The 55,394-nt window shown below is 68.2% G+C and carries 49 protein-coding genes, 2 tRNA genes and 1 riboswitch (1 of these 52 running past the window's edge); of the genes, 32 read left to right on the top strand and 19 right to left on the bottom strand.

Annotation, left to right across the window (positions count from 1 at the left end):
- From ACP5M5_RS05885 to ACP5M5_RS05860, 6 genes are all read right to left on the bottom strand, one after another.
- Nucleotides 1-444 carry the beginning of a (5-formylfuran-3-yl)methyl phosphate synthase gene (locus ACP5M5_RS05885; protein WP_427936145.1) on the bottom strand. Its footprint begins 708 nt before the window's first position, so the window shows 444 of its 1,152 coding nt (coding positions 1-444); it begins with the start codon at nucleotides 442-444; its stop codon lies beyond the left edge, outside the window.
- A gap of 134 nt (nucleotides 445-578) precedes the next feature.
- Nucleotides 579-2,507 (bottom strand): asparagine synthase (glutamine-hydrolyzing), encoded by a 1,929-nt coding sequence (gene asnB / locus ACP5M5_RS05880; RefSeq protein WP_427936144.1) that lies wholly within the window; start codon nucleotides 2,505-2,507, stop codon nucleotides 579-581.
- Nucleotides 2,508-2,571: 64 nt separating this feature from the next.
- On the bottom strand, nucleotides 2,572-3,522 hold the full coding sequence (locus ACP5M5_RS05875; RefSeq protein ID WP_427936143.1) for a lysophospholipid acyltransferase family protein: 951 nt from the start codon (nucleotides 3,520-3,522) through the stop codon (nucleotides 2,572-2,574).
- The gene (gene lpxK / locus ACP5M5_RS05870; protein ID WP_427936142.1) at nucleotides 3,519-4,529 is read right to left on the bottom strand and encodes a tetraacyldisaccharide 4'-kinase; all 1,011 of its coding nucleotides are present in this window, start codon (nucleotides 4,527-4,529) and stop codon (nucleotides 3,519-3,521) included. Before lpxK ends, ACP5M5_RS05875 begins: the two co-directional genes overlap by 4 nt.
- A complete protein-coding gene (locus ACP5M5_RS05865) occupies nucleotides 4,526-5,818 on the bottom strand; it encodes a 3-deoxy-D-manno-octulosonic acid transferase (RefSeq protein WP_427936141.1) in 1,293 nt (430 codons plus the stop codon). The genes lpxK and ACP5M5_RS05865 overlap by 4 nt, the downstream gene beginning before the upstream one ends.
- Before the next feature lie 2 nt (nucleotides 5,819-5,820).
- Nucleotides 5,821-6,489 carry a lysophospholipid acyltransferase family protein gene (locus ACP5M5_RS05860; protein WP_427936140.1) on the bottom strand — a complete coding sequence of 223 codons (669 nt, stop codon included), beginning with the start codon at nucleotides 6,487-6,489 and terminating at the stop codon, nucleotides 5,821-5,823.
- A gap of 167 nt (nucleotides 6,490-6,656) precedes the next feature.
- Here ACP5M5_RS05860 and ACP5M5_RS05855 point away from each other — a divergent pair, with 167 nt between their 5' ends.
- Genes ACP5M5_RS05855 through ACP5M5_RS05845 form a run of 3 tightly spaced genes read left to right on the top strand, consistent with a single transcriptional unit; the run spans nucleotide 6,657 to nucleotide 9,056 of the window.
- Complete coding sequence (locus tag ACP5M5_RS05855) at nucleotides 6,657-7,646, top strand: bifunctional GNAT family N-acetyltransferase/(deoxy)nucleoside triphosphate pyrophosphohydrolase (RefSeq protein ID WP_427936139.1); 990 nt, start codon at nucleotides 6,657-6,659, stop codon at nucleotides 7,644-7,646.
- 9 nt (nucleotides 7,647-7,655) lie between these two features.
- A complete protein-coding gene (locus tag ACP5M5_RS05850; protein ID WP_427936138.1) occupies nucleotides 7,656-8,423 on the top strand; it encodes a competence/damage-inducible protein A in 768 nt (255 codons plus the stop codon).
- 24 nt (nucleotides 8,424-8,447) lie between these two features.
- Nucleotides 8,448-9,056 carry a DUF2889 domain-containing protein gene (locus ACP5M5_RS05845; RefSeq protein ID WP_427936137.1) on the top strand — a complete coding sequence of 203 codons (609 nt, stop codon included), beginning with the start codon at nucleotides 8,448-8,450 and terminating at the stop codon, nucleotides 9,054-9,056.
- Between the two features lie 74 nt (nucleotides 9,057-9,130).
- On the opposite strand, the gene ACP5M5_RS05840 is transcribed toward ACP5M5_RS05845, so the two are convergent.
- On the bottom strand, nucleotides 9,131-10,090 hold the full coding sequence (locus ACP5M5_RS05840) for a tyrosine recombinase XerC (protein ID WP_427936136.1): 960 nt from the start codon (nucleotides 10,088-10,090) through the stop codon (nucleotides 9,131-9,133).
- Nucleotides 10,091-10,109: 19 nt separating this feature from the next.
- Here ACP5M5_RS05840 and priA point away from each other — a divergent pair, with 19 nt between their 5' ends.
- From priA to thiL, 7 genes are all read left to right on the top strand, one after another.
- On the top strand, nucleotides 10,110-12,113 hold the full coding sequence (gene priA, locus ACP5M5_RS05835; RefSeq protein WP_427936135.1) for a replication restart helicase PriA: 2,004 nt from the start codon (nucleotides 10,110-10,112) through the stop codon (nucleotides 12,111-12,113).
- A gap of 121 nt (nucleotides 12,114-12,234) precedes the next feature.
- Nucleotides 12,235-12,813, top strand: coding sequence for a F0F1 ATP synthase subunit delta (locus ACP5M5_RS05830; RefSeq protein ID WP_427936133.1), 579 nt, complete (start codon nucleotides 12,235-12,237; stop codon nucleotides 12,811-12,813).
- Complete coding sequence (gene atpA, locus ACP5M5_RS05825; RefSeq protein ID WP_427936132.1) at nucleotides 12,813-14,342, top strand: F0F1 ATP synthase subunit alpha; 1,530 nt, start codon at nucleotides 12,813-12,815, stop codon at nucleotides 14,340-14,342. Before ACP5M5_RS05830 ends, atpA begins: the two co-directional genes overlap by 1 nt.
- Nucleotides 14,343-14,351: 9 nt before the next feature.
- Entirely contained in the window at nucleotides 14,352-15,236 is an 885-nt protein-coding gene (locus tag ACP5M5_RS05820) for a F0F1 ATP synthase subunit gamma (RefSeq protein ID WP_427936131.1), read from the top strand.
- A 33-nt stretch (nucleotides 15,237-15,269) separates the two neighbouring features.
- The gene (atpD, locus tag ACP5M5_RS05815) at nucleotides 15,270-16,691 is read left to right on the top strand and encodes a F0F1 ATP synthase subunit beta (RefSeq protein ID WP_427936130.1); all 1,422 of its coding nucleotides are present in this window, start codon (nucleotides 15,270-15,272) and stop codon (nucleotides 16,689-16,691) included.
- A complete protein-coding gene (atpC, locus tag ACP5M5_RS05810; protein WP_427936129.1) occupies nucleotides 16,691-17,098 on the top strand; it encodes an ATP synthase F1 subunit epsilon in 408 nt (135 codons plus the stop codon). Before atpD ends, atpC begins: the two co-directional genes overlap by 1 nt.
- 160 nt (nucleotides 17,099-17,258) lie before the next feature.
- On the top strand, nucleotides 17,259-18,212 hold the full coding sequence (gene thiL, locus ACP5M5_RS05805; protein WP_427936128.1) for a thiamine-phosphate kinase: 954 nt from the start codon (nucleotides 17,259-17,261) through the stop codon (nucleotides 18,210-18,212).
- Here thiL and ACP5M5_RS05800 read toward each other — a convergent pair.
- A complete protein-coding gene (locus ACP5M5_RS05800; RefSeq protein ID WP_427936127.1) occupies nucleotides 18,183-19,742 on the bottom strand; it encodes an AMP-binding protein in 1,560 nt (519 codons plus the stop codon). The two genes, thiL and ACP5M5_RS05800, sit on opposite strands and share 30 nt — an antisense overlap.
- Nucleotides 19,743-19,890: 148 nt before the next feature.
- Here ACP5M5_RS05800 and ACP5M5_RS05795 point away from each other — a divergent pair, with 148 nt between their 5' ends.
- Nucleotides 19,891-21,039 carry a CaiB/BaiF CoA transferase family protein gene (locus ACP5M5_RS05795; RefSeq protein WP_427936126.1) on the top strand — a complete coding sequence of 383 codons (1,149 nt, stop codon included), beginning with the start codon at nucleotides 19,891-19,893 and terminating at the stop codon, nucleotides 21,037-21,039.
- Nucleotides 21,040-21,070: 31 nt separating this feature from the next.
- On the opposite strand, the gene ACP5M5_RS05790 is transcribed toward ACP5M5_RS05795, so the two are convergent.
- Complete coding sequence (locus ACP5M5_RS05790; RefSeq protein ID WP_427936125.1) at nucleotides 21,071-21,514, bottom strand: Rrf2 family transcriptional regulator; 444 nt, start codon at nucleotides 21,512-21,514, stop codon at nucleotides 21,071-21,073.
- 8 nt (nucleotides 21,515-21,522) lie between these two features.
- Nucleotides 21,523-22,695, bottom strand: a complete 1,173-nt coding sequence (locus tag ACP5M5_RS05785) for an NnrS family protein (RefSeq protein ID WP_427936124.1) — start codon at nucleotides 22,693-22,695, stop codon at nucleotides 21,523-21,525.
- A gap of 354 nt (nucleotides 22,696-23,049) precedes the next feature.
- Between ACP5M5_RS05785 and ACP5M5_RS05780 the strand changes: the two genes are divergently transcribed.
- Nucleotides 23,050-26,475, top strand: a complete 3,426-nt coding sequence (locus ACP5M5_RS05780) for an indolepyruvate ferredoxin oxidoreductase family protein (protein ID WP_427936123.1) — start codon at nucleotides 23,050-23,052, stop codon at nucleotides 26,473-26,475.
- A gap of 82 nt (nucleotides 26,476-26,557) precedes the next feature.
- Nucleotides 26,558-27,229: a DsbA family oxidoreductase gene (locus ACP5M5_RS05775; protein WP_427936122.1), complete on the top strand. Its 672-nt coding sequence runs from the start codon at nucleotides 26,558-26,560 to the stop codon at nucleotides 27,227-27,229.
- Here ACP5M5_RS05775 and apaG read toward each other — a convergent pair.
- Both apaG and metZ read right to left on the bottom strand, forming a co-directional pair.
- Complete coding sequence (gene apaG, locus ACP5M5_RS05770; protein ID WP_427936120.1) at nucleotides 27,226-27,642, bottom strand: Co2+/Mg2+ efflux protein ApaG; 417 nt, start codon at nucleotides 27,640-27,642, stop codon at nucleotides 27,226-27,228. The two genes, ACP5M5_RS05775 and apaG, sit on opposite strands and share 4 nt — an antisense overlap.
- On the bottom strand, nucleotides 27,639-28,865 hold the full coding sequence (gene metZ, locus ACP5M5_RS05765) for an O-succinylhomoserine sulfhydrylase (protein WP_427936119.1): 1,227 nt from the start codon (nucleotides 28,863-28,865) through the stop codon (nucleotides 27,639-27,641). Before metZ ends, apaG begins: the two co-directional genes overlap by 4 nt.
- Nucleotides 28,866-28,913: 48 nt before the next feature.
- Nucleotides 28,914-28,993, bottom strand: a riboswitch (SAM riboswitch).
- Between the two features lie 71 nt (nucleotides 28,994-29,064).
- Here metZ and ACP5M5_RS05760 point away from each other — a divergent pair.
- Nucleotides 29,065-29,138 (top strand) — tRNA-Gly (locus ACP5M5_RS05760).
- A gap of 65 nt (nucleotides 29,139-29,203) precedes the next feature.
- Here the strand turns inward: ACP5M5_RS05760 and lipB are convergent.
- A complete protein-coding gene (gene lipB / locus ACP5M5_RS05755; protein ID WP_427936118.1) occupies nucleotides 29,204-29,887 on the bottom strand; it encodes a lipoyl(octanoyl) transferase LipB in 684 nt (227 codons plus the stop codon).
- Between the two features lie 45 nt (nucleotides 29,888-29,932).
- Here lipB and ACP5M5_RS05750 point away from each other — a divergent pair.
- The 4 genes from ACP5M5_RS05750 to pgmG all read left to right on the top strand — a co-directional run bounded on the left by ACP5M5_RS05750 (nucleotide 29,933) and on the right by pgmG (nucleotide 34,730).
- Nucleotides 29,933-30,015, top strand: a tRNA-Leu gene (locus ACP5M5_RS05750).
- 84 nt (nucleotides 30,016-30,099) lie between these two features.
- Entirely contained in the window at nucleotides 30,100-32,397 is a 2,298-nt protein-coding gene (locus tag ACP5M5_RS05745; RefSeq protein WP_427936117.1) for an NADP-dependent malic enzyme, read from the top strand.
- Between the two features lie 31 nt (nucleotides 32,398-32,428).
- Nucleotides 32,429-33,301, top strand: a complete 873-nt coding sequence (locus ACP5M5_RS05740; protein WP_427936115.1) for a UTP--glucose-1-phosphate uridylyltransferase — start codon at nucleotides 32,429-32,431, stop codon at nucleotides 33,299-33,301.
- Nucleotides 33,302-33,320: 19 nt separating this feature from the next.
- Nucleotides 33,321-34,730, top strand: a complete 1,410-nt coding sequence (gene pgmG, locus ACP5M5_RS05735) for a phosphoglucomutase/phosphomannomutase PgmG (protein ID WP_427936113.1) — start codon at nucleotides 33,321-33,323, stop codon at nucleotides 34,728-34,730.
- Nucleotides 34,731-34,747: 17 nt separating this feature from the next.
- Here the strand turns inward: pgmG and ACP5M5_RS05730 are convergent, their stop codons facing one another.
- Entirely contained in the window at nucleotides 34,748-35,434 is a 687-nt protein-coding gene (locus ACP5M5_RS05730; protein WP_427936111.1) for an RlmE family RNA methyltransferase, read from the bottom strand.
- Nucleotides 35,431-36,522: a Ppx/GppA phosphatase family protein gene (locus ACP5M5_RS05725; RefSeq protein ID WP_427936109.1), complete on the bottom strand. Its 1,092-nt coding sequence runs from the start codon at nucleotides 36,520-36,522 to the stop codon at nucleotides 35,431-35,433. The genes ACP5M5_RS05730 and ACP5M5_RS05725 overlap by 4 nt, the downstream gene beginning before the upstream one ends.
- 171 nt (nucleotides 36,523-36,693) lie before the next feature.
- On the opposite strand from ACP5M5_RS05725, the gene ACP5M5_RS05720 reads away from it, so the two are divergent.
- Both ACP5M5_RS05720 and ACP5M5_RS05715 read left to right on the top strand, forming a co-directional pair.
- Nucleotides 36,694-38,250 (top strand): benzoate-CoA ligase family protein, encoded by a 1,557-nt coding sequence (locus tag ACP5M5_RS05720; RefSeq protein ID WP_427936108.1) that lies wholly within the window; start codon nucleotides 36,694-36,696, stop codon nucleotides 38,248-38,250.
- Complete coding sequence (locus tag ACP5M5_RS05715) at nucleotides 38,247-39,041, top strand: alpha/beta fold hydrolase (RefSeq protein WP_427936107.1); 795 nt, start codon at nucleotides 38,247-38,249, stop codon at nucleotides 39,039-39,041. The genes ACP5M5_RS05720 and ACP5M5_RS05715 overlap by 4 nt, the downstream gene beginning before the upstream one ends.
- A gap of 16 nt (nucleotides 39,042-39,057) precedes the next feature.
- Here ACP5M5_RS05715 and ACP5M5_RS05710 read toward each other — a convergent pair whose 3' ends face one another.
- Entirely contained in the window at nucleotides 39,058-39,849 is a 792-nt protein-coding gene (locus ACP5M5_RS05710) for a DODA-type extradiol aromatic ring-opening family dioxygenase (RefSeq protein WP_427936105.1), read from the bottom strand.
- A gap of 104 nt (nucleotides 39,850-39,953) precedes the next feature.
- Here ACP5M5_RS05710 and ACP5M5_RS05705 point away from each other — a divergent pair, with 104 nt between their 5' ends.
- Genes ACP5M5_RS05705 through ACP5M5_RS05680 form a run of 6 tightly spaced genes read left to right on the top strand, consistent with a single transcriptional unit; the run spans nucleotide 39,954 to nucleotide 44,444 of the window.
- The gene (locus tag ACP5M5_RS05705; RefSeq protein WP_427936104.1) at nucleotides 39,954-40,688 is read left to right on the top strand and encodes an ABC transporter ATP-binding protein; all 735 of its coding nucleotides are present in this window, start codon (nucleotides 39,954-39,956) and stop codon (nucleotides 40,686-40,688) included.
- Entirely contained in the window at nucleotides 40,685-41,485 is an 801-nt protein-coding gene (locus tag ACP5M5_RS05700) for an ABC transporter permease (RefSeq protein ID WP_427936102.1), read from the top strand. The genes ACP5M5_RS05705 and ACP5M5_RS05700 overlap by 4 nt, the downstream gene beginning before the upstream one ends.
- A gap of 27 nt (nucleotides 41,486-41,512) precedes the next feature.
- Nucleotides 41,513-42,130: a histidine phosphatase family protein gene (locus ACP5M5_RS05695; protein ID WP_427936100.1), complete on the top strand. Its 618-nt coding sequence runs from the start codon at nucleotides 41,513-41,515 to the stop codon at nucleotides 42,128-42,130.
- Between the two features lie 58 nt (nucleotides 42,131-42,188).
- Nucleotides 42,189-43,001 carry a lipid-binding SYLF domain-containing protein gene (locus tag ACP5M5_RS05690; RefSeq protein WP_427936099.1) on the top strand — a complete coding sequence of 271 codons (813 nt, stop codon included), beginning with the start codon at nucleotides 42,189-42,191 and terminating at the stop codon, nucleotides 42,999-43,001.
- A gap of 43 nt (nucleotides 43,002-43,044) precedes the next feature.
- Nucleotides 43,045-43,518, top strand: a complete 474-nt coding sequence (locus ACP5M5_RS05685) for a YcgN family cysteine cluster protein (protein WP_427936098.1) — start codon at nucleotides 43,045-43,047, stop codon at nucleotides 43,516-43,518.
- Complete coding sequence (locus ACP5M5_RS05680; protein WP_427936097.1) at nucleotides 43,515-44,444, top strand: dihydrodipicolinate synthase family protein; 930 nt, start codon at nucleotides 43,515-43,517, stop codon at nucleotides 44,442-44,444. The genes ACP5M5_RS05685 and ACP5M5_RS05680 overlap by 4 nt, the downstream gene beginning before the upstream one ends.
- Nucleotides 44,445-44,531: 87 nt before the next feature.
- On the opposite strand, the gene ACP5M5_RS05675 is transcribed toward ACP5M5_RS05680, so the two are convergent.
- A complete protein-coding gene (locus tag ACP5M5_RS05675) occupies nucleotides 44,532-46,232 on the bottom strand; it encodes an IlvD/Edd family dehydratase (RefSeq protein ID WP_427936095.1) in 1,701 nt (566 codons plus the stop codon).
- A 74-nt stretch (nucleotides 46,233-46,306) separates the two neighbouring features.
- Complete coding sequence (locus ACP5M5_RS05670; protein ID WP_427936094.1) at nucleotides 46,307-47,413, bottom strand: PA0069 family radical SAM protein; 1,107 nt, start codon at nucleotides 47,411-47,413, stop codon at nucleotides 46,307-46,309.
- A gap of 183 nt (nucleotides 47,414-47,596) precedes the next feature.
- On the opposite strand from ACP5M5_RS05670, the gene ACP5M5_RS05665 reads away from it, so the two are divergent.
- From ACP5M5_RS05665 to ACP5M5_RS05650, 4 genes are read left to right on the top strand one after another with little or no spacing between them, the layout of a single operon-like run.
- Nucleotides 47,597-48,946, top strand: coding sequence for an NAD(P)-binding protein (locus ACP5M5_RS05665; RefSeq protein WP_427936092.1), 1,350 nt, complete (start codon nucleotides 47,597-47,599; stop codon nucleotides 48,944-48,946).
- Entirely contained in the window at nucleotides 48,943-49,647 is a 705-nt protein-coding gene (locus ACP5M5_RS05660) for a TIGR04283 family arsenosugar biosynthesis glycosyltransferase (RefSeq protein WP_427936091.1), read from the top strand. The genes ACP5M5_RS05665 and ACP5M5_RS05660 overlap by 4 nt, the downstream gene beginning before the upstream one ends.
- On the top strand, nucleotides 49,647-50,345 hold the full coding sequence (locus ACP5M5_RS05655; RefSeq protein ID WP_427936090.1) for a TIGR04282 family arsenosugar biosynthesis glycosyltransferase: 699 nt from the start codon (nucleotides 49,647-49,649) through the stop codon (nucleotides 50,343-50,345). The genes ACP5M5_RS05660 and ACP5M5_RS05655 overlap by 1 nt, the downstream gene beginning before the upstream one ends.
- Nucleotides 50,267-51,565, top strand: coding sequence for a chloride channel protein (locus tag ACP5M5_RS05650; RefSeq protein ID WP_427936166.1), 1,299 nt, complete (start codon nucleotides 50,267-50,269; stop codon nucleotides 51,563-51,565). Before ACP5M5_RS05655 ends, ACP5M5_RS05650 begins: the two co-directional genes overlap by 79 nt.
- Nucleotides 51,566-51,624: 59 nt before the next feature.
- Here the strand turns inward: ACP5M5_RS05650 and ACP5M5_RS05645 are convergent, their stop codons facing one another.
- Complete coding sequence (locus ACP5M5_RS05645; RefSeq protein ID WP_427936088.1) at nucleotides 51,625-52,371, bottom strand: hypothetical protein; 747 nt, start codon at nucleotides 52,369-52,371, stop codon at nucleotides 51,625-51,627.
- Between the two features lie 237 nt (nucleotides 52,372-52,608).
- On the opposite strand from ACP5M5_RS05645, the gene ACP5M5_RS05640 reads away from it, so the two are divergent.
- Complete coding sequence (locus ACP5M5_RS05640) at nucleotides 52,609-54,039, top strand: hypothetical protein (RefSeq protein ID WP_427936087.1); 1,431 nt, start codon at nucleotides 52,609-52,611, stop codon at nucleotides 54,037-54,039.
- A complete protein-coding gene (locus ACP5M5_RS05635; protein WP_427936086.1) occupies nucleotides 54,036-55,250 on the top strand; it encodes a glycosyltransferase family 4 protein in 1,215 nt (404 codons plus the stop codon). Before ACP5M5_RS05640 ends, ACP5M5_RS05635 begins: the two co-directional genes overlap by 4 nt.
- The last annotated feature ends 144 nt before the right edge of the window (nucleotides 55,251-55,394 follow it).

Below are 55,394 nucleotides of genomic sequence, written 5' to 3'. Positions count from 1 at the left end.
GCGGGCGCCGTTCTTGCCCGCGGTATCGAGCATGGCGCCGGCGAACCCGTGTTCGGCGAGCAGCGCGAGCAGCGAAAGATCGGGGGTGCGGTCGGCGAAAAACACCGCGACCAGCTTCACCCGGGCGGCCAGCGGGGCGAGCGCGGCAAGCGCCGCTTCGGCGTCACCACCGGGAAAAATCCCGAGCTTTAGATAATCGACGCCGGTTGCGGCCATCGCCTCGGCGGCGGCGCAGAGCGGCGCCGCCTGCATCGGCAGATCGCCGAGCACGGCGCTGACCGGGCGCCGCCCCGCGACCCGTGCGACGCCTTCGCGCACGATCTCGGGGGCGACGGCGCCGAGCGCGCCCGCTGCCGGATCCTTGAAATCGATGACATCGGCGCCGCCGGCGAGCGCGATCGCGGCCTCGTCGGCGTCGCGGACGCTGGCGAGAAACCATGTCATGCCAGCGCCTCCCGCGGGCAGCCGCAGACTCCGCCCATGCGTGCTCCGCTCATGCGTGGTCCCTTGTTCGGTTCTCCTCGCGCCGCACCCTACAGCAAGGCGGGCGCGAGAAAAGAGCAAAGACGCACGCGGCCTTAGCCGCGGCCCTCGGCCGCGAGGCTGGTTGCGGCGTTGTCGGGAAGACCCGCCTCATGGGCGAGAAACCCCTCAAACACCAGCAAAAGCCAGAGCACGGTGCTGTGATCGAAGCGCCCGCTTTCATGCTCGCGCACCAGGCGGGTCAACGCCTCGGGCTGGAACAGCCCGCTATCGAGCATCGCCTCGCCCATCAACCGCGCGTGCAGCCGGGGCGCTCCGGCGCGGAACTGGGCGGCGAGCGGCATCGCGAAGCCCTGTTTGCGGCGATAAAGGATTTCCCCCGGCACGTAGGGGGCGAGCGCCCGCTTCAAGACATCCTTGCCGCTGCCGCGGCGGAGTTTGAGCGCTGGCGGCAAGGCGAACCCCCATTCGACGAAGGCGCGATCGAGCAGCGGCGCGCGCGCCTCGAGCGAGACCGCCATGCTGGCGCGATCGACTTTGACCAGGATATCGCCGGGGAGATAGGTGTTGATATCGACATATTGCGCCTGCGCGAGAGGCGCTGCGTCCTCGTCTTCGGCCATCAGGGCGAGGATGCGCGCGCCGGGGTCATGGCCGTCGAGCCGGGCGCGCAGGCCCGGCGAGAGCAGCGCCCGGCGCTGCGCCGCCTGCGTCTTGGTCACCGTGCGATAATAGCCGAGCGCCGAATCGAGACTGATTTCGGTCAGCGTGTGCTTGGCGCGGAGCCAGCGCGGCGCGCGGTCGAGCTTGGGATAGGCGCGCGCGAGCGGGGCGAGGGCGTGGCGGCGGAGCGGCGCCGGCAGCAGCCGCCGCACGGCTTCCGCGAGGACGTGGAAACGATAGCGCCGGTAGCCGCCGAGCACCTCGTCGCCACCATCGCCAGAGAGCGCGACGGTGACGTGCCGGCGGGCGAGCGCGCAGACATCGCGGGTCGGGACCGAGGAATGATCGCCGAACGGCTCGCCGAACATCCGCGCCTGAGCACGGGCGGCGGCGATATAGTCGATCTCGGTCGCATCGGTGTGGTGGTTGGTGTGATAGCGTTCCGCCATCAGGGCGGCAAAGGGGCGTTCGTCATCGGCGCCGGGAAAGCCGATGGTGAAGGTATCGAGCGGCGTTGGCCGCATCATTGCCGCGCGGGCGACGACGCCGCTCGAATCGATGCCGCCGGAGAGAAAGGCGCCGAGTGGCACATCGGCGACCAGCCGGGTCGCGACCGCGCGGTCGAGATGGCCGAGCAGCGCCGCCTCGGCCTCGGGCGCACTGATCTGCAGCGTCTCGCGCGCGAGCGACCAGTAGCGCCGCGGCGCCGGGCGCGCGCCCTCGGTGCGGTCAAGCAGCAGATAATGCGCCGCCGGCAGCTTGCGAATGCCCTCGAAAATACTTGCGGGGTCAGGGATATAGCCGAGCGCGAAGAAATCATCGACGGCGGCAGCATCGATCCGGCGGGAAAGATCGGGAACCGCGGCAAGCGCCACCAGTTCGGAGGCGAAGACCAGCGCGCCATCTGGGCGATAGCCATAATAGAGCGGCTTCTTGCCGAGGTGATCGCGCGCCAGCAGCAATTGCCCGCGCCTGCGGTCCCAGAGCGCGATCGCGAACATGCCGGAAAAACGCTGAAGACACGCAACCCCCCATTCCTCCCAGGCATGGAGGATAATTTCGGTATCAGAGCGGCTTTGAAAAACGTGGCCAGCGGCCTCGAGTTCGGGGCGGAGATCGGCGTGGTTGTAGATCTCGCCATTGAAGACCACCACCACCGCGCCATCCTCATTGAACATCGGCTGGTGGCCGCCGGCGATATCGATGACCGCGAGGCGGCGATGGCCGAGGCCGATCCCGGGTTCGGTATGAAAACCGTCGCCGTCGGGGCCGCGATGGCTGAGCGCCGTCGTCATCCGGCGCAGGAGGCCGGCATCGACCTCGGATTTCGCGGCGTGAAAAATCCCCGCCAGCCCACACATCGCCTGCTCTCCTTGCCGTCGCGCCAGGATGGTTATAACGGCCTTTATATCAGGGCGGCGGGTTTCACGCGCGAAAACATTTTTCCCGCGCGGGCGCAGGCTGCTCGGGCGGGGGCCAGCGGCGATGCAGCCACAGCCATTCGCCCGGGCGGGCGCGGATCCAGGTCTCCAGCCGGTCGTTGATCGCCTGGGTGAGGGCGGCGATCATCTCCCCGCGTTCGGCGCCTTCGGGCAGCGCCAAGGCGGGCTCGACGACGAGGCGAAACCGCGCCGGGCCGAGGCGCTCGATGCGGGTCGGGATCACCGGGCAGCGAAACCGCAGCGCCAGCGTCGCCGGCGCCGGCGCGGTCATCGCCATTTCGCCGAACAGGCGGGCGGCGATGCCATCGTTCAGCTTCTGGTCGACCAGCATCCCGAGATAGCCAGCGCGCAGGAGATGGGCGAACGCGGCGCGGGCGCCGGCAGCGCCTTTGCGGAAATTCACCACCTGCCGCCCGTTCACCCCCGCACCCGCGCCCGCGCCCAGGGCGGCGCGGCGAAGGGCATTGATCCGGGCATCGAGATAGGGATTGCCGAGGGGGCGATAAAAGCTCGCCAGCGGAATGCCGAAATGGGCGGCGATCGGCGGCAGCATTTCCCAATTGCCGGTATGGGCGGAGACGAAAATCACCGGCCCGCCCTTGGCCGCGAGATCGCGCACGATCTCCTCGCCGACGATCTCCCAGCCAGGGCCAGAATGGGTGCGGGCGAGGCGCGGGAGGTGGGGAAATTCCGCCATCGTGCGGCCGAGATTGTCCCATACCGCGCGGACGATGGCGCGGCGCGCGCGCGCATCCAGCGCCGGCAGGGCGCGGCGGAGATTGGCCTCGGCAACGCCGGAGACCGGCAGCAACGGGCCGATCGCGCGCGCGATGGCGCCGCCGAGATCAGACGCCCGCGCCGGGCCGAGCCAGCAGAGGGCGGCGAACACCCCCTGCCCCAGCCGTGCCTCCAGCCGGTGGCGCACGCCCCTCATCGTTTCCCCCTGGGTTTTCCCTTCGATCCCCCCTTGGCCGCGAGACCGCCGAGCAGGGCGGCGATCGCGTCCGGTTCATCCCATAGCAGATCGACATCGGCGATGGCGATGGCTTTCTGAAAGGCGGGCGGAAGGCGGGTTGCGTCTTTCGGGGTCGTCACCGGCCGCGCGCCGTTGCGCGCCGCTTGTGCCAGGGCGCGTTCCAGCTCGGCGGCGGCGAAGCGGTGATGGTCGGGAAAATCGCTATGCCCGACGAGGATGGCGCCGGCGGCGGCGAGGGTCGCGTGGAATTTCTCCGGCCGTGCGATGCCGGCGATGGCATGGACCCGCACCCCGGCCAGGGCGCGCGCGCCGGGGCCGGGGGCGAGGCGGGCGCGTAGCACCGGCAGCGCCGGCGGCAGGCGCGCGAGCGCCCCGGTCGCGTCATCGCCGATCAACACCGCCGCCGCCACCCGTGCCGCCGCGTCCGCGATCCTCTCGCGAAGCGGCCCGGCAGGCACCACATGGCCATTGCCGAACCCGCTCGCGCCGTCGATCACCAGCAGCGAGAGGGTTTTCTCGAGGCCAGGATTTTGCAGACCATCATCCATCAGGAGCAGTTCCGCCCCAGCCGCGATCGCGGCGCGCGCCGAGGCGGCGCGGTCGGCGCCGACCCAGGTGGGCGCAACCGAGGCGAGCAGCTTCGGCTCATCGCCGACCGCCGCCGCGTCATCCCAAGGCGCCACCCGCCGCACGCCGCGCACCCGCCCGCCATAGCCGCGGGTGAGGAAATGAACGCCGATCCCGCCGGCGCGCAGCCGGGCGCCGAGATCGAGCGCGAGCGTGGTTTTGCCGGCGCCGCCGAGCGTCGCATTGCCGATACAAAGCACCGGCACCGGCGCCCGCCAGCCTTTTCGCGCCGCCCGCCGTCTCGCCGCGCGGGCAACCAGCGCCGCGACCGGCGCAAGCAGGTGGGTGGCGAGCCCGCCCCGACCGTAAGCCCAGAACGAAGGTGGGCGGAGCCTCATCGCCGCCGACCCACGAGGCCGCGCAGCGCCGCCGCCGTCGCCGCCGGCAAATCCGCGAACCGCGCCGCCGCCGCCGGCCCCGCCGCTGCCATCGCCGCCCGCGTCTTCGGATCATCGAGCCATTGGCCGACCACCGTCGCTAATTCGTCCCCGTCGCGGACCGTGCGCGCCGCCCCCGCGCCGGCCAGCGCCACCACCGCCTCGGCGAAATTCTGATGATAGGGGCCGATCACCAACGCAACCCCGAGCCGCGCTGCCTCGAGCGGGTTCTGCCCGCCATGCGCAACGAGGCTGCCGCCGATGAAGGCAAGGCTCGCCAGGCGGTAGAAAACGCCCAATTCGCCGAGCGTGTCGGCGATATAGACCCCGCCTTCGCGCAGGCCCGGCGGCCCGGCGCCGGTGCTCCGGCGTGGCGCCATCGCCGCACCAGGGAGGGACGCGATCGCCCCCCCGCGCGCCGGATGGCGGGGGACGAGGATGGTCAGGAGATCCGGATGGCGCGCGGCGAGGCGGTGATGGACGGCGAGAATGATCGCGTCCTCGCCGGGATGGGTGCTGGCGGCGAGAAACACGGGGCGCGGGCCGATCGCCGCGCGCAATGCAGCCAGCGCCGCGGGATCGGCGGGCAGTTCGGCGGCGGCGAATTTGAGATCGCCGACCGCCCGCACCGTAGGTGCGCCAAGGGCGGCGAAACGCGCCGCGTCCTCGGCGCTGCGGGCGCGGATCGAGGCGAAGCCGCCGAGAAGGCCGCGCGCGACCGAAGGCCAGCACCGCCAGCGCGCGAAGCTCCGCGCCGACAGCCGGGCATTGATCAGCATCAAGGGGATGCCGCGGCGGGTGCAAGCGGCGAGCAGATTGGGCCAGAGTTCGCTCTCGACGAAGGCCGCCGCGTCCGGCCGCCAATGGTCGAGAAACCGTGCGACCCAGGCCGGGACATCGAGCGGGACAAAGCCATGCGTCACGCGCCCGGCGAGCCCGAGCGCCGGTAGCCGCGCGGCGAGGAGTTCGGCCGAGGTGACGGTGCCGGTGGTCAGCAGCACCGAAATCTCCGGCGCTTGGCGCGCGAGTTCGCCGAGCACGGGGAGCAGCGAGACGGTTTCGCCGACGCTTGCCGCGTGCAGCCAGAGCAGTTTTCCCGCCGGCCGCGGTAACGCTGCGATCCCGCGCCGCTCGCCAAGACGGGCTGCGATCTCTTTGCCCCGCCGCGCCCGCACCCACAGCATGAGGCGCAATGCCGGCGCCGCCAGCGTCCCTGCTGCCGCCCAAAGGACGCGAAATAGTGGGAACATTGCTAACCGCACGCGCGCCGCGCGGCCTCTGCCGCCGCTGTCAGCGCCGCCTCGATCGCCGGCAGCGCCGCCTCGGCGCCGTCGCGCGCAACTCGGATGGTCTCGGCACAGACGATGACGCCGCGCCCGAACGGCAACGGCAGCACCATCCGGTCCCAGGAGGGGAGGGTGATCCGCGGCCGCGTCATCGCCGCGCACGGCATGATCGGAACGCCGGAGAGGGCGGCGAGCTGGGCAACGCCGGGGGCGGCGCGCCGGCGCGGCCCGCGCGGCCCATCTGGCGTGATCACCACCTGCTCGCCGGCCGCGAGCAGCACGAGCAGCCGGCGGAGACCTGCTGCCCCGCCCCGCGACTTCGAGCCCCGCGCGGTCGAGCCATGCACCACCTCGATGCCGAGGCCGCGCACCACGTTGGCGATGATCTGCCCGTCGCGATGGCGGCTGATCAGCACCTTGAGCCTTCCTGCCGAGCGCCAGCGCAGCGCCGGCATCAGCGGCAGCACCTCATGCCAGAATGCCGCGATCACCGGCGCGCCGGCGAGAATGGCCGTCGTACTCGCCTCGCCCACTAGCCGCCAGCGCGTGGTCTTGAGCGCGAAGGCGAGATAGGCGCGAAGCAGCCATACCGCCGCTTTTTGCACGCCCGGATGCTGCCAAAACCGTTTTCCCATCGCCCGGCGCCGGTAGCACGCGGCATCGTCCCCGACAATTCGCCGCCCGCGCCTTGCGCCGTGCCAGCGCTTGCGCCACTTTCGCGCGCGATCATGCCGTTTCTCCGCGCCCCGCATCGCAACGCCGCCCCGCCGCGGCCGCCCCGCGTTATGAACGCCGGGCGACGATGACACCGTTCACCCCGCTTGCGACCGCGCGCCTCACGCTCCGCCCGCTGGTCGCGGCCGACGCCGCGGCGCTGCACCGGCTGATCAATGACTGGGAGGTCTGCCGCAACCTCGCCGGCGTCCCTTTCCCTTATCCGCGCGCGCTCGCTGATGAATGGATCGCGGCAAGCGCCACCGATCTCGCCGACGGCCGCGCCTATCACCTCGCCATCACCGGCAATGAGGAGGGGCGGGAGATCCTGGTCGGCGGGGTCGGCCTGCGGCTCGATGTGGCGCGACGCGTCGGGCGGCTCGGCTATTGGGTCGGGCGGCGTTTTTGGGGCCATGGGGTCGCGTCAGAAGCGGCGGCGCGGCTCGCGCAATGGTCGCTTGCGCATCTCGATCTCGATCGGCTGGAAGCCGTCGTCGCGACCGACAATGCCGCCTCGCTCGCGGTGCTGCGGCGGATCGGGTTTCGCGAGACCGGCCGCGAGGTGCAAAATTTCCTCGCCCGCGGCGGGGCGCAGCCGGTGGTTCTGCATGAGGCGCAGCGCGAAGATATTTTCGGCCATCCCGAGGCGACGCGCGACGCGGCGGCGCCGGCGGGGGCGAAGCCTTTGCTCCTCGTTGCCGCCTGCGCGCTGGTCGATAGCGATGGGCGGGTGCTGCTCGCGCGCCGGCCGGAGGGCAAGACGATGGCCGGGCTCTGGGAATTCCCAGGCGGCAAGCTCGCCCCCGGCGAAACCCCGGAGGCGGCGCTGATCCGCGAATTGAAGGAAGAACTCGGCATCGATGTTTCGGCCGCCTGCCTCGCCCCTTTCGCCTTCGCCTCGCACGCTTACGAGCGTGTCCATCTCCTGATGCCGCTTTATCTCTGCCGGCGCTGGCGCGGCTTCGTCACCCCGCGCGAGGGGCAGGCTTTGGCCTGGGTGCGGCCGGAGAAGCTCACCGAGTATCGCATGCCTCCCGCCGATCTGCCGCTGGTGCCCATGCTGCGCGATTTTTTGTAAGGTGTCGCCATGACCGAAACCGCCAATCCCACCGCCTGCATCGTCGTCATCGGCAATGAGATCCTCTCGGGCCGGACGCAGGACGTGAACGTGAAATTCCTCGCGACCCGCTTGGCCGAACTGGGCATCGCGCTCCGCGAGGTGCGGATCATCCCCGACATCGAGGCGACCATCATCGCGACCGTCAACGAGGTTCGTGCCGCCTTCGATCATGTCTTCACCACCGGCGGCATCGGCCCGACCCATGACGACATCACCAGCCAATGCATCGCCGCGGCCTTCGGCGTCCCCTGGGAGCCGCATCCCGAGGCCTGGGCGAAAATGGACCGGCATTACAAACCCGGCGAATTCAACGCCGCCCGCCAACGCATGGCGACGATGCCGCGTGGCGCGACGCTGATCGAGAACCCGATCTCGATCGCGCCCGGGTTTTCGATCGGCAATGTCCATGTTTTGGCCGGCGTGCCACGCATCATGCAGGCGATGTTCGAGAGCCTCGCGCCGACCCTGCCCGGCGGCAAGCCGATCCGCACCCGCGCCGTCCACGGCCGGCGGCTGCTCGAAGGCCGTCTCGCCGCTGGGCTTGCCGCCATCCAGGCGCGCTATCCGGGGCTTGATATCGGAAGCTATCCTTATTATCGCGGTGATGACAATAACGGCGTTGCGATCGTCGCCAAAGGCACCGACGAGGCGCAGGCGGAGGCGGCGATCGCCGAGGTCAGCGCTTTGATCGAGAGTCTTGGGGTAACGCCAATCCCGGGCGAGCCGCCGATCTGACGCTTTTTCCAGGAGACCGACCCCATGCCCCTGACCCCGCCCGTGGCTCGCGAGCTGCTGCACCTGCGCGATATAGCGCTCCGCGGTTATCTCCGCGACGATGGGCTTTATGATATCGAAGCCCATCTCACCGATACCAAAACCCAGGGTTTCACCAGCGAGGAGCGCGGCTATGTCGAGGTCGGCGAGCCGCTGCATGGGATGTGGATGCGGCTGACGGTGGATGAAGATCTGACCATCATCGCCTGTGAGGCCAACACCGAATTCAGCCCCTATCCGCAGGTTTGTCCGCAGGCCGCGGACAATTTCTCCCGCCTCGCCGGGCTCTCGATCAAGCGTGGCTTCGTCAAGGCGGCAATGGAACGGGTCGGTGGCACCGCAGGCTGCACCCATCTCCGCGAATTGCTGCAGCAAATGGCAACCGTTGCCTTCCAAACGCTTTATTCCGTGCTGATGCGGCGCGAACGCCAGCGCGCCGAGGCGAGCGGCGACACCCGCACCTCGGAAGAAAGCGTCGCCGCGCGCGACGGCGGCCGGCCGGTGCTGCTCAACACCTGTCTCGCCTGGGGCAGCGACAGCCCGGTGATCAAACGGCGCTGGCCGCAGCTTTATACCGGCGGCGAGCGGTCATAGACCGACCGCGCGGCGCCTGGCGTGGGCGCGAACCCATCGCGGCCGCCCGCGCCAAAAAATGCGGAATTTCGCGCTTAGCCGGCGCGCGGATGGGCGCGGCGCCAGACCGCGAGCAGGGCGTTCGCGTCCATCGCGGTGTAGCGCTCGGTCGAGGCGAGGCTGGCATGGCCGAGAAGCTCCTGGATGACGCGGAGATCGGCGCCGCTCTCGAGGAGGTGGGTTGCAAAGGAGTGGCGGAGCGCGTGCGGCGTCGCGTGCTCGGGCAAGCCGCGGCGGCGGCGGAAATCGCGCAGGATCCGTTGCGCGACGCCGGGATTGAGCCGTTTGCCGCGCGCCCCGATGAAAAGCGGCGAGGCGGGCGCAGGGTTGGGGTGGCGCGCGAGCCAGGCGGCGATCGCCTCGCGAACCGCGGGAAGCACCGGCACCAGTCGCTCTTTCGCGCGTTTGCCGAGGATGCGCAGCGGCGCCTCGCTCCCCGGGCGGGGTGCCGCGCGGCAATCGAGGCCGAGCGCCTCCGAAATGCGCAAGCCGCAGCCATAGAGCAGGGAAAAAAGCGCGATATCGCGGGTCTCGAAAGCGATATCGGGCGCCGCCTCACCGATCTCGTCGGCGACCAGCAGCGCCTGGCGTTCGCTCAAGGCGCGCGGCAGATGGCGCTTGCCGCGTGGCCCGGCGAGAAGGGCGATCTGGTTGTTTTCCACCCCTTCTCTCCGCGCGAGAAAGCGGAAAAAGCTGCGCAACGCCGAAAGCCGCCGGCTCCGGCTCGCAGCCCCGATCCCCTCTGAGGCCGCCGCCGCCAGCCAGGCGCGGAAATCGGCGAGCCTGAGGCCGGCGAGCGCCGCGAGATCGGGCTCGGCGCCGAGATGGGTCGTGAGAAAGCCCAAAAAATCGGCGACATCGTGGCCATAGGCGATGAGCGTCGCCGGCGCTGCGCGGCGCTCATTCTCGAGCCAGGCGCACCAGGCGGCGCGGGCGGCCGCGGCGTTCGCCCCTTTGCCGGGCGTGGACGAGACGGTATCGGAGGTCTCAGGCATGACGGGAGAACGATAGGCGATGGCGGCGGGTGGCGAAAGGGCGCAAGCGGTGCCGGTCTTGCTGCCTTATCCCTTCGCCGGCCCGCTCGATTACGCCGCCCCGCCGGATGGCGAGCCGCCGCCCGGGACGATCGTGCGCGTGCCGCTCCGCCGCCGCGAAGTGCTCGGCGTGGTGTGGGACAAGGCTGGCCCCGGGCGCGCCGCGCCGGAGACCCTGCGCCCGCTCGCCGCCGTCGCCGGCGCGCCGTCCTTGCCACGCGATCTCCGCGCCCTGATTGACTGGCTCGCCGCCTATACCCTCGCGCCACTCGGCGAGGTGCTGGCGATGGCGCTTCGCATCAACCCCGCCCCGCCGAAGCGCCGCCGCCGCGCCCAGCCCTTCGCCGCCCCCGATCCCGACCATCCCGGCCCGACGCTCTCGCCCGATCAGGCGGCGGCGGCGGCGGCGCTTCGGGACGCGGTGCGGGCGGCGCGGTTTTCCGTGACCCTCCTCGAAGGCGTGACCGGCGCTGGCAAGACCGAGGTTTATTTCGAGGCGATCGCGCAAACGCTCAAGGCCGGGCGGCAAGCGCTCGTGCTGCTCCCCGAGATCGCGCTCTCGGCGCCGTGGCTTGCGCGATTTCGGACGCGGTTCGGCGCCGACCCCGCGGTCTGGCACTCTGGCCTTGGCCCCGCCTTGCGGCGCGATACCTGGATTGCGGTGGCGCGGGCGGCGGCGCCGGTGGTGGTGGGCGCGCGTTCGGCGCTGTTCCTGCCGTTTTCGGCGCTCGGCCTCGTCATCGTCGATGAGGAGCATGAGAGCGCCTTCAAGCAGGAAGATGGCGTGATCTACCATGCCCGCGACATGGCGGTGGTGCGCGGGCGGCTGGCCGGGGCGCCCGTGGTGTTGGCCTCGGCGACGCCGAGCCTCGAAAGCCTCGCCAATGCCGAGGCCGGGCGCTATCGCCATCTTTTGCTCCCGGCGCGCCATGGCGGGGCGGCGCTGCCGGCGGTCGCGATGATCGATCTTCGCCGCGACCCGCCGGCGCGCGGGCGGTTTCTCGCCCCCGCCCTCATCGCTGCGATCAGCGAGACCCTGGCGCGCGGCGAGCAAGCGATGCTGTTTTTGAACCGCCGCGGCTACGCGCCGCTGACCCTCTGTCGCGCCTGCGGCCACCGGCTGCAATGTCCGCATTGCACCGCCTGGCTGGTTGCGCATCGTCGGGGTGGGCGGGCGCGGCTTCTCTGCCATCATTGTGGGTATGTGATGGACCAGCCGTCGGCCTGCCCGGCCTGCGGCGCCGCGGCCAGCTTCACACCGATCGGCCCCGGCGTTGAGCGCATCACCGAGGAAGTGGCGGATCTGTTTCCCGCGGCGCGCCATCTGGTCATGTCCTCTGACACCATCGCCAATGCGCAAGCGGCGCAAGCGGCGGCGGCTGCGGTCCTAGAACGCCGGGTCGATGTCATCATCGGCACCCAGATCGTCGCCAAGGGCTGGCATTTTCCGCATTTGACGTTGGTTGGCGTCGTCGATGCTGATCTCGGCCTCGCCGGCGGCGATCTGCGTGCCGCCGAGCGCTGTTTTCAGCTTCTGCACCAGGTCGGCGGGCGCGCCGGGCGAGCGGGCGCGCCGGGGCGTGTCCTGCTGCAGAGTTTCGCGCCCGAGCACCCGGTGATGCAAGCGCTCGCGAGCGGCGATCAGGCGGCTTTTCTCGCCGCCGAGAAAGCCGCGCGCAGGATGGGGCACTGGCCGCCTTACGGCCGGCTCGCCGCAGTCATCGTGAGCGCCGGAACGGCCGCCGCAGCCGATGCGCTGGCGCACGCGCTCGCCCGAGCGATGCCGGCGGCGCACGGGGTCGACCTTTTTGGCCCGGCGCCGGCGCCGCTCGCCCTGCTGCGCGGGCGCCATCGCCGCCGGCTCCTGATCAAGGCGCGGCGCGAGGTTGCGCTGCAGACGCTGCTCCGCGCCTGGCTCGCCGCCGTCCCGGTGCCGCGCGGGGCACACGTCGTCGTCGATATCGACCCGATGTCGTTTTTGTGATTTTCGCCGTGTTCGGCGGTCAAGGCCGGTTGCGCACGCCACCCCCCCATGCTAGACGCCGCGCGCCGGTGCGAACGCGCCGGTCTCCGCCTTGGGACCCACTTGATCGGACATTCACAGCGTGGCCACTGACAGCGTAGTCTCGATGGGCGCAACCCATGTCTCCGGCCTCGCCGGGCGCTACGCCACGGCGCTTTATCACCACGCCGACGAGACCCACCTGCTCGACCAAGTGGTTTCCGAAATGGCGAGCCTCGGCCGGCTGATCGAGGAAAGCGCGGATTTTCGCCGCCTCATCGAAAGCCCGCTGATCGACGTGACCGCCGCGCGTGACGCGGCGCTTGCGGTGCTCAGGGCGCAGGGGTTCGGCGCCAGCGTGTGCCATTTCGTCGGCGTCGTGATCAGCAACCGCCGGCTGCGCCAGCTCCCCGATTTCGTCCGCGCGTTCGCGGCCCTGGCGGCCGAAAAACGCGGCGTCGTCATCGCCCATGTCACTTCGGCGCACCCTCTGAGCGACGTGCAGGAGCAGGCGCTCCGCGCCCGGCTGATCGAGGCCGGCTATAACCAGGTGCAGCTGATCCAAGAGGTCGATCCCAGCCTGCTCGGCGGCCTCGTCGTCAGGATCGGCACCCGTCTTTATGATTCCAGTCTGAAATCCCGTCTGCAGCGCCTGCAGTACGCCATGAAGGGAGCCGCGTGATGGAAATCCGCCCCGCCGAAATCTCCGACATTCTGAAAAAGCAAATTGCCGCTTTCGATACCGAGGCGAATGTCGCCGAGACTGGTCAGGTCTTGAGCGTCGGTGATGGGATTGCGCGCATTTTCGGCCTCCAGAACGTGATGGCCGGCGAATTGGTGGAATTTCCCTCCGCCGGCATCAAGGGCATGGCGCTCAATCTCGAGACCGACAATGTCGGCGTGGTGATTTTCGGCGACGACCGCGAGATCCGCGAAGGCGACACGGTGACGCGGACCAAGGACATCGTCGATGTGCCGGTGGGCAAGGCGCTGCTCGGGCGCGTGGTTGACGGGCTCGGCAATCCGATCGACGGCAAGGGGCCGATCGAGGGCGCCGAGCGCCGCCGCGTCGAAGTCAAGGCGCCGGGCATCATCGCGCGCAAATCGGTCCATGAGCCGATGCAGACCGGCTTGAAGCCGATCGACGCCTTGATCCCGATCGGCCGCGGCCAGCGCGAACTGATCATCGGCGACCGTCAGACCGGCAAAACCGCGGTGATCATCGACACCATCCTCAATCAAAAAGCGATCAACGCCGGGGCCGACGAAAGCAAGAAGCTCTATTGCATCTATGTCGCGGTCGGGCAGAAGCGCTCGACGGTTGCCCAGCTCGTGCGCACGCTCGAGGAAAACGGCGCGATGGCCTATTCCATCGTCGTCGCCGCGACCGCCTCCGACCCCGCGCCGATGCAGTTTATCGCCCCCTATACCGGCTGCACGATGGGCGAGTATTTCCGCGACAATGCGATGCACGCGGTGATTTTCTACGACGATCTTTCCAAGCAAGCGGTCGCCTATCGCCAGATGTCGCTCTTGCTGCGCCGCCCACCGGGGCGCGAGGCCTATCCCGGCGACGTGTTCTATCTCCATTCCCGTCTGCTTGAGCGCGCCGCCAAGATGTCGGATGAGTTTGGCGCCGGCAGCCTCACCGCGCTGCCGGTGATCGAGACCCAGGCCGGCGACGTCTCGGCCTATATTCCGACCAATGTGATTTCGATCACCGATGGCCAGATCTTCCTCGAGACGGAGCTGTTCTTCAAGGGCATCCGCCCGGCGGTGAATGTCGGCATCTCGGTCTCGCGCGTCGGCTCGGCGGCGCAGATCAAGGCGATGAAGCAGGTGGCCGGGCGCATCAAGCTCGAACTCGCGCAATATCGCGAAATGGCGGCGTTTTCGCAGTTCGCCTCCGATCTCGACGCCTCGACGCGCAACCTGCTCGCGCGCGGCGCGCGTCTCACCGAATTGCTGAAGCAGCCGCAATATCAGCCAATGCCGGTCGAGGAGCAGGTGGTGTCGATCTTCACCGGCGTGCGCGGCTATCTCGATGCGCTGCCGGTCGAACGTATCGGCGCCTTCGAGCGCCAGATGCTCTCCGAATTGCGTGCCAAGGGCGGCATTCTCGAGGCCATCCGCAACGACCGCGAAATCAAGCCCGAGACCGAGAAGCAGTTGATCGCCTTCCTCGAGGCTTTTGCAAAGAATTTCGGCTGATCCACTCCCATGGCCAATCTCAAGGCGCTCCGCACCCGGATCGATAGCGTCAAATCGACGCAAAAGATCACCAGCGCGATGAAGCTGGTCTCGGCCTCCAAACTGCGCCGGGCGCAGCTTCGTGCCGAAGCGGCGCGGCCCTATGCCGAACGGATGGAGCGCATGCTCGCGACGCTTGCCGCGAGCGCCGCCGGCAATCCCTCGGCGCCGGAGCTGCTGGTCGGCAATGGGCGCGATCAGACCCATCTGATCATCGCCGTCACCGCCGATCGCGGTCTGGCCGGCGCCTTCAATACCAATGTCGGGCGCGCCGCGCGGGCGCTCGCGCAGCGCCTCGAAGCCGACGGCAAAACAGTGAAGATCGCCGCGATCGGGCGCAAGGGCCGCGATTTCCTGCGCCGCGACTATGGTGATCGCATCCTGTTCGATGTCTCCTATGCCGGCCGCAAGCAGATCGAGTTCGCCGACGCCGAGGCCATCGCCGCCCGCGTTATCGCCCTCATGCAGGAGGGCGCGTTCGATGTCTGCACGCTGGTCTATAACCGTTTCGTCTCGGTGATTTCGCAGGTGGCGACGGAGGCGCGGTTGATCCCGGCGCCGGTTGCCGCGATGCCGGCGGCGGCGAGCGCGGGCGCCCAGGCGATCTATGAGTTCGAACCCGAGGAAGAGGCGCTGCTCGCCCATCTCCTGCCGCAAAACCTCGCCGTCCAAATCTACAAGGCGCTGATCGAAAGCGCCGCCGGCGAGCAAGGTGCGCGCATGACGGCGATGGATAACGCGACGCGCAACGCCGGCGACATGATCAAGCGGCTGACCTTGGTCTATAACCGCAGCCGCCAAGCCAACATCACCCGAGAACTGATCGAGATCATCTCCGGCGCCGAAGCCCTGTGAGATCGGTCGGCCACGCATAGAGGAGTGCCCAGCATGGCGAAAAACATTGTCGGACGCGTGACCCAGGTTCTCGGCGCGGTGGTCGATGTGCAGTTCGATGGCGAGCTGCCGTTCATTCAGAACGCCTTGACCACCAAGATCGATGACCGCACCCTGGTGCTCGAGGTGGCGCAGGAACTTGGTGAGCGCACCGTGCGCTGCATCGCCATGGACAGCACCGATGGCCTGGTGCGCGGGCGCGAGGTGGTCGATACCGGCGGGCCGATCTCGGTCCCGGTCGGGCCGGAAACCTTGGGCCGCATCCTCAATGTCATCGGCGAGCCGATCGATGAGCGCGGCCCGCTCGAGACCAAGCAGCGCTTTCCCATTCACCGCGAGGCGCCCTCCTTCGAGGAGCAGGCGACGTCGACGGAAATCCTCGTCACCGGCATCAAGGTCATCGATCTGCTTGCGCCCTATCTCAAGGGAGGCAAGACCGGGCTTTTCGGCGGCGCCGGGGTCGGCAAGACGGTGCTGATCCAGGAGCTGATCAACAATATCGCCAAAGCCCATGGCGGCGTCTCGGTGTTCGCCGGCGTCGGCGAGCGCACGCGCGAGGGCAATGACCTCTATCATGAAATGATCGATGCCGGCGTCATCAAGCTCGACGGGCCGGGCTCGAAGGTCGCGCTCTGCTATGGCCAGATGAACGAGCCGCCCGGCGCGCGCGCGCGTGTCGCGCTCTCCGGCCTCTCGCTCGCCGAGTATTTCCGCGATGAGGAAGGCCAGGACGTGCTGTTCTTCGTCGATAACATCTTCCGCTTCACCCAGGCCGGCGCCGAGGTGTCGGCGCTGCTCGGTCGCATCCCCTCGGCGGTGGGCTATCAGCCGACGCTCGCGACCGACATGGGCGCGCTGCAGGAACGTATCACCTCCACCAAGAAAGGCTCGATCACCTCGGTGCAGGCGATCTACGTCCCCGCCGACGACCTCACCGACCCGGCGCCGGCGACCTCGTTCGCCCATCTCGACGCGACCACCGTGCTGTCGCGCCAGATCGCCGAACTCGGCATCTATCCCGCCGTCGATCCGCTCGATTCGACCTCGCGCTCGCTCGACCCGCGCATCGTCGGCGAGGAGCACTACACCGTCGCGCGCGAGGTGCAACGCATCCTGCAGACCTATAAAAGCCTCCAGGACATCATCGCCATTCTTGGCATGGATGAGCTGTCCGAGGAAGACAAGCTGATCGTCTCGCGGGCGCGCAAGATCCAGCGCTTCCTCTCGCAGCCCTTCCATGTCGCCGAAGTGTTCACCGGCTTCCCCGGCGTCTTCGTCCCCGTCGCAGACACCATCCGCAGCTTCAAGGGCCTCTGCTCGGGCGAATACGACCATCTGCCGGAAGCCGCGTTCTACATGGTCGGCACCATCGAGGAAGCGGTCAAGAAGGCGGAAAGCCTGAAAGCCGCCGCCTGATGCCGACCGCGCTCGAAATCGTAACGCCTGAGCGGCTTTTACTCTCGCGCGCCGTGGATATGGTGGTGGTGCCGGCCGCCGAGGGGGAACTCGGCGTCCTCCCCGGTCACGCGCCGATGATCGCGCTCTTGCGCGGCGGCGTTTTGCGCATTTTCGAGGGCCAGCAGGAAACCAGCCGGCTATTCGTCGCCGGTGGTTTCGTCGAAATCACTCCCGAGCGCTGCACCGTGCTTGCAAGCGAGGTCATGCCACTCGCCGAGGTCTCGAAAAGCGCCGCCGAACGTCGCATCAAGGAGGCCGAGGCGGCCTATGCGGCGGTCGATAAATCGGATATCGCGGCGCGCGACATGACGCTCGATCATCTGCAATCGGCGCGGGCGATGCTCGCGGTTGCGGAAGCGCCGTAAGCAAGGCAAGGCATGGTTCTTTTTTGAAAAAAAGAACCAAAAAACTTTTGCCCGTGGGGCCGTGCCGCAGGCACGGCCCGCTCCAAGAAAAGTCCCGCTTCCCGGGAACGGAGAAAAGTCTTTTTGCTTCTTTTTCTTCAGAAAAAGAAGTCTTTCTCTCATGACTGACCTACCGCGTGAATTTGCCCTGATCGAAACCTATTTCCGCCCGCTGGCGGGGCCGGCGGGGCTCGCGCTCGCCGATGACGCGGCGATTTTGCCGGAGATCCCCGGGCGGGAATGGGTGGTTTCGGTCGATGCCATGGTCGCGGGCGTGCATTTCCTCGCCGAGGATCCGCCCGATAGGATCGCCCGCAAGCTGCTGCGGGTCAATCTCTCCGATCTCGCGGCGATGGCGGCCAAGCCGTTCGGCTATCTGCTGACGCTGGCGGCGCCCGCAACGACCCCGGATGCCTGGTTCAAAACCTTCGCCGCTGGCTTGGCCGAGGACCAGGCGCGGTTTGGCCTTGCGCTGCTCGGCGGCGATACCACGAGAACGCCGGGGCCGCTCACCCTTTCACTGACCATTTTCGGCGAGGTTGCGGCCGGTCGGGCATTGCGCCGGGCGGGCGCGCAGGCCGGCGATGAGGTCTGGGTGAGCGGCACCATCGGCGATGCCGCGCTTGGGCTTTTGGTGCGTCGTGGCGAACTCGCCGACCCGAGCGGGAGCCTGCTTCACCGCTACCTGCTGCCCGAGCCGCGGCTCGGCCTTGCGCTCGCTGGGATCGCGCGGGCGGGCGCGGATATTTCCGATGGCTTGGTGCAGGATCTCGGCCATCTCTGTCGCGCCAGCGGGATCGGTGCGGTGATTGAGGCGCAAGCGGTGCCGCTGTCGCCGGCGGCGCGTGCGGCGGGCGCGGCCTATCTCGCGCGCTGCCTTACCGGCGGCGATGATTATGAGCTGGTGCTCGCCGTGCCGCCCGAACGCGCCGCGGCCTTGCGCGCGGCGGCGGCGGCGGCTGGCGTCCCCCTCACCCGCATCGGCCATTTCCGGGCCGAGCCGGCGCGGGTCGTGGTGGTTGATGGCGCGGGCGCCGAGATGGCGCTAGGCGCCGGCGGCTGGAGCCATTTCTGAGCGGTAGCGCTCCTTCAACGTGCGCCGCAGCAGCTTGCCGGTCGGCGTGCGCGGCAGCGCCTCGACGAACACCACCTGGCGCGGGCATTTGAGGCTCGCCATCCGCTCGCGGCAGAAGGCGATCACCGCCTCCGGGGTGAGCCCGAGACGCTCCGGCGCCGCAACTGGCTGGACCACCGCGAGCACGACCTCACCGAGATCGGCATCGGGCAGCCCGACCACCCCGGCATCGGCGATCAAGGGGTGTTCGAGCAGCACACTCTCGATCTCGGCGGGATAGACATTGCTGCCGCCAGAGAGAATGAGGTCCGAGCGGCGATCGCTGAGATAAAGATATCCGTCCGCGTCGAGATAGCCGAGGTCGCCATAGGTCGCAAAGCCACGGGCATTGTAGGACGCGGCGGTTTTTTCGGGATCCCGGTGATAGGCGAAGCCGCCGGTGCCCTCGAACCAGATGCCGCCGACCTCGCCCGGCGGCAGATCATGGCCATCCTCGTCGAGGATGTGGAGCGTGCCGTAAATCGGCCGCCCGACCGAGCCTTTATGGCGCAACCACTCGTCGCTTTCGATCAGGGTGGTGCCGATGCGCTCCGACCCGGCATAATATTCGACCAGGATCGGCCCCCACCAGGCGATCATTTTTTCCTTCACATGCACCGGGCACGGGGCGGCGGCGTGGATCGCGCGTCGATGCGAGGCGAGATCATAGTGCGCCCGCACCGCCTTGGGCAGGGCCAGCATGCGGATGAACATCGTCGGCACCCATTGGCTGTGCGTCACGCGGTAGCGGGCGATCGCCGCAAGCGCCGATTCGGGGTCGAATTTGTCGAGGACGACGACGCTCACGCCGCGCGCCAGCGAATGCAGCGAATAGACATGCGGCGCGGCGTGATAGAGCGGCGCCGGCGAGAGATAGACGCTCGCGGGGCCAAAGCGCAGGGTGTGGTCGAGGAGCTTCTCGCCAGGCTGGGTGACGCCACGCTGATCGGCGGCAAGCAGCGGGAAGCGAATGCCCTTGGGCCGCCCGGACGTCCCCGAGGAATAGAGGAATTCGCGCCCGATCGGGCGCCGCGGCAGGGCGGTGACCGCGAACGGCGCGAGCACGGCACTGAGCCCGAGTTCGGCGCCGCTCGCATCGCCATCGACCAGCATCACCGGCAGACGCCGGCGGATGTCGCCCGGCACCGCGGCGAGCAGAGCGCGGCTGGTGATCAGCAGCCGGGCGTCGCTATCCTCGATCAGATAGGTGAGTTCGCGCGGTTTCAGATGCGTGTTCAGCATCGCGTAATAGAGGCCGGCGCGGCGCGCCGCCCAGGCGATGGTGAAAATCTCGGCACGGTTTTCCAAAAGAACCGCGATCATCGCCCCGGCCTCCAACCCGCGCGCGATCAGCGCCTGGGCGAGGCGGTTGGCGCCAGCGTCGAGGCTCGCGAAGCTTTCGACGAAACTCGACTGCGGAAAAATCACCGCCGGTTTGTCCGGCGCCCGCAGGGCGACGGCGTGCAGTTCGTCGATCTCGGCGTTGATCATGCGTCTCTCCCGATGGTTATTCCTTGAGGCTGTGCCCCTCCGGGTGCGACGAGTGTGTGCTGAAATCACGAAAACCCGCAAGCCGCCGCGGTTGACGGCGCAGCCGCGCCCGGCCAGCCTCGGGGCAAAGCCAATGAGGAAAACGGCGATGGGGCAAGAGAATGGGGCGCGCGGGCCGCTTGGCGGGCTGCGGGTGCTGGAACTCGCTGGGATAGGGCCGGGGCCGTTCGCCGCGATGCTGCTCGCGGATCTCGGCGCCGAGGTGATCCGCATCGACCGGCCAGGGGAAAGCGCCTCGCGCCTTCCCCCCGAGCGCGACCCGACGCGGCGCGGCCGACGCAATCTCGTTCTTGATCTCAAGCGCGCCGACGCGGTCGCGGTGTTGCTTCGCCTCGTCGAGACCGCGGATGTCTTGATTGAGGGGTTTCGCCCTGGCGTTGCCGAGCGCCTCGGCTTCGGCCCCGAGCCCTGTCTCGAACGCAATCCGCGCCTGGTTTATGGCCGCATGACCGGGTTCGGCCAGGATGGGCCGCTGGCGCAGGCGGCCGGGCATGATCTCACCTATATCGCCCTCGCCGGCGCCCTGCATGGCATCGGCCGCGCCGGCGAGGCGCCGGTGCCGCCGCTCAATCTCGTTGGCGATTATGGCGGTGGCGCGATGTTCCTGATCTTCGGCGTGCTCGCAGCACTCTTCGAGCGCGGCCGTTCGGGGCGCGGGCAGGTGGTGGACGCGGCGATGGCGGAGGGGGCGGCGCTGCTGATGACGCCGTTTTATGGTCTTTTCGCCGCCGGGCTTTGGTCTGATGCGCGGGGCGAGAACCTGCTCGATGGCGGCGCGCCATTTTATGACAGCTATCGCACCGCGGATGGCGGCTATCTCGCCATCGCCGCGTTGGAGCCGAAATTCTTCGCCGAACTCGCGCGCCTGATCGGGCTCTCGGACGAGGATGTCCGCCGGCAATATGACCGCGCGCATTGGCCGGCGCTGCGGGCGCGGATGGCCGCGACCGTCGCCGGCAAAACCCGCGCCGAATGGGTCGCGCGCCTTGAAGGAAGCGATGCCTGCGCCCATGGCGTGCTCGCGCTTGCGGAAGCGCCGCATCATCCCCACAACGCGGCGCGCCGGAGTTTCATCGAGATCAATGGCGTGACGCAGCCGGCGCCGGCGCCGCGTTTCAGCCGCACCCCACCCGCCACGCCGCGCCCGCCCGCCCCGCCGGGCGCCGACGATGACGCCATTCTCACCGAAGCCGGGCTCGACCCGGCAGCGCTCCGCGCCGCCGGCGTGCTCGGCTAATCCGTCACCGGCGCGCTGGCAAACCCTCGCGTCAGGCGGGCGCCGCCGTGAGCAGATGGCGGAGAACGGACTTGCGGGAGACGAGATCGGCGAGGCTGTGGCGATCGAGCACGGCGAGAAACGCCTGTTCCGCCTCGCGCAGAATGCCGACGAGATCGCAGGCGGGAAGGATCGGGCAAGAACGCGAGCGCGCGGCAAAGCAGGGGGCGAGCGCTATGTCAGGCTCGGTCTCGCGTACCACCGCGCCGAGATTGATCGCCGCCATCGGCCGCGCAAGACGCAGCCCGCCCCCCTTGCCCCGCAGGGTTGCAACATAGCCGGCAAGACCCAGCCGATGCGCGACTTTAGTCAGATGGTTCTTCGGAATGCCATAAGCGGCGGCGACGGCGGCAATGGTGATGCGCTCGCCGGGCGGGATCGCGGCGAGATGGATCAAGAGGCGGAGCGCGTAATCGGTATGGACGGTAAGACGCATCGAAGCGGTTATCGCGGGGTTGTGAGCAGTCGCCCATAGAGCAGGGCGAAGAGGCTGAACGCGCCGCTCCAGGCCGTTCCGGCCAGCACGAGAACCGGCAGGACATGCCCGCCGGCGAAGGGCGCGGCGAGGCGGGCGAGCGCGGCGAGGGTGATCAGGGCAAAGATCACGACCGTGCCCGACCCCGCCGTCAGCTTTCGCCCGGTATGGCCGAGCGTCGCCCGCGTCATCACCGCAAGGGTCATGGTGCCGATGGCGCCGACGGTGAGCGCATGCAGCGCCACGCTCGCCGGAAAAGCGGGAAAGAAAACGGGGAGGCCAAGCAGCAGCAACCCGGCGCCAAGCCAGCCATAGCCGAGATGGAGGACGATCAGCAGCGGCTCGCGCCACGCCGCGGCGCCGTGCCAGCGCCAGAGGCGCACCCATTGCGCAAGGCCGGCGAGGATCGCAACCGGCGCCAAAAGCCGCGCCGTTGGCGCCGCAACCCAGATCAGGAGCGCAAACCCGGTAAGCAGGAGCGCCGCGCGGTCCATCGTGCCGAAGCTCGCCGGCGGCGCCACCGCCGGACGCATGCGGGCGAGCCAGTTGCGGGTGAAACTGGGGACGATCCGCCCGCCGATCAGGCTGATCAGCATCGCCAGCGTCGCGATGCCGAGCCGGTTGCCGAGCGCCGCATCCGCAAGCCAGCCTGACGCCCCGGCATGAACCAGGACGTTCGCCAGCAACAGCAGGGACAGCGCCACCACCACCGGCAGATTGCGCCAGTTGCGCCCGGCCAGAACCTCGCGCGCGATGACGAGCAGAAAGGCGAGCGGAAAGGCGAGGTCGGCCAGCGCTGCGAACGGGTTTGACGGGGCAAGACATGCGAGACGCCCGACAAGCCAAAGCAACACGAGGGCGGCGAGCGGCCCCCCCTGGAGCGGCATCCGCCCGGTCCAGTTGGGGACCGCGGTGAGCAGGAACCCGGCGACGACCGCGCCGCCATAGCCGAACACCATCTCATGCCCGTGCCAGACACTGGCCGGCAATGCCGCCGGCGACGGCGCCGCGCCGGCGAACATGGTAAGCCACAGCGGCACGGCGATCGCCGCCCACAGCGCGGCAAACAGGAAGAACGGCCGGAATCCGGCGGAAAGAAGCGCCGGCTCGTGTCCGGCGCGATAGCGGGGAATGGCACTCATCCGGTGTTCTCCCACCCGGTTGCGCGCGCGGCAGGAACGATGCGCGCCGCCCAAAAAGATACATTTTATATGTATTTTATATCCCCGCTTTATCGACGCATGCGCCCTGAAAGGAACGCAAAGCTCACGGCACGGCGCTTGCCGTCGTAGCCGACGCCACCCCTCTCTCGCCTCACAAAATTGCCCACCACTGCCCCGGGAAAGGCCGGCGGGCGATGTCAGCATGACCGGGCGCGATCAAAAAAATCTATTTTCGTCCGAAACTTCCCTTTCCTTTGTGATGCGCGCCAGGTTGCCATATCCTGATGTTCAAGCGCCGCGCGCCGGCGGCGTGCGGAGACGGGAACGGACAGAATGAAACACGCAGAGATCACCCTCGATGACAAATACGCCGTCGAGATCGAGGAGGTTCATCTCACCGGGACGCAGGCGCTGGTGCGTCTGCCGATGCTGCAGCACGCGCTCGACCGCGCCGCCGGGCGCAACACCGCCGGCTTCATCTCCGGCTATCGCGGCTCGCCGCTCGGCGGGCTCGACATTCAGCTTTTCGCCGCGAAATCCCACCTCGCCGAGCATCACATCCATTTTCAGCCCGGCGTGAACGAGGAATCGGCGGCGACCGCGGTCTGGGGCACGCAGCTCTCGCCGCTGCTCGCCGGCGCGAAATATGATGGCGTGTTTGCGATGTGGTACGGCAAGGGGCCGGGCGTCGATCGCTCGGGCGATGCCTTCAAACACGCGAATTTCGCCGGAACCTCGCCCAATGGCGGCGCGTTGCTGGTCGCCGGCGACGATCATGCCTGCAAATCCTCAACCGTGCCGCATCAGAGCGAGCCCGCCTTCATCGCCGCCCTCATCCCGGTTTTGGTGCCGGCCGGGGTCGCCGATATCGTCAGCCTCGGCCTCCATGGCTGGGCGATGTCGCGCTATTGCGGGCTCTATACCGGGTTCAAGACGGTCGCCGACGTGGTTGAGACCTCGACCACCATCCGCTTCGATCTCCATGAGTTCCGCCCGATCCTGCCGGAACGCGCCCATGATCAGCGGCATTTCATCCGCCTGCACGATCAGCCGCTGGAGATGGAGCGAAGGGTGCATCTCTACGGCCTGCCGATGGCGCGCGATTATGTCCGCGCCAACCGCCTCGATCGGGTGTTGCGCCGCGATCCGGGGGCGCGGTTCGGGCTTATCACCGCCGGCAAATCGACCTTCGATCTCGCCCAGGCGCTCGATGATCTCGGCCTTGCGGGTGCTGACGCCGGGCTCGCGGTGCTCAAGCTCGCCCTCACCTGGCCGATCGTGCCCGAGACCATCCGCGAGTTCGCCGCCGGCCTCGATGAGATTCTGATCGTCGAGGAAAAGCAGCCGGTGATCGAAACCCAGGTCAAGGAGATCCTCTACGGCACCGCGAACCCGCCGCGCATCACCGGCAAGCACGACCCAGAAGGGGCGTGGCTGCTCAGGGCGTCGTCCGAGCTCTCCGCCGATGATATCGCCCGCGCGCTTGCTCGCCGCCTTGCCGCAATGGGGCGCGAGACCGAGACCATGCGCGCCCGCTTAGCCGTGCTCGATGCCAAGGAGGCGGCGCTGCAGCGGCTCGACCCCAACGCCGTGCGCAAACCCTATTTCTGCTCCGGCTGCCCGCACAACACCTCGACCAAGGTGATCGACGGCTCCCGCGCGCTGGCCGGAATCGGCTGCCATTTCATGGCGATGTGGATGGACCGCCATACCGACACCTATTCCCAGATGGGTGGCGAAGGCGCGCAATGGATCGGCCAGGCGCCGTTCACCGAGGAAAAGCACGTCTTCGTCAATATCGGTGACGGCACCTATTTCCACTCCGGCAGCCTCGCCATCCGCGCCGCCGTCGCCGCCGGTGTCAACGCGACCTACAAGGTGCTGTTCAACGACGCCGTCGCGATGACCGGCGGCCAGCATCTCGACGGCCAGATAACGCCGGCGCAGATCACCCGCCAGCTCGCCGCCGAGGGCGTCAGACGCATCGTCGTCGTCACCGATGAGCCGGAGAAATACGCCGCCGTGACCGATCTCGCGCCCGGCGTTGAGGTGCGCCATCGCCGTCTGCTCGAGGATACCGAGCGCGAATTGCGCGAGATCGCGGGCGTCACCGCGATCGTCTATGACCAGACCTGCGCCTCCGAAAAACGCCGCCGGCGCAAGCGCGGCCAGATGGCCGACCCGCCCAAACGCGCTTTCATCAATGCCCGCGTTTGCGAGGGCTGTGGGGATTGCTCGGTCGCCTCCAACTGCCTCTCGGTGACGCCGAAAGACACCGAATTCGGGGTCAAGCGCGAAATCAACCAATCCTCCTGCAACAAGGATTTTTCCTGCCTCGAAGGGTTCTGCCCGAGCTTCGTTACCGTCCATGGCGGCAAGCTGCGCCGCGCCGCCCCCGCCGAGGCTAAGCCCTTTGCCGATCTGCCCGAACCCGTGCTGCCGGCCTTGGCGCGCCCCTATGGCGTGCTCGTCGCCGGCGTTGGCGGCACCGGCGTCGTCACCATCGGCGCCTTGCTCGGCACCGCAGCCCACATCGAGGGCAAGGCGATCAGCGTCCTCGATCAGGCGGGGCTCGCGCAAAAAGGCGGCAGCGTCTGGAGCCATATCAAAATCGCCGCCAGCGCCGAGGATTTGCGCGCGCTGCGCGTCTCGCGCGCCAGCGCCGATCTCCTGCTCGCCTGCGATCTCGTAGTCGGCGCCGGCGGCGAGGCGCTGGCGTGCGCCGTCCAGGGGCGCACGCGGGCGGTGGTCAATACCCATGAGACGATCACCGCCGATTTCGTGCTGCATCCCGGAACCCGGCTTTCGACCTCGCCGCTTCTCGAGACGATCGCCGACGCCGTCGGGACCGAGGCGATGAGCGTGCTCGATGCGACGGCACTCGCGACCGCGCTGATCGGCGATGCCATCGCAACCAACCTCTTTCTCCTCGGCTATGCCTATCAGCAGGGACTCGTGCCGATCGGGGCGGCAGCGCTCGAGCGCGCGATCGAACTCAACGCCACCGCGGTCGAGGCCAATCGCGCCGCGTTCCGCTGGGGGCGTTCGGCGGCGGTCGATCTCGCCCGCGTGCGCGCGCTCGCCGGGTTGACGCCGCCCGCACAAGCCGCCGCGGCCGATGTCGCGAGCCTGGTTACGCGCTTTGCCGGCGAGCTGGTTCGCTATCAGGGGCGGCGTCTCGCGCGCCGCTATCGCACGCGCGTTGAAAAATTCCATGCCCGTGTGCGCGCGTTCGGCGACGCCGGCGAAGCGCTCGCCGAGACGGTTGCACGCAATTATTTCAAACTGCTCGCCTACAAAGACGAATACGAGGTCGCGCGGCTGTTCGCCGATCGCGCTTTCCGCGCCGAGCTTGCGCGCCAGTTCGAAGGCGATTATCGGCTCGAATTCCATCTCGCGCCGCCGCTGCTCGCCAAACGCGACCCGCGCACCGGGCATCTGCAAAAACGCGCCTTCGGCGGCTGGATGATGCCGGTGTTCGCCCTCATGCGTTATGGCAAGGTCCTGCGCGGAACCAGGCTCGATATCTTCGGGCGCACCGAGGAACGCCGCGCCGAGCGCGCCCTGATCGCCGACTACGAAGCCTTGCTCGACGAGTTCGAAAAGACCTTGGCCGCCGATAATCTCGCCGCGGCAACCGCGCTCGCGGCGCTGCCCGAAGACATCGCGGGCTACGGCCATGTCAAGGAAAAGCGTATGCGTGAGGCCGCGCAAAAACGCGAAACCCTCCTTGCCCGCTATCGTGGCGCGGCCGTGTGAGAGAGCGGAAAGCTTTGTTCTTTTTTGAAAAAAAGAACCAAAAAACTTTTCAAACCTAAGGGGCGGCGCTAGGCTGGGACGTATGAATATGCTGTCGCCGGCGCGGCCTCATCTCGTCATCGAGGTGGTGCATGATCTTGTGTGCCCGTGGTGCTATCTCGGTCTGCGGCGGCTGCGGCGGAGCTTGGCTGCGCGGCCGGAGATCGAGGTTTCGTTCCTCTGGCGGGCGTTTCTGCTCAACCCCGACATGCCGCGCGCCGGCATGCCGCGCGAGGCCTATGTGACGCGCAAATTCGGCAGCGAGGAGCGGGCAGGCCGTCTTTTTGCCTCGATTGGCCAGGTCGGCCTTGCGGAAGGAATAGCCTTCCGCTTCGACCGCGCCGCGCGCATGCCAAGCAGCGTCGATGCCCATCGCCTGGTGCGCTTCGCCGGCCGCGCCGGGCGCGAACTCGACCTCGTCGAAGCCTTGTTCGCCGCCTATTTCAGCGACGGCATCGATATCGGCGATCCCGCGCGGCTCGTCATGATTGCGGCGCAGAACGGGCTCGATGCCGAAGCGGCGGCGCAGTTCCTCGCCAGTGACGCCGAGATCGACGCCGTGCACGCCGACAATCTCCGCGCCCATCGGCTCGGCATCAACGGGGTGCCCTGCTTCATCTTCAGCGGCCGCCACGCCATCGCCGGCGCGCAGGAGCCGGCCGTGATCTCGCGCCTGATCGATGTCGCCTTGCTCGAGGAGTCCGAGGCCTTTTAGTGGACTTGGCCGGCCTGATGGGGGCTGTCGAGGCTGAAGGTCGGGATCGCGACGTCGAGCGCTTCGCCGGAATCGACGCGGATCATGTGGTAGGTGCCGGTCATGAAGCCGGACGGGGTCTCGAGCGGCGTGCCGGAGGTATATTCAAACACGTCGCCAGGCTCCAAGGTCGGCTGCTCGCCGACGACGCCGGCGCCATGCACGTGCTGGGTGCGGCCGAGCGCGTCGGTGATGCGCCAGGTGCGGCGCAGCAGCTGCACCGTCTCACGGCCGCCATTCTCGATCCTCACCTTATAGGCCCAGACGAAATGCCCCTCCTCGGGACGGGACTGGTCCTCGAGAAAAAACGCGCGCACGCTCACCCTAATGCCGCGCGTTGTCGCGCTGAACTCGCCCTGCTGTTCCCGGCTCATGTCCCGCGCATACCGTGCGCGAGGCTCTCTTGTCCATGCCCCGCCGCCGCGGCGGCAAGCGCGCACGCGAGATCGGCCTCGAGATCGGCGGCATCCTCGATCCCGACCGAGAGCCGCACGACGCCATCGCTGATGCCGAGCCGGGCGCGTTCGGCAGCGCCGATCCGGTAATGGGTGGTGGTTGCGGGGTGGGTTGCCAGCGATTTGGTATCACCGAGATTGTTGGAAATCCGGATCAGCCGGAGCGCGTTCAAAAACGCAAACGCCGCCGCCTTGCCGCCGCGGAGTTCGCAGGTGACGATGGTGCCGCCGCCGCTCATTTGCGCCCGCGCCAGCGCCGCTTGGGGATGATCAGGGCGGATCGGATACCAGACGCGGTTGATCGCGGGCGCGCGGCTCAGGAATTCGGCCAGGCGTTCGGCGTTGGCGCAGGCGGCGTTGACGCGGAGCGAGAGCGTCTCCAGCCCCTTCAGCAAAAGCCACGCATTGAACGGCGAGAGCGCCGGGCCGGTATTGCGCAGATAGGGCTGCAGCACCTCCTCGATCCAGGCCCGCCGCCCGAGAACGGCGCCGCCCAAGGCGCGGCCTTGGCCGTCGATATGCTTGGTGCAGGAATAGACGACGACATCAGCGCCGAGACGGAGCGGCTGCTGCAAAAGCGGGGTCGCGAACACGTTATCGACCACCACCTGCGCACCGGCTTCGTGGGCAAGCGCGGCGATGGCGGCGAGATCGACGATCTCCAGCATCGGATTGGAAGGAGTTTCGAGCAGCACGATTTTCGAGGGCTTCGCCAAGGCCTCGCGCCATTGGCTGAGATCGGCGCCATCGACGAAGACGCTCTCGACGCCAAAGCGCGGCAGCAGCGTGGAGACGATCCAGTGGCAGGAGCCGAACAGCGCGCGGGACGCGACCACCCGGTCGCCGGCGCGGAGCCCGGCGATCAGCGCCGCATGCACCGCCGCCATGCCCGAGGCGGTTGCGCGGCAGGCTTCGGCGCCTTCGATGGCGGCGAGGCGTTCCTCGAGCATCGCGACCGTCGGGTTGCCGACGCGCGAATATTGATAGTGGGCGAGATCACCGCGAAACGTCGCCTCGGCGTCCTCGGCGCTCTCATAGACGAAGCCAGAGGTGAGAAAGAGCGCTTCGGCGGTTTCGCCGAACGGCGTGCGGGCCTGTCCGGCATGGACGAGGCGGGTCGCGGGACGGAAGGTTTCGGTCATCTCTCTGGCCCTATCACGTGGGGCCGACCGTAGATGCCGCGCCGGCCGAGCGGGCGAGCGCTGGCCTCTTTAGCGCGCTTCTTTCACCTCGCCGCAATCCGGCCGGACAAATCACGAGGGGCGGCCCACGCCGCCGGCCACGAACGCTAATGATCGCGCATTGCGCCGTCAATCCGGGTTTTCTATAAACGGCCGGCGCGCGGGTGTAGTTCAATGGTAGAACGGCAGCTTCCCAAGCTGCATACGAGGGTTCGATTCCCTTCACCCGCTCCAGCAAACTCTCTTCATGACAAACGTTTTTTGGTTCTTTTTTCAAAAAAGAACATTTTCCCCGTTTTCTACCTATCCCCAAATACCTCGCGAAACGCCGCCGCGAGCGCCGCATCGGCGCTGTTCATATCGCACGTGGCGCCAAGCGCGGCGAGGCTGGTGACGCCGTGTTCGGCGATGCCGCAGGGCACGATGCCGCCGAAATGGCTGAGATCGGGGGCGATATTGAGGGCGATGCCGTGCCAGCTCACGAAGCGCGTGACGCGCACGCCGAGGGCGGCGATCTTGGCCTCGCCGCCGGCGCCGTCCGCCACCCAGATGCCAATTCTCCCCTCGCGCCGCTCGCCGGTGATGCCGAGCCGGGCCAGCGCCCGGATCAGCCATTCTTCGAGCCCGTGGACGAAGGCGCGGATGTCGCGCGCGCGAACCGCGCCGTGCTGGCGGGTGAGGTCGAGCATGACGTAGGCGATGCGCTGGCCCGGCCCGTGATAGGTCCATTGTCCGCCGCGCCCGGCGTGATAGGTTGGAAATCGCGTTGCATCGCGCAGATCCTCGGCCCGCGCCGAGGTGCCGGCGGTATAGAGCGGCGGGTGTTCGAGAAGCCAGACCTGCTCGCGCGCTTCACCCGCCCGGATCGCCTTGATGCGCGCCGTCATCGCCGCGACCGCTTCGGGGTAGGGGGTGAGGCCCGCGGTTTTTACCCACTCGATTTCCGGCATCGTCTCTCCCCGGATTGAACCTGCGGCGATCATCGGCTATATCCCGCCCGCGTGCGGCGCCGAGGCGACGCGCGGGATGCGGTCGTGGCGGAATGGTAGACGCGCAAGCTTGAGGTGCTTGTGGGGGAAACCTCGTGGAAGTTCGAGTCTTCTCGACCGCATAACTCCTCCCTCGTCAGACGCCTTTCTTCGCCGCGCCGTTCCGGCCATCCTCATGGCCCGGCGATCCGAAGGAGGGAATGGCGATGGACGAGGATATTCGCAAGGCGGCGTTGGATTACCACCGTCTGCCGCAACCTGGGAAGCTCGCCATCGTCGCGACCAAGCGCATGGCAACGCAGCGCGACCTGGCGCTCGCTTATTCCCCTGGTGTCGCCGCCGCCTGCGAGGCGATCGTCGCCGATGCCAATGCCGCTTATGATCTGACGGCGCGCGGCAACCTCGTCGCCGTCATCTCGAACGGCACCGCGGTGCTTGGCCTCGGCAATATCGGCGCGCTTGCCGGCAAGCCGGTGATGGAGGGCAAGGCGGTTTTGTTCAAGAAATTCGCCGGCATCGATGTCTTCGATATCGAGGTCGATGCCAACGACCCCGCGCGTTTCTGCGATGTCGTCGCAGCACTGGAGCCGACCTTCGGGGCGATCAATCTCGAGGATATCAAGGCGCCCGAGTGCTTCGAGATCGAGTCCGCTCTCCGCGCCCGGATGGGCATTCCGGTGTTTCATGACGACCAGCATGGCACCGCCATCACCGTCGCCGCGGCGATCCGCAACGGGCTTCTTTTGCAGGGGAAATCGCTTTCTGAGGTCAAACTGGTCACCTCCGGCGCCGGCGCCGCGGCGCTCGCTTGCGTCGATCTCCTGGTCGAGATGGGGCTTCGGGTGGAGAATGTCACGCTCACCGACAAAGACGGCGTGGTCCATGCCGGGCGGGCAGGGATGCTTCCCAACATGGCGCGTTATGCGCAGCGGACCGATGCCAGGCGGCTCGATGAAGTGCTTCCCGGCGCCGATATTTTTCTCGGGCTTTCGGCGCCACGTGTTTTGCGCCCGGAATGGCTCGCCCTGCTTGCCCCAAAGCCGCTCATTCTCGCGCTCGCCAATCCCGAGCCGGAAATCGCCCCCGACGCCGTGCGCGCCGCCCGCCCGGACGCCGTGATCGCGACCGGGCGTAGCGATTATCCCAACCAGGTCAACAACGTCCTCTGCTTTCCCTTCATCTTCCGCGGCGCCCTCGATGTCGGGGCGAGCACGATCAACGAAGCGATGAAGCTCGCGGCGGTGGAAGCGATGGCGGAACTCGCCCGCATCGAGGCGAGCGAGGTGGTGGCGGCGGCTTATGGCGGGGCGGCGCCGGTGTTCGGGCCCGATTACATCATCCCGAAACCCTTCGATCCGCGCCTGATCCTGCAAATCGCACCGGCGGTGGCGCGGGCGGCGATGGCGAGCGGGGTCGCGCGCCGGCCGATCGCCGATTTCGACGCCTATCGCCGCGATCTCGAACGTTTCGTGTTTCGCTCCGGCCAGCTCATGCGCCCGGTCTTTGAGGCAGCGCGGCAGGCGCCGAAACGTATCGCCTATGCCGAGGGCGAGGATGAGCGGGTGCTGCGCGCGGCGCAGATGGCGCTCGATGAGGGGATCGCGCGGCCGGTGCTGCTTGGCCGGCGTGACATCATCGCAGCCCGGGTGCGCGAGATGGGGCTCAGGATGGATCTTGCCGGCGCGGCGCGGGTGATCGATCCCGAGCGCGACGAGGCGACGATCGCGCCGCTGATCACGCCCTATCAATGCCTGGTCGGGCGGCGCGGCGTGCCGCCGGCGGCGGCGGCGCGCCGGATGCGCAACCGCACCAGCGTCGTCGCCGCCATGCTGCTCGCAACCGGGGCGGTTGATGCCGCGATCGTCGGCGGCTCTGGCGATTGGTGGCAGCACATGAAATATGTCCTCCCGATCATCCCCGCCCGCGCCGAAGTCTCGCGCATTTATGCGCTCTCCTGCATCATCCTGCCGGCCGGCGTCTTGTTCCTGTGCGACACCCACCTCAATATCGACCCGAGCGCCGAGCAGATCGCCGAGATGACGGCGCTCGCGGCGCGCGCCGTCGCCGGGTTCGGCCTCACCCCGAAGGCGGCGCTGTTGTCGCATTCCAGTTTCGGCGCCTCGAACACGCCGTCGGCGCGCAAGATGCGGGCGGCGCTGGCGCTGATCCGGGCCCGCACACCGGCGCTCGAGATCGATGGCGAAATGCACGCCGACGCCGCCTTGAGCGCTGCCATCCGCGAGCGCGCCGTACCCGACAGCCGGCTTTCCGGCACCGCTAATCTCCTGGTGATGCCCAATCTCGACGCCGCCAACATCGCCTTCAACCTGCTCAAGGCGGCGGCCGATGGTCTCGTCGTCGGTCCGCTCTTGCTTGGCATGAGCAAGCCCGTGCATGTTCTGGTGCCGAGTGTCACCGCGCGCGGGATCGTCAATATCAGCGCTATCGTCGCCGCCGAGGTCGAGGACGCGGCCAATATGCCGCCGCAATCGACCGGGAAGTGATCCCGGCGCATCGAGGGAAGGAAACCGTGATTTGAAACCGTTGCGCAAAGCCGTATTGCCGGTTGCCGGCCTTGGCACCCGCTTTCTGCCCGCGACCAAGGCGACCGCCAAGGAAATGCTGCCGGTCGTTGACAAGCCCTTGATCCAATATGCGATCGAGGAGGCGCGCGCCGCCGGCATCGAGCAATTCTGCCTGATCACCGGCCGCGGCAAGACGGCGATCGTCGAGCATTTCGATATCGCCTTTGAACTCGAAGCGGTGTTGCGCGAACGCGGCAAGACTGAGGCCATGGCGCTGCTTGAGGGCACCCAGCTCGAACCCGGCGCCATCGTCACCGTCCGCCAGCAGGAGCCGCTCGGCCTTGGCCATGCGATCTGGTGCGCGCGCGCCTTCATCGGTGAGGATCCCTTCGCGATCCTGCTCCCCGATGACCTCATCCTCGGCGAGACCCCGTGTGTCGCCCAGCTCGCCGCGGTTTATCGTGAGACCGGCGGCAATGTCGTTGCGGTACAGGATGTGCCGCGCGAACACACCAACCGCTATGGCATCCTCGATATCGGCGCCGATGATGGGCGCTTGGCCGAGGTCAAAGGGCTCGTCGAAAAGCCGGCGCCCGAGGTCGCGCCATCGACGCTTTCGATCATCGGCCGCTATGTGCTGCGCCCCGAGGTCATCGCCTATCTTTCGCGTTTCGAGCGCGGCGCCGGCGGCGAGGTGCAGCTCACCGATGCGATGGCCAAGATGATCGGCGAGATTCCCTTTCATGGTCTCCGTTTCGAGGGCAGGCGCTTTGATTGCGGCGACAAGGTCGGGTTTCTCGAGGCCCAGATCGCTTTCGCCCTAAAACGCCCCGAACTCGCGCCCAAGGTGCGCGAATTCCTCCGCCATTACTGCCCCATGTGAGCGCAACGAGGACATTGACATGCGTTTTTCCCACCGCTTCGACCCGAGCATTCTCCGCGAATACGACATCCGCGGCATCGTCGGCCAAACCCTGACCGAGGCGGATGCGTTCGCGATCGGGCGGGCGTTCGGCAGCATCGTCGCGCGCGCCGGCGGCAAGCGGGTTGCGGTCGGCTATGACGGGCGGCTGTCCTCGCCGGCACTGGAAGCGGCGCTCGTCGAAGGGCTCATAGCGAGCGGGATGGCGGTTGCGCGGATCGGGCTCGGCCCGACGCCGATGCTCTATTTCGCCGCGACCACGCTTGCTGCCGACGGCGCGGTGATGGTCACCGGCAGCCACAACCCGGCCGACTATAACGGCTTTAAGATGATGCTCGGGAAAAAACCGTTTTTCGGGCAGGCGATCCGCGCGCTCGGCGACATGGCGGCCGCTGGCGACGTCGTTCCCGAAAGCACCGGCAGTGAGGCGCAGCAGGATATCCGCGCGGCCTATATCGCCCGCTTGCTCGCCGATTACGACGGCGGCGATCGGGCCCTCGCCGTGGTCTGGGATCCCGGCAACGGCGCCGCCGGCGCGGTGCTCGATCAACTCGTCGCCGGCCTGCCGGGCACGCATACCATCATCAATGGGACGGTGGACGGGCGTTTCCCAGCCCATCATCCCGACCCGACGGTGCCCGCCAATCTCCGCCAGCTCATCGCCGCGGTGCGGGAAAAAGGCGCTGATCTCGGTGTTGCCTTCGATGGTGACGGCGATCGCCTCGGCATCGTCGATGACCAGGGGGAAATCCTGTTCGGTGATCAAATCATGGTGCTGCTCGCGCGCGACGTGCTCGCCGCCCGGCCCGGCGCCACCATCATCGCCGACGTCAAGGCGAGCCAGGTGCTGTTTGACGAGATTGCCCGCGCCGGCGGCAAGCCGCTGATGTGGAAAACCGGCCATAGCCTGATCAAGGCCAAGATGGCGGAAACCGGAGCGCCGCTGGCCGGCGAAATGTCGGGCCATATTTTCTTTGCCGATCGCTGGTATGGGTTTGATGATGCGCTCTATGCCGCGGTGCGCCTGCTTGGCATCGCCGCGCGCATGAGTGGTCCACTCTCTGGCGCGCGCGCTGCCCTGCCGGCGCTGCGGGCAACGCCCGAACTCCGCTTCGACTGCGCGGAGAGCCGCAAATTCGCGGTGATCGCCGAGGTCGCGGCGCGGCTGCGCGACGCCGGCGCCCGCGTGAACGACACCGATGGCGTGCGGGTGCAGACCGAGGATGGCTGGTGGCTGCTGCGCGCCTCCAACACCCAGGCGGTGCTGGTCGCGCGCGCCGAGGCGAAAGACGAGGCCGGGCTCGATCGCCTCAAGGCCGCGATCGCCGACCAGCTCGCGCAATCCGGCCTCGCCGCCCCGGATTTCTCGGGAAGCAACGCCGGGCATTGACGCGCGCGGTGGCGCGGTCAGCCCGTGGGGCGATAGCCTTGCGCGATGACGTAAAGCTCCGCCGACTCCGCCCGGCTCGCCGGCGGCTTGGCGTGGCGGACGCTGCGGAAGGCGCGCTTCATCGGCATCAGCAAGTCCCGTTCGGTGCCGCCCTGAAACACCTTGGCGACGAAGGCGCCGCCGGGGGCGAGCACCTCACGCGCGAAGGCGAGCGCCTGCTCGGCAAGCGCGATGATGCGCAGATGATCGGTCGCGGCGTGGCCGGTGGTGTTCGGCGCCATGTCCGAAAGCACGAGATCGGCGGGGCCGCCAAGCGCTGCGGCCAGCCGCGCCGGCATCGCCGGGTCGGTGACATCACCGGCGATCAGCGTCACGCCTTCGATCGGCGCGATCGGCAGGAGATCGAGCGCCACCACATGCGCCGCGCCGCGCCGCACCGCGACCTGCGCCCAACCCCCCGGCGCCGCGCCGAGATCGACGACCCGCGCCCCTGGCGCAAGGAGATGAAACCGCTCATCAAGTTCGATCAGCTTGAACGCCGCGCGTGATCGCCAGCCCTCGCGCTGCGCCGCCTGCACGTATGGGTCATTGAGTTGGCGGGCCAGCCAGCGCTGCGAGGCAACGCTCCGCCCGCGCGCCGTGCGCAAGACGACGCTTTCGGCGCGCGGCGCGCCCTTGGCGGGAAAGCGCGGCGGGCGGCTCATGCGCCGGCTGCGGCCCGGCCATGCAAGGCGCGCGTCCCGCGCCGCTGCGGCGCGCGGGGATCGTTTCGCATCAGACGGAGCAGGATCCCCTCGCGCAGGCCGCGATCGGCGATCACCACCCGGCTGGTCGGCCATAAGCGCCGGATGGCCGCGAAAACGGCGCAGCCCGGCAGCACAAAATCGGCGCGCTCCGGCCCGATACAGGGATGGGCGGCAAGGCCCTCGCGGCCCAAGCCGCGCAGCGTCGCCAGCGCCGCCTCGCACGCGGCGCCCGAGAGCACGGCGCCATCGATCCGCGGCCGCTGATAGCGCGGCAAGCCGAGCGCGACCCCGGCGAGCGTGGTCGCGGTGCCGCTGGTGCCGAGCAATTGCACGCCGCCTTGGGCGATTTCCTTGGCGATGCAATGAACCTGCTCGAACCCTTGCAGCCGGCTGGCAATTTCGTCGACGGCGGCCTGAAAGCCGGCTTGGGTGAAGGAGGCCGGGCCAAACCGCTCCGCTATCGTGACAACACCATAGGGGATCGAGACATAGCCGACCATCTCCGGCCGCGCGCCCAACCCCGAGCCCTCGGCGGGCAAGCGTACCCAGGCGATCTCGGTCGAGCCGCCGCCGATATCGAACAGCAGAACCCGCCGCCCGCCGCGCGCCAAGAGCGACGCGCAGCTTTCCAGCGCCAGCTCCGCCTCCTCGCGGGTCGAGATGACGTCGATCGCGAGCCCGGTTTCGCGCCGCACCTCGGCAAGAAAGGCGGCGCCGTTGCGCGCCCGCCGGCAGGCTTCGGTCGCAACCGCCCGCAGCCCGCGGAGATTGCGCCGGGCCAGCCGCGCGGCGCACACCCTGAGGGCGGCGAGCGCCCGCGTCATCGCCTCCGGACAGAGATCGCCGGAATGATCGAGCCCCTCGCCGAGGCGCACGATCCGGCTATAGCTATCGACGACGCGAAACCCGCCCTGGGCGGGGGCGGCGACCAGGAGGCGGCAATTATTGGTGCCGAGATCGAGGGCGGCGTAGGCATGGCCCGCCCCCCGCGGCTCGCCAGCGTCTGGCGGCGAGAAGGAGGCGGGAAAGCGTGAGGGCGGGGCCATGGCGTGATAACGAACTCACCAAAATCCTATCATCTTCCCGGACGGGGGCCGAGAGCAAGCGCGTTGTGCGCCACTTGCATTATGATGCCGTCCTCGCCACTCTCCGGCAAAGCCGTTTGACGCGGCGAAAACACCCCGGAGAGGGGCGTGAGAGGGGGCGGCGCAGCCAAGATGGGGGCGAACGGGGCTTGCGGCAATGCCACAGGGTGGTTCGTCGATCGCCATGAGCGCGAAGGGCGCGGCGAGCGGATCGCCTTCATCGACCCCTGGCGCGGTTTGACCTATGGCGCGTTGCAGAACGAGGCGGCACGTTTCGCCGGCGCCCTCCTTGCCGCCGGCCTCCACCGGGAGCAGCGGATCGCGCTCATCCTGCGCGATAGCTGCGCGCTTCCGGTCGCCTTCTGGGGGGCGCTGCGTGCCGGCATCGTGCCAGTGCTGCTCAACACCCTGCTGCCACCGGCGTTGCTCGCCGCTCTCGTCGCCGATTGCCGCGCCGGGCTCGTGCTGATCTCGGCGCCGCTTTATCCCGCCCTCGCCCCAGCGCTTGCGGCGCTCACGCCGCCGCCCGCCATCGTGATCGCCGAGGAGGACGCCGAAAGCCTCCCCGCCGGCCAGAAAAGCCTCTCGGACTTTCTCGCCAGCGCGGCGCCGGCGCCGCTGGTCGCGACCTCGCCGGACGAAGTCGCGTTCTGGCTCTACTCCTCGGGCTCGACCAGCACGCCGAAGGGAACCCGGCACGTCCATGCCAGCCTTCGCGCCACCTACGAGACCTATGGCCGCCAGGTGCTCGGCATCGCCCCGGATGATCTGATGTTTTCCGCGGCCAAACTGTTTTTCGCCTATGGGCTCGGCAACGCGATGACGTTCCCGATGGCGGTCGGCGCGGCCGCCGTTCTGCTGCCAGACCGCCCGACGCCTGAGAGCGTGTTCGCGGTGATGCAGCGCTATCAGCCGAGCCTGTTCGGCGGCGTGCCGACGCTTTACGCCGCCCTGCTCGCGCATCCCGCGCTCAGCCATGGCGCCGGATCAGCGCGGCTCCGGCGGGCGATCTCGGCCGGTGAACCCTTGCCCGAGCCGATCGGGCGGGCATGGCGGCAACGCGTCGGCGTTGATATCCTGGACGGCATCGGCTCGACCGAAATGCTGCATATTTTTCTCTCCAACCGCCCCGACGATATCCGTTATGGCAGCACCGGGCGCGCCGTTCCCGGCTATGATCTCAAGCTGGTTGATGAGCAGGACCGCGAATTGGCCGGGGTTGCCGAGGGCGAATTGCTGGTTCGCGGTGCTAGCGCCGCCGACGGCTACTGGAACCAGCGCGAAAAAAGCCGCCGCACCTTCCTCGGCGAATGGACCCGCACCGGCGACACCTATGCCCGCGATGCCGAGGGCTATTACCATTACCGCGGCCGCGCCGACGACATGATGAAGGTGAGCGGCATCTGGGTGAGCCCGTTCGAAGTCGAGGCCGCCTTGGTCGAGCATCCCGCCATTCTCGAAGCGGCGGTGGTTGGGCATGAAGACGCGGACGGCCTGACCAAGCCGCGCGCTTTCGTCGTGCTGAAGGAAGGGGTCACCGTCTCGCCCGACCTCATCGCCGCCCTCCAGACATTGGTGAAGGAACGCGCCGGGCCGTGGAAATACCCCCGCTGGATCGAAATCGTCGCGGACTTGCCGAAAACCGCGACCGGCAAGATCCAGCGTTTTAAGCTGCGCGATCTGCGGTGAGCAGCGAGGCCGAATTTTTCACCCTTGATCTCGGCGGCACCGCTCTGGAGGCGGCGCGCTGGGGGCGGGGCGCGCCGGAGATCGTGCTGCTGCATGAGGGGTTGGGCTCGGTCGGTCTGTGGCGGGATTTTCCCGCCCGCCTCGCGGCCGCGACCGGGCGCGGCGTCTTCGCCTATTCCCGCGCCGGCTATGGCCACTCCGCCAGCATCCCCCTGCCACGCCCGCTTTCCTACATGCATGACGAGGCGCGCGAGACCCTGCCACGCATCCTCGCGCAAGAAGCGGCGCGGCGGGTGATCCTGCTCGGCCATTCCGATGGCGCCTCGATCGCCGCGATCCATGCCGGCGCTGCAGCCGGCGGGACAACCGCGATCGCCGGCCTCGTCCTGATCGCGCCGCATTTCTTCGTCGAAGACATCTCGCTCGCCAGCATCGCCGCGGCGCGCGAGGCCTATCGCGCGGGCGATCTCCGCCCGCGTCTCGCCCGCCACCATCGCGACGTCGATGCCGCTTTTCGCGGCTGGAACGATGCCTGGCTCGACCCCGGCTTTCGCGACTGGCGGATCGATGATGTCTTGCCGGCGATCGCAGCCCCAGTGCTGCTGATCCAGGGCGAGGCCGACGAATATGGCACGATGGCGCAAATCCGGCTGGCCGAAGCCAAGCTCCCACGGCCGCCGCGGGTCGTGATTGTCCCCGCGGCCGGCCATTCGCCGCACCTCTCGCACCCCGAGCGGGTGATCGCGGCGATCGGCGAGTTCGTTGCGGCAGCCTTGACGTCAGACGAATGAAGCTGCCGCGCGTCCCTCAGGCGAAGGCGTACGCATCCATGGCCAGGCCATAATCGGTGCTGTGATGCCAGCGTTCGCCGATCGCGCCCGGCGAGCCGGCGCCGAGGGCCGCGAAAAACGGCAGGAAATGCTCGTCCGTCGGATGGTTCTCGGCGCCATAGGGCGCCTCCTCGCGATAGGCGAGCAGGGTTGGGACGTCGCCGGCCGCGACCTTGTCGCCAATCCAGGCGAGAAACGGCGCGGTAAACGGCAGCTCCGTCTCCGCCGCGCCGCCGCCCCGCATCAGGCCGAAGGCGGCGCGGAGATTATGGGTGAAGCTGCCTGAGCCGAGGATCAAGACGCCCTCGTCGCGCAGCGGCCGCAACGCCTCGCCGAGCCGGTAATGATGGGCGGGATCGGCCGCGGGCTGCACCGAAATCTGCGCGATCGGGATATCGGCCTTGGGATACATGAGCAGCGCCGGGATCCAACTGCCATGATCGAGGCCGCGCTCGGCATCCTCCGCCACCGCAAATCCGGCGGCGCGGAGCCGCGCCGCGGCCGCGCGCGCGACCTCGGGCGCGCCTGGCGCCGGGTAGCGGAGCGCGTAAAGCGCCGGCGGAAAGCCGCCGAAATCATGGATCGTCTCGGGCTCGGCTGCGGTCCCGACCATGACGCGCGGCGCCGTCCAATGGGCGGTGACGACGAGGATCGCCCGCGGCCGGCCGAGGCGGGGGCCGAGTTCGCGGAGGAAATGATGCGCAGGGTTCGGCGTGATCGCGATCATCGGCGAGCCGTGCGAGACGAATAAGGCTGGAAACCGGTCCATTTTACCCCCGAAGCATTTTCCTCGCATATTCTGCCGCCGTGCATCGATTGCAAGAGCGCCGTACCGGGTTTCCCGCGGCTGATGAGTTCGCGTATGGAAAGCCCATGGCGATGATCCGGGTCGAGGGGCTGAGCAAATGCTATGGCGCGGTTACGGCGGTCGCGGAGATCAGTTTCACCGTCGCCGCCGGCGAGATCGTGGCGCTGCTTGGCGGCAATGGCGCCGGTAAGACGACGACGCTCGCGATGCTGCTCGGCCTCGTCCTCCCGAGCGCCGGGCGGATCGAAATCCTCGGCCACGACATGGCGCGCGACCGGTTTGCGGCATTGGCGCGGATGAACTTCGCCTCGCCCTATGTCGCCTTGCCGGCGCGGCTGTCGGTTGCCGAAAATCTCCGCGTCTACGGCCATCTTTATGGCGTTGCCGGGCTCGAGCGGCGGATACGCGAGCTTGCCGGCGAACTCGATCTTCTCGCGGTTCTCGACCGCCCGGCGGGGACGCTGTCGGCGGGGCAGAAGACGCGGCTCTCTCTTGCCAAGGCGCTGATCAATCGCCCGGCGGTGCTGCTGCTCGACGAGCCGACGGCGAGCCTCGATCCCGACACCGCCGATCGGCTGCGCGCGTGGCTTGCCGCCTATCGCGCGGCGAGCGGCTGCGCGATCTTGCTCGCCTCGCACAACATGGCGGAAGTCGAACGCCTCGCCGATCAGGTGCTGATTCTTCGGCGCGGGGCGATCATCGCCCGTGGCGACCCGGCGGCACTGCGGCGCGAGTTCGGGCATGAGACGCTGGAGGCGGTGTTCCTTGCGATCGCCCGCGGCGAGCGGCGAGAAGCATGAGCGCCGGCGCGGCCGCGCGGCGCGTTTGGGCGCTGGTCTATCGCCATCTTGCGCTCTATCGCCGCTCCTGGCCGCGCCTTCTCGATTTCGCTTATGGCCCGGTGCTGCAATTGCTGATCTGGGGCTTCACGGCGCGGTTTCTCGCCGGGCATGGCGGCGCGATCGCGGCGGTCGCCGGGCTGCTCATCGCCGGCGTGCTGCTGTGGGAGGCGGCGCTCGCTAGCCAGCTCGGGTTTTCGGTCAGTTTTCTCGAGGAAATCTGGTCGCGCAATCTCGGCCATCTGCTAATCAGCCCGCTGCGGCCATGGGAATTGATCGCCGCTCTGATGGTGATGTCGGTGCTGCGCCTGCTCGTCGGCATGGCGCCCGCGATTCTGCTTGCCGCTCTGCTTTATGCCTTCGATATCTTCGCGGTGGGACCCATCGTCGTGCTGTTGTTTTGCAATCTCGCGATGATGGGCTGGTGGGTTGCGCTCGGCATCGTTGCCTTCATCCTCCGCCATGGCGCCGGCGCCGAGGCGCTGGTATGGACAATCATGTTCGGCTTGACGCCGCTTTCGGCGGTGTTCTACCCGGTCTCGGCGCTGCCGGCGGGGCTGCGGCCGCTCGCCTTGGCGCTGCCCTCGGCGCATGTGTTCGAAGGGCTGCGGGCGATCCTCGCTGGCGGCGGCGGGGGTTTTGACCTCGCCTCTGCCGTCGGCCTCAACCTCGCCTGGTTCGCGGCGATGGCGTTTTTGTTTCGGCGCGAGCTGGCCGCCGCCCGCCGCAGCGGCGCGCTGGTCTCGCTCGGCGAATGAGGCTCGGAGAGCGGGTTTGGCAAACACATGAAACCGGTTCGCTTCTGGCTGCTCCGCCACGCTTTGGTCGAGGCGCGGGCGCGGGCGGTGCTGTATGGCGCGCGGGACGTGCCGCTCTGCCCGCTCGCGCTGGCCGCCGAGCGCGCGCAGTATGAGCGCCTCGCCGCCCGCCTGCCGCGGCCGGCGCGCTGGCTGATCTCGCCCTTGTCGCGCACCCGCGAGACGGCGCGGGCGATTTTCGCCGCCGGCTACCCCGCGCAGACGCTGACCGTGGAACCCGCCTTGATCGAGCAGGCGCTCGGCGCCTGGGAAGGGCTGCCGCAGCACGAGGTCGCAGCACTCTTCGCCCGCCGGCCCGATCAGTTCTGGCCGCTGCCGGCGGCAACCCGCCCGCCGGGCGGCGAAAGCATGGCCGATGTCGTCGCGCGGGTCGGGGTCTGTCTCACCCGGCTGGCGGCGGACCATGGCGGCGAAGATGTGATCGCGGTCGCGCATGGCGGGGTGATCCGCGCCGCCCTCGCGCATGTGCTTGGCATCGCCGCCGAGCAGGCGCAAAACATCTCGGTCGCCAATCTCTCCCTCACCCGCTTTGAATGGCACCGCGAGGGATGGTGGATCGGCGGCGTCAACGAGGGGCCGGGTTGAGCTTGCCAACGCCCCGAACCAATATCAAAATCGCCCGCCAATGACCTGGAGAAGAACCATGTTGCGTTATTTGCTCGCGGCTCTCCTGACCCTGGCTCCGGCCCTTGCGTGGGCGCAGAGCGAACAGCAAACCCTGGTCGATCGGGCGACGCTTTCTGTCCAGGAAATGTTGAGCGGCGCCAATACCGGCGATCGCGTCTGGGCGATGCAGCGGGCGCGGGCGGTGATGGTCTGCCCGCGGGTCTTTCGCGCGAGCTTCATCATCGGCGGCGCCGGCGGCGATTGCGTGCTGGCGGCGCGCGACGGCAATGGCTCGTGGTCGTCGCCGGCCTTCTTTCAGCTCAGCACGGCGAGTTTCGGGCTCCAAGCGGGGATCCAAGATAGCGAGATCCTGATCACCATCCTGACTGAGAAAGGGTTGAACGCGGTGATGGATAGCCGCTTTAAGCTCGGCGGCGATGCCTCGGTCGCGTTCGCGCAGATGGGCGCCGGCGTCGAGGGCGCAACCACGGCGGCACTGCGCGCCGACATTCTGGCGTTTTCGCAATCGAGCGGGCTCTATGCCGGGATTTCGCTCAATGGCAGCCTGCTCGCCGCGAAATCGGAGTGGGATCGCGCCTATTACGGCCAGGATATCGGCGCGCGCGAAATCGTCGTCGATATGAAGGTGAGTAACCCGGGCGCCGATCCGCTCCGCGCCATCCTCGCGAAATATGGCGCCGCCCCCTCGGCGCCGGCGGCCAATGCGGCGCTGCCGAGCCCGCCGGCTTCCACCGAGGCGCCGGCACCGGCGAGCCCGCCGGCCGCGTCCGGCGCGCCGCAATCGCTCTCGCCGGTGCAGAGCCAGGATCTCGCGCCGCCCAAGAATTGACCCGCGCATTGACGCCGGCCGCCGCCCCCGCGATCATTGCCGGGTGCGCGACGAATTTTGGAAAACCAAGCGGCTCGAGGAGATGAGCGGCGAGGAGTGGGAGCGGCTATGCGATGGCTGCGGCCGCTGCTGTCTGCATAAATTGCGCGATGAGGAAAGCGACGAAGTCCTGTTCACCAACGTCGCTTGCCGATTGCTCGACACCAGCTCCTGCCGCTGTTCCGATTATGCCCATCGCCGGCGGCGCGTCCCTGATTGCGAGCAGCTCGCCCCGGCTTCGGTGCGCGCGATCGACTGGCTGCCGCCGAGCTGCGCCTATCGCCGTCTTGCCGAGGGCAAGACGCTGCTATGGTGGCATCCGCTGGTCTCGGGGCGCGCCGAAACCGTGCATGAAGCGGGGATTTCCGTGCGCGGACGCTGCGTTGACGAGCGCGCCGCCGGGCCACTCGACCATCATATCGTGACCTGGCCCGGCGAAATCCCGCGCCGCCGGGCGCCGATCAAGGAGACATCATGAAGAACGCGCTTTTTGGCGGCGTCAATGTCGCCGTGCTGACGCCGATGGGCGCCGATCTCGCGCCCGATCTCGATCGCATGGCGGCGCATTGCCGCTGGCTGCTCGGCCATGGCGCAAGCGGGCTCGGCATTCTCGGCACCACTGGCGAGGCGAACAGCCTCGGGATCAGCGAGCGCATCGCCTTGATGGAGGGGATCGTCGCGCGCGGGATCGCGCCCGCGTGCCTGCTGCCGGGGCTCGGCACCACCGCGATCACCGATACCGTGCTCTTGCTCCGCCGTGCCGCCGAGCTTGGCTGCCGCGGCGCGCTGTTGCTGCCGCCGTTCTTTTACAAGAACCCGAGCGAGGATGGCTTGTTCGCCTATTTCAGCGAGGTTATCGACCGTGCCCTGGGGCGCGCCGGCGCCGCGCTTGCGATCTATCTCTATCATTTCCCGGCGCAATCGGCGGTGCCGTTCACGGTTTCGTTCATCGCCCGGCTGCGCGCCGCCTTCCCCGGCGTCATCCGTGGGATCAAGGACAGCAGTGGCGATTTCGCCAATACCCGCGCCTATGTCGAGGCGTTCGCGGCCGAGGGCTTCGAGGTCTATTGCGGCGATGATGGCGCGCTGCATGATCTGCTCGCCATCGGTGGCGCCGGCAGCATCAGCGCTGCGTCTAACATTTCGAGTGCGCTCAATGCCGAGGTCGTCGCCCATGCCGGCACGGCGCGCGCGGCGGCGGCGCAGGCGCGGCTTTCGGCGATCAGGAAGGCGGTGACTTCGGCGCCGCTGATCCCTGGCCTCAAATCCCTTGTCGCACGCCATACCGGGGATGCCGCCTGGACCCATATCCGGCCGCCGCATCTGCCGCTCTCGCCGGCCGAGGCGGCGAAACTGTTCGCGGCGTTCGACGCCTGCGGCTTCGCGCTACCGGCCGCCGCTTAAATAATCGCGTCCTCCCCCGGGCAGTGCCTGCGGCATTGCCCAACGGAGAAAAGTTTTTTGGTTCTTTTTTTCAAAAAAGAACGTTTTTTACCTCTTTTTCCCTTCTTTCCGGCAAAAATCGAAATCGCAGCCTTCATCGGCCTGCAACACGTGGTGATGATAGAGCCAGGCGTACCCCCGTGCCGGCGCGGGCGCCGGCGATGTCCAGGCGGCTTGGCGGCTTCTGAGTTCCGCCTCGTCCACCAGGAGATCGATCCGGCGCGCTTCGGCATCGAGGCGGATGCGGTCGCCGCTGCGCACGAGGCCGAGCGGGCCGCCGATCGCGGCTTCCGGCGTGATGTGAAGGACGATGGTGCCGAAGGCCGTCCCGCTCATCCGCGCGTCCGAGAGGCGCAGCATGTCCTTGACGCCGGCGCGGGCGAGCTTGCGCGGGATCGGGATATAGCCGGCTTCCGGCATTCCCGGCGCGCCGACTGGCCCGGCGTTTTGGAGGACGAGGACATCGTCGGGCGTGACGTCGAGCTCGGGATCGTCGAGCCGCGCCTCCATATCGGCAAGCGACGTGAACACCACTGCGCGGCCCTCATGGGAAAGGAGCGAAGGCGTCGCCGCCGAACGTTTGAGGAGCGCGCCACGCGGGGCGAGGTTGCCGCGCAGCACCGCGAGCCCGCCGCCGACGCTGATCGGGTTGGCGCGCGGGCGGATCACCGCCTGGCCGGGCACGATCTCGGCGGCGTCAAGTGCTGCGCGGAGCGGGGCGCCGGTGACCGTTTGCGTTTCGAGCTCGAGAAACGGCGCGAGTTCGCGAAGCAGTGCGGGCACGCCGCCGGCCCAGTGGAAATGCTCCATATAGTGCTGGCCGCTCGGCTTGAGATCGATCAGCACCGGCACCTCGCGGCCGATGCGATCGAATGCCTCGAGATCGACGGGGAGGCCGAGGCGCCCGGCGATGGCGGTGGTATGGATCAGGGCGTTGGTCGACCCGCCGATCGCCTGCAAGACGGTGAACGCGTTGCGGAACGCCGCCGCGGTCATCACTTCGCTCGGGCGCGGGCCGTTTTGGGCAAGCCGCACCGCCGCGCGCCCGGCTTCCTCGGCGGCGCGCAGGCGATCGGCATGGGTTGCGGGGATGGTCGCGCTTCCCGGCAGCGCCATGCCGAGAGCTTCGGTCATGCAGGCGATGGTGCTTGCTGTCCCCATCACCATGCAAGTGCCGAAGGTGGGGGCGAGGCGGGAATTCACCGCCTCGATTTCGGCCGCGTCCATCTCGCCGGCGCGAAAGCGGCCCCAGAGGCGGCGGCAATCGGTGCAGGCGCCGAGCACCTCGCCGCGATGATGCCCGACCAGCATCGGCCCGACCGGCAGCACGACGGCGGGGAGATCGACACTGGCGGCGGCCATCAACTGCGCCGGGATGGTTTTGTCGCAACCGCCAATCAGGACGGCGGCGTCGATCGGCTGGGCGCGCAGCATCTCCTCGGTGTCGAGCGCCATCAGGTTGCGGAGAAACATGCTGGTGGGGTGGGCGAAGGATTCGTGGATGGAGATGGTCGGAAACGCCATCGGCAGGCCGCCTTCGAGCATCACACCGCGTTTGACGGCGGTGATCAGCGCCGGGACGTTGCCGTGGCAGGGGTTGAAATCGCTCGCGGTATCGGTGATGCCGATGATCGGGCGGGCGAGGGCGTCGTCGGAAAATCCCATCGCCTTGATGAAGGCCTTGCGCAGGAACAGCGAAAATTCCGCATCGCCATAGCTGGTCAGCCCTTTTTTCATCCCCAACGCCATTTTTCTCTCCTCCGCCGCCCTCGGCCGCGGCGCGTAACATGCCGCGCCGCGCCCCGCTTGTCATGCCGCGGCCCTCACAGGGCGAGCGTGAGCTGTTGCGCTGGCTTCGTCTCGGGGGGCGGGGAGAAGGCGGAACAATCGAGTTCGGCGCGGTGCGGCGCAAACCCGTATTTGCGCGAAGCCGCCGCGAAGCGCTGGGCGAGAAGATCGGCATAGGCGCCGTCGCCGCGAAAACGGCGATGAAACGCCGCCTCGTTGAGCTTGCCGGCGCGGGTTTCGCGGATCAGGCTCAACACATGCCGCGCCCGCTCAGGCCGATGGGCGACGAGCCAGGCGGCAAAAAGTTCGCGCAATTCATGCGGCAGCCGCAGCACAACATAGCTGGCATGCGATGCCCCGGCGCCGGCGGCGGCGGCGAGGATGCGCTCGAGCTCGGCGTCATTGAGGCCGGGGATCATCGGCGCCGCAAGCACGCCCACCGGGACACCGGCCGCCGCGAGCGCCGCGAGTGCTTGAAGGCGCCGCGCCGGGCTTGCCGCGCGCGGCTCCATGGCGCGGGCGAGCTTGGGATCGAGGGTGGTGATCGAAAGATGCACCCTGACCAGCCGCTTCGCCGCGAGCGCTTGCAGGAGATCGAGATCGCGCAGCATGCCGGCTGATTTGCTGACGATCGCGACCGGATGCGAAAATCGCAGCATCACCTCGAGAATGGCGCGGGTAAGCGCGAGCCGCCGCTCCAGAGGCTGATAGGGATCGGTATTGCTCCCGAGCACGATCGGGCGCGCGACATAGCCGGGGCGCTGCCACTCGCGCACGAGAAGCCGCGCGATATCGGGCTTGAAGACGATCTTGCTCTCGAAATCGAGGCCGGGCGAGAAGCCGAGATAGGCATGGCTCGGGCGCGCGAAGCAATAGACGCAGCCATGCTCGCAGCCGCGATAGGGATTGACGCTGCGATCGAACCCGAGATCGGGGCTTTCGTTCCAACTGATCGCCGAGCGGCTGGCATCGCGGATCAAGGTGGTTGCGAGCGGCGGCGGTGCTGCCGCCTGCGCCTCGAGCGTGCCCCAGCCGTCATCGAAGGCCTCCGCGTGCTGGGTCTCAAAGCGTACCGGCGGATTATGGGTCGCGCCGCGGCCGCGTGGCGGCGGCGAGGTGCGGGGATCGGGTTTCGCCTCCATGCGCGCTCCTTGCGGCGGCGGGTGCCGCGATGATTGAAGTTCCTATTTTGTTCGACAAGGCAGCATGATCCCGTGCGGCGCGATCGTCAAGAACAAAATAGAAACATTTTTCGGGTTGCCACCCTCGGGGGGCGCTTATATCGTCTGATCCTGAGGACAAATATGCGGCGCATGGAGGGGGAAATGGCCGACCGAGCCGGTAAAACCGCGATCGTCATCGGCGCCGGGATCGGGGGGCTTGCCGCCGCCGCGGCGCTGGCCCCGCATTTCGCCGAAATCCTGGTTTTGGAGCGCGATCACCCGCCCACCGGCGCGGGCGCGCGAAGCGGCGTGCCGCATGGTGATCAGGCGCATGTCCTGCTGCTCGGCGGGCAGCTTGCGTTGGCCGAGCTGCTGCCCGGGTTCGAGGCCGATCTCGCCGCCGCCGGCGCCGTTCCGCTGCGCCAAAGCGCCGACAGCTACATGGATTTCCCCCGGCTCGGGCGGTTGGCGCCGTTCGATATCGGCATCAATTTCTACGCCGCCTCGCGGCCGCTGATCGAGGCGGTGGCGCGGCGGCGCGTCGCCGCCTTGGCTCCTGTGACGATCCGCGGGGGGGTGCGCGTCGCGGCGCTGGTGACGACGACGGATGGCAGCGCTGTGATCGGCGTGCGGCATGCCGGCGCAGACGGCGCGCCGGAGACGCTGACCGCCGATCTCGTCATCGATGCCGCCGGACGCAATGGCACGTTGAGCCGAACGATGCTGGCCGATACTGGCCATGCCCCGCTCGCGGTGACCGAAATCGGCATGGAGGTTGCCTATACGACTGGCATGTTCATACCCGCCGAGGATGCGGCGCGGGATTGGAAATACGCTTATGTGCTCGCCGGACCGCCGGCGGAGACGCGATCGGGGCTGATCCTGCCGATCGAGGGGGGGCGCTGGCTGGTCACCATGGTTGGCCGCTTCGGCGAGCGCCCGCCCGCCGATTTCGCGGGATTTCTCGAATTCGCGCGTGGGCTCAGAACCTCGGTGCTTTATGAGGCGCTGAAAGCCGCGGCGCCGCTCGGCAAGTTCACCCGCTTCATCACGCCCGGGAATACTTGGCGGCATTTCGAGCGCCTCGCGGCGCCGCCGCGTGGCTGGCTGCCGATCGGCGATACGATCTGCGATCTCAACCCGGTTTATGGCCAAGGCATGGCGGTCGCGGCGCAGGAGGCGGTTTCGCTGCGCCGGCTTCTGGATGAGGGCGGCGATCTCGCGGCGCTGCCGGCGGCCTATCTCGCCAAGCTCGCGGGGATCATCACGCCGGCCTGGTCGGCGGTGCTGAGCGATCTCGGCTTTGCCGAAACCATCGGCAAGCGGCCGCCTGATTTCGCCGAGCGTTTGCGCTTTGCCGCCGCCGTCGCGGTCCTCGCGGCGCGCGAGCCGGAGATGCGGCGCCTCTGGACCGAGGTGACCAATCTTCAGAAGCCGCCCAGCGTGTTCCAGGCGCCGGCACTTCGCGCCCGGATCGGCGCGGTGATGGCGGAGATGGCGGCGCGCGCGTGAGCGGCCGCGCCCCCCTTTTTCAGGGCACGCTCGCGATCGTCATTCCGGTGCTGAATGAAGCGCCGCGGCTGCCGGCAACGCTCGCGGCTCTCGCGGCGGAGGCGGCGGCGGAGATTGTCGTCGTCGATGGCGGCAGCGATGATGACAGTGTCGCCGTCGCGCGCGGCGCCGGGGCGCGGGTGATCTTCGCCGCGCGCGGGCGGGGCGCACAGCTCGCCGCCGGGGTCGCGGCGACGGCGGCGCCCTGGCTCTTGCTGCTCCATGCCGATACCGTGCTCGCCCCGGGCTGGGGCGCGGTGGTGGCGCGCTTCATCGCCGACCCCGAAGCCGGTGCGCGCGCCGGCTATTTCCGTTTCGCCCTCGCCGAGAGCGCGTCCTGGGCGCGGCGGCTCGCGCGCGTCGTCGCCTGGCGGGCGCGGGTGCTCGGCCTTCCCTATGGCGACCAGGGCTTGGTGATCTCGCGCGCGTTGCTCGAGCGCAGCGGCGGCATCGCGGCGTTGCCGCTGATGGAGGATGTCGATCTCGTCCGCCGCCTCGGGCGTCGCCGGCTCGTTCCGCTCGCGGCCGATGCCGTCACCTCGGCGGCGCGTTATGGGCGTGGCTGGCGGCGGCGGAGTTTTCGCAATCTCGTCTGTCTCGGGCTTTATTATCTCGGCGTCAAACCCGCGCGGCTCGCGGGGCTTTATTACGGCGGCGGGTGATGGCGGAGACGGTGCTGATTTTCGCCCGCGCCCCGCGGCTCGGGACGGTCAAACGCCGGCTCGCCGCCGGGATCGGGGTGCGGGAAGCGCTTCGCTTTCATCGCGCCATGCTGTTCTCGCTCGCCCGCCGGCTGCGTGCTGACCGGCGGGTGCGGCCGATCGCCGTGATCACCCCCGATCGGGCCCGCGTGCCCGGTCTTGGCGTCCCCGGTCTTAGCGTGCCGCGGATTGGCCAGGGGGTGGGCGATCTCGGGGTGCGGATGGCGCGGGCGATCGCGCGGTTTCCCCGCCGGCGGGTCTATATCATCGGCTGCGACATCCCCGGGATCGGCCCCGCCGATATCTTGGCGGCGCGGCGCGCGCTCGGGCGGGCGGAGGCGGTGTTCGGCCCGGCCGAGGATGGCGGCTATTGGCTGGTCGGGCTCGGCCCGCGCCGCCCGGCGCGGCTTTTCGCCGGCGTGCGCTGGTCGACGCCGGACGCACTTGCCGATACTTTGGCCAACTTCGTCGGCCGGCGCGTCGCCTTCCTGTCCTGCCGCCGCGATATCGACACGGTTGAGGATCTATGGGCACAGCAGATGAAACCACCCTCGCGGTCCGTCGCCTTTCCGGCCGCGGTCTGCGGCGCCCGTGGCTCGCGCCAAAGCTCTGGCTACACCAAGCGCGATTTTGGCTCGGCGCCATCGCAGTCGCCCTGATCGTCGTCGTTTTCTCGCAAGCCTCGGACCGCGCGCAAGCGGTTTTTCAGGTGATCCTCGGGCAATGGGGGGCTTATGCGCCGTTTCTGCTCTCGCCCGCCGGGCTCGCGCTTTCGGTCTGGCTGACCCGGCGGTTTTTCCCCGGCGCCCAGGGAAGCGGCATTCCGCAGGTGATCGCGGCCCTGCACATCAGCGATCAGCGCGCGATTTCGGCGCTGCTGTCGGCGCGGATCGCGGTCGGCAAGGTGGTGCTAACCCTGCTCGGCCTTGGGGTCGGCGCCTCGATCGGGCGCGAAGGGCCATGCGTTCAGCTCGGCGCCTCGATCATGGACGTGCTTGGCCGCTTCGATACCCATGCGCGGCCGCGGCCGCATCTGCGCCGCGCCTTCGTGCTCGCCGGCGGTGCGGCCGGGGTGGCGGCCGCGTTCAATACGCCGCTCGCCGGCATCGTCTTCGCAATCGAGGAATTGAGCCATTCCTTCGAGACGCGCGCCAGCGGCACGACGCTGACGGCGGTGATCCTCGGCGGCATCACGACGCTGGCGCTAGTCGGCAATTACACCTATTTCGGCGTGACCTCGGTTTCGCTCGCGGTCGGGCCGGGCTGGCTCGCGGTGCTGGTGTGCAGCCTCGCCGGTGGCCTCGCCGGCGGCCTGTTCAGCGCGATTTTGGTGCGCGCGAGCCGTGGCTTGCCGGGTCTCGCCGGCCGTCTGGTGATTGCCCACCCGTTCGCTTTCGCCGCCCTTTGCGGCTTTCTGCTCGCCGCCCTCGGCTGGCTTTCAGACGGCACCACCTATGGCACCGGCTATGTCCAGGCCCGCCATCTCGTGGAAGGTTCAGCGCATGTCCCGTGGGATTTCCCGTTTCTCAAGCTCGCGGCAACGGTGGTTTCCTATCTCAGCGGCATTCCCGGCGGGATTTTCGCGCCTTCGCTCGCGGTCGGCGCTGGCATCGGCAAATTGCTCGCCCCCCTGGTGCCCGGCGCGCCGGCGGCGGCGATGGTGCTGCTCGGCATGGTCGGCTATTTCGCCGGCGTCGTGCAGGCGCCGATCACCGCTGCGGTGATCGTCATGGAAATGACCGATAACCAGACGATGACGGTGCCGCTGCTGGCGACCGCGATGCTCGCCTTCGCGGTCTCGCGCAGTTTCTGCCGCCGCCCGCTTTATGGCGCGCTCGCCGAGCGCTTCCTCATCGCGCTCGCCCGCCGCCCAAGCTGAAAGTTTTTTTGGTTCTTTTTTTACAAAAAAAAGAACGACTCTTTCCCGAAACCTTGCGGTCAGCCGCCGCCGGTCGCGTAGGTCGCGAAGGGGAAGCGATAATCGAACGGCGAGGGCAGCGGCGTCTGCCGCCCCTTGCGTTCGTCGGAGGTGAGGATGATGGAAAAGAACGCTTCCGGCGTCAGTGAGGCTTTTTCCAGGATCGAGGGGTAGAGCCCGCGCGCGCTGTCATCGGCCCAGCGGTCGAGCATGAAGCGATAGACGACGTCGACGAAGCGCTCGACCCCCATCTCGCGGCAATGCCGTGGCAGATCGAATTGCGCAAGATGGCCGAGCACGTCTTCATCGCGCCAGATCGCGCGCTCGCGCGGGCTTTCGGGAAGCCCGGCGCGGATGTCGGGATCGGCCGGCAAAACGAGCGCGAGATCGCGCGCGATCTCGATCTCGCCGCCCTCCGCGAGCACCGCGATCAGGGTGAAAACATGTTCCCCGGGCGGCAATTCGTGGTTCAGGCGGGCGAAGAAGCCGCAATGGCCGAGCCCTTTGCCGGCGTGCAGCAGATCGAGACGAAACGCGTCCGCGACCGCTTCGGCGATGGGCTCGTTTTCCCACAAAACCCGCACATGAGAGCGCGCGATGACGCCCGGGCGGCAGGCCCAGCCGGCGATGAAACCATCGCGGGTGAAGCCGTCGAGGCCACCTTCGAAAACCGCCGCCGGGCGCGAAAGGCTGGCGCCGGCGGCGAGCGGCGCGATGGCGGAAACGACGCCTGCGGCGGCAGGCGCAGAGGGGGCGTGGGCGGCCATGATCGTCCTGACTTCCTCCTCGCTTAAGACGCGCTGTGCATTCCGATAAACCGCGCAGCACCGTCCGTATATCGCTTTTTCCCAAGATTTGTGAGAATTTCCATTTCCATCGGCGCTGACCTCGCTGATACTAGCCTCCGGCATCTGGCTGGTTTTCCTCACACGTGGATATTTCATGGCCCCATGGAACACTCTCTTGGTTTGAGCCGGGTGGGAGCGAATGGCCTGGCGGCGGACATGCCAGATTGGCTCAAGGAAAGCGGCGTTTTGGTGGCGAGCGCGCCGCTCGGGCATTGCGCCGCCGGCGCGGTGGTGCCGCTCGCCGAATGCGCAACGCGCCAAGTCTTGTTCGGATGGGAGGCGCAGATGCGGGCCTTCGCGAGCCATCTCGCGACGCTCGGCCGGACGCTGTTCGTGACACCCGCGCCGGAGATTTTTTCCGGCCCCGAGAGCCGCGCCCACATCACCCGCGCGACAGGCTGGGACGGACATGGCGGCCTCACCCATCTGCGTTTTGGCGCGCCCTATTTCGCCCGGGTATTGAAAGGGGCGCATAACGTCATGGTGCTCGCCGAGCATCGCGTCACCCCGCCCTTGACCCCGACCTACCATCCCTTCGGCAGCGGCAACCGGCTGCCGGCGGCGATGGCGCGGGTGCTGCTCTATCAGCCGCAGGGATTTCTGCCGAGCCGCACTGATGGCGGCGCCGTCGCCAGCGAGTGCCTTCCCGCCGGCTTCGGAACCGCCGATCTGCCGCCGCCGGCGGGCGGCGCGGCGCCGCGCCTGGTCGGCGGCGATGCGTCCGGCCTGATCGTCCGCTCCTTCACCGAATATGATCCCGCCCTCTGGCCGCAGCCGCCGGCCGAGGCGGTGATGCCGGCGCTGCTTGACTGGCGCGGTGTCGTCGCGATGCGCGAGGTCGCCCGCGAACGCGGCGAGCCGGTGCCGCGCCTGATCATGATGCCGTGGAATCTCGCCTATCCCGCCAGCATCATCCCCGATCTCATCGAAAAGCTCGCTCATTCCGGCGGCCTTGCCGCAACCCTCGGCCGGCTGGTGCTGTTTCCCTATAATGAGACCGCCGAGACTGCCGGCCAGATCACCATGGTGGTCGAGAACGCCCGCCGCTTGCTCCACGCCGCGCCGGCCGAGCTTCGCCATCTGTTCATCGCCCGGCTAGCCTCCTACCGCGCCGCCGCGACGCTGGCGGCGCTGTTTGAGAGCGTCTGGCTCGAAGCGGACGCGCCCGACCGGCTCTGGACCGAGCGCCGGCTCGCCGCCCTCGGTCTCCCCTTTGCCCTGCTCGCGACAGCGCCCGAAGGCGCGGCCGCGGCGCAGCGCCCGCACCACGCAGCAGCGCGTTTCACGGTCAGCGCCGATGAGGTGCGGCTGATCAATACCGACGATCAGTTCGGCGAGCGGCTATTTTCCGTCGGCACGCTCTCGGCGCGCGCCCTCGCCGCTTTGCTGCATCGGACCTTGGAAGAAGCGACGGCGCCGCAAACCGCGCCGGCGCCGGCGCCGGCGAGGCGCGAGGAAAGCGAGCGACCGGCCGAGCGAGAGCCCGCCAAGCCACGGGCCCGCCCGCGTGACGCCGGGAAGGCCGCCGTCAAACCCACCGCCGCCAAGCTTGCGCCGGCCGCCGGGCCGCGGCGGGGGCTCTCATGAACGCGCGCTTTGCCGAGATCGCGGCGGCGCTCGATGCCGGCGGCTGGCAGCTTTATTTCGACGTCTCGCCGCTTTTCGAGGAGCATTGGACCGGGATCCCGGTGGTCGCCGCCGGACTCGCGCGCATCCTGCTCGCGCGATTTCCCCGCCATGTCCATTTCTTCTATGAACATCACCGCGTCCTCGAGGCCGCCGTCTGCGATGCGCTGGCGAGGAGCAGCGGGCTGTTTCTCCATCGCGATTTTTTCCGCGGCGTCGCGCAGGGCGGTAAACTCCCCTCGCTCGATGCCCGCCGCAATGCGATCGGCCTCTATCCCTCGGTCAAGCGGGTGACGCAGATCTTTCCCATCGAATGCAGCCTCTATCATGATCTTTCGACACTGATCACGCCGCATTTCCACGTCATTGAGAATATCCGCCATCACCAGAAGGGCCTGGTCGATGATCTCCGCACCAATGCGCTGACCTTCGGCGTCTCGCAGGCGACGGTCGATGATCTCAAAGCCTATCTCGGCGCGCCGGCGGAGCGGGTTTTCGTTGCCTATAACGGCGTCTCCTGGCCGGATTGGTATGAGGTGCAGGCGCAAAACATGCCGGTCCCGTTCGACGGCGATCCCTATTTCCTGGTGCTCAGCACGCGCGAGCCGCGCAAGAACATCCGCTGCGTGTTTGAGCTGCTCGCTCTGTTTCCGGAAATCCTCGAGACCACCCGCGTCGTCATCGCCGGGCGCGCCGGCTGGCTTTTGGAGGCGCAGTCGCCGCCCGCCATCCTCGAAAAAGCCCTGCGCGAGGGGCGGATCATTTTTCCCGGATTCGTCTCCGATTTCGACAAATATCTCCTGCTCCGCGGCGCCGAGGCGACGATCTACCCCTCCTTTTTCGAGGGATTTGGCCTGCCGGTGCTGGAGAGCCTTTCGGCGGGGACGCCGGTGATCAGCTCCTTTAGCGCTTCGCTCCCCGAAATCGGCGGCGATGTTTGTCTCTATTTCGATCCGTTTTCGGCCGAGAGCCTCTATCGGATGGTGCGCGAGGTGCAGGAAAACCCACTCAAGCGGCAGCCGGATTTCATCAATCGGGCGCGCGCGATCACGGCGCGGTTTTCCTGGGACAACATGCTGCTCCAGATCATGGACCCGCTGGCGGCCTATCTTGCGACCCTGCCGCCACGCGACATGTCGCGAGCGGGCGGCGCTGCTCGCCGGACGGGGTGAAATTCGCGGGATCGAGCCAGGCCCGGCAAACCTCGCCCCCTTCCGGCCGTTCACCTGGCGCGGGGCGTCGTCACCGTTCAGTCATTGACAGCGGCTGGTAATTTTTCTAAGGTTGCGAATCAGCGCATGACGTTGTGCCGAGCC

This window comes from Acidibrevibacterium sp., from assembly GCF_049965395.1.
GTDB lineage: Bacteria > Pseudomonadota > Alphaproteobacteria > Acetobacterales > Acetobacteraceae > Acidibrevibacterium > Acidibrevibacterium fodinaquatile.
The sequence above is the reverse complement of the archived record's forward strand: the minus strand, read 5'-3'. Positions and strand labels throughout refer to the sequence as shown.

Coding starts and splice junctions, on each gene's coding strand:
- asnB (WP_427936144.1), bottom strand. CDS start 2,507: ATGTGTGGGCTGGCGGGGATTTTTCACGCCGCGAAATCCGAGGTCGAT.
- ACP5M5_RS05875 (WP_427936143.1), bottom strand. CDS start 3,522: ATGAGGGGCGTGCGCCACCGGCTGGAGGCACGGCTGGGGCAGGGGGTG.
- lpxK (WP_427936142.1), bottom strand. CDS start 4,529: ATGAGGCTCCGCCCACCTTCGTTCTGGGCTTACGGTCGGGGCGGGCTC.
- ACP5M5_RS05865 (WP_427936141.1), bottom strand. CDS start 5,818: ATGTTCCCACTATTTCGCGTCCTTTGGGCGGCAGCAGGGACGCTGGCG.
- ACP5M5_RS05860 (WP_427936140.1), bottom strand. CDS start 6,489: ATGGGAAAACGGTTTTGGCAGCATCCGGGCGTGCAAAAAGCGGCGGTA.
- ACP5M5_RS05855 (WP_427936139.1), top strand. CDS start 6,657: ATGACACCGTTCACCCCGCTTGCGACCGCGCGCCTCACGCTCCGCCCG.
- ACP5M5_RS05850 (WP_427936138.1), top strand. CDS start 7,656: ATGACCGAAACCGCCAATCCCACCGCCTGCATCGTCGTCATCGGCAAT.
- ACP5M5_RS05845 (WP_427936137.1), top strand. CDS start 8,448: ATGCCCCTGACCCCGCCCGTGGCTCGCGAGCTGCTGCACCTGCGCGAT.
- ACP5M5_RS05840 (WP_427936136.1), bottom strand. CDS start 10,090: ATGCCTGAGACCTCCGATACCGTCTCGTCCACGCCCGGCAAAGGGGCG.
- priA (WP_427936135.1), top strand. CDS start 10,110: ATGGCGGCGGGTGGCGAAAGGGCGCAAGCGGTGCCGGTCTTGCTGCCT.
- atpA (WP_427936132.1), top strand. CDS start 12,813: ATGGAAATCCGCCCCGCCGAAATCTCCGACATTCTGAAAAAGCAAATT.
- ACP5M5_RS05820 (WP_427936131.1), top strand. CDS start 14,352: ATGGCCAATCTCAAGGCGCTCCGCACCCGGATCGATAGCGTCAAATCG.
- atpD (WP_427936130.1), top strand. CDS start 15,270: ATGGCGAAAAACATTGTCGGACGCGTGACCCAGGTTCTCGGCGCGGTG.
- atpC (WP_427936129.1), top strand. CDS start 16,691: ATGCCGACCGCGCTCGAAATCGTAACGCCTGAGCGGCTTTTACTCTCG.
- thiL (WP_427936128.1), top strand. CDS start 17,259: ATGACTGACCTACCGCGTGAATTTGCCCTGATCGAAACCTATTTCCGC.
- ACP5M5_RS05800 (WP_427936127.1), bottom strand. CDS start 19,742: ATGATCAACGCCGAGATCGACGAACTGCACGCCGTCGCCCTGCGGGCG.
- ACP5M5_RS05795 (WP_427936126.1), top strand. CDS start 19,891: ATGGGGCAAGAGAATGGGGCGCGCGGGCCGCTTGGCGGGCTGCGGGTG.
- ACP5M5_RS05790 (WP_427936125.1), bottom strand. CDS start 21,514: ATGCGTCTTACCGTCCATACCGATTACGCGCTCCGCCTCTTGATCCAT.
- ACP5M5_RS05785 (WP_427936124.1), bottom strand. CDS start 22,695: ATGAGTGCCATTCCCCGCTATCGCGCCGGACACGAGCCGGCGCTTCTT.
- ACP5M5_RS05780 (WP_427936123.1), top strand. CDS start 23,050: ATGAAACACGCAGAGATCACCCTCGATGACAAATACGCCGTCGAGATC.
- ACP5M5_RS05775 (WP_427936122.1), top strand. CDS start 26,558: ATGAATATGCTGTCGCCGGCGCGGCCTCATCTCGTCATCGAGGTGGTG.
- apaG (WP_427936120.1), bottom strand. CDS start 27,642: ATGAGCCGGGAACAGCAGGGCGAGTTCAGCGCGACAACGCGCGGCATT.
- metZ (WP_427936119.1), bottom strand. CDS start 28,865: ATGACCGAAACCTTCCGTCCCGCGACCCGCCTCGTCCATGCCGGACAG.
- lipB (WP_427936118.1), bottom strand. CDS start 29,887: ATGATCGCCGCAGGTTCAATCCGGGGAGAGACGATGCCGGAAATCGAG.
- ACP5M5_RS05745 (WP_427936117.1), top strand. CDS start 30,100: ATGGACGAGGATATTCGCAAGGCGGCGTTGGATTACCACCGTCTGCCG.
- pgmG (WP_427936113.1), top strand. CDS start 33,321: ATGCGTTTTTCCCACCGCTTCGACCCGAGCATTCTCCGCGAATACGAC.
- ACP5M5_RS05730 (WP_427936111.1), bottom strand. CDS start 35,434: ATGAGCCGCCCGCCGCGCTTTCCCGCCAAGGGCGCGCCGCGCGCCGAA.
- ACP5M5_RS05725 (WP_427936109.1), bottom strand. CDS start 36,522: ATGGCCCCGCCCTCACGCTTTCCCGCCTCCTTCTCGCCGCCAGACGCT.
- ACP5M5_RS05720 (WP_427936108.1), top strand. CDS start 36,694: ATGGGGGCGAACGGGGCTTGCGGCAATGCCACAGGGTGGTTCGTCGAT.
- ACP5M5_RS05710 (WP_427936105.1), bottom strand. CDS start 39,849: ATGGACCGGTTTCCAGCCTTATTCGTCTCGCACGGCTCGCCGATGATC.
- ACP5M5_RS05705 (WP_427936104.1), top strand. CDS start 39,954: ATGGCGATGATCCGGGTCGAGGGGCTGAGCAAATGCTATGGCGCGGTT.
- ACP5M5_RS05700 (WP_427936102.1), top strand. CDS start 40,685: ATGAGCGCCGGCGCGGCCGCGCGGCGCGTTTGGGCGCTGGTCTATCGC.
- ACP5M5_RS05695 (WP_427936100.1), top strand. CDS start 41,513: ATGAAACCGGTTCGCTTCTGGCTGCTCCGCCACGCTTTGGTCGAGGCG.
- ACP5M5_RS05690 (WP_427936099.1), top strand. CDS start 42,189: ATGTTGCGTTATTTGCTCGCGGCTCTCCTGACCCTGGCTCCGGCCCTT.
- ACP5M5_RS05680 (WP_427936097.1), top strand. CDS start 43,515: ATGAAGAACGCGCTTTTTGGCGGCGTCAATGTCGCCGTGCTGACGCCG.
- ACP5M5_RS05675 (WP_427936095.1), bottom strand. CDS start 46,232: ATGGCGTTGGGGATGAAAAAAGGGCTGACCAGCTATGGCGATGCGGAA.
- ACP5M5_RS05670 (WP_427936094.1), bottom strand. CDS start 47,413: ATGGAGGCGAAACCCGATCCCCGCACCTCGCCGCCGCCACGCGGCCGC.
- ACP5M5_RS05665 (WP_427936092.1), top strand. CDS start 47,597: ATGGCCGACCGAGCCGGTAAAACCGCGATCGTCATCGGCGCCGGGATC.
- ACP5M5_RS05655 (WP_427936090.1), top strand. CDS start 49,647: ATGGCGGAGACGGTGCTGATTTTCGCCCGCGCCCCGCGGCTCGGGACG.
- ACP5M5_RS05645 (WP_427936088.1), bottom strand. CDS start 52,371: ATGGCCGCCCACGCCCCCTCTGCGCCTGCCGCCGCAGGCGTCGTTTCC.
- ACP5M5_RS05640 (WP_427936087.1), top strand. CDS start 52,609: ATGCCAGATTGGCTCAAGGAAAGCGGCGTTTTGGTGGCGAGCGCGCCG.
- ACP5M5_RS05635 (WP_427936086.1), top strand. CDS start 54,036: ATGAACGCGCGCTTTGCCGAGATCGCGGCGGCGCTCGATGCCGGCGGC.